53 protein-coding genes and 1 other RNA gene (1 of these 54 running past the window's edge) are annotated in these 57671 nt (G+C 59.0%); 17 read left to right on the top strand and 37 right to left on the bottom strand.

Annotated features, from left to right (window positions below; translation table 11 throughout):
• The 3 genes in view from A0251_RS10250 to A0251_RS10240 are tightly spaced (at most 39 nt apart) and all read right to left on the bottom strand, a layout consistent with a single transcriptional unit that may run on beyond the window.
• A protein-coding gene (locus A0251_RS10250; protein WP_062816746.1) for a hypothetical protein crosses the window boundary here: on the bottom strand, positions 1-464 show its 5' portion. 373 nt of this gene lie to the left of the window's left edge; only the first 464 of its 837 coding nucleotides appear in the window; it begins with the start codon at positions 462-464; its stop codon lies beyond the left edge, outside the window.
• On the bottom strand, positions 461-1027 hold the full coding sequence (gene ampD, locus A0251_RS10245; protein ID WP_062816745.1) for a 1,6-anhydro-N-acetylmuramyl-L-alanine amidase AmpD: 567 nt from the start codon (positions 1025-1027) through the stop codon (positions 461-463). Before ampD ends, A0251_RS10250 begins: the two co-directional genes overlap by 4 nt.
• A gap of 39 nt (positions 1028-1066) precedes the next feature.
• A complete protein-coding gene (locus tag A0251_RS10240) occupies positions 1067-3301 on the bottom strand; it encodes a DUF1631 domain-containing protein (protein WP_062816744.1) in 2235 nt (744 codons plus the stop codon).
• Positions 3302-3507: 206 nt separating this feature from the next.
• On the opposite strand from A0251_RS10240, the gene A0251_RS10235 reads away from it, so the two are divergent.
• Both A0251_RS10235 and nadC read left to right on the top strand, forming a co-directional pair.
• A complete protein-coding gene (locus tag A0251_RS10235; RefSeq protein ID WP_062816743.1) occupies positions 3508-4845 on the top strand; it encodes a sodium:alanine symporter family protein in 1338 nt (445 codons plus the stop codon).
• A gap of 76 nt (positions 4846-4921) precedes the next feature.
• On the top strand, positions 4922-5803 hold the full coding sequence (gene nadC, locus A0251_RS10230; RefSeq protein WP_062816742.1) for a carboxylating nicotinate-nucleotide diphosphorylase: 882 nt from the start codon (positions 4922-4924) through the stop codon (positions 5801-5803).
• Between the two features lie 735 nt (positions 5804-6538).
• Here nadC and A0251_RS17630 read toward each other — a convergent pair.
• Positions 6539-6961: a pilin gene (locus A0251_RS17630; protein ID WP_062816741.1), complete on the bottom strand. Its 423-nt coding sequence runs from the start codon at positions 6959-6961 to the stop codon at positions 6539-6541.
• A gap of 574 nt (positions 6962-7535) precedes the next feature.
• On the opposite strand from A0251_RS17630, the gene pilB reads away from it, so the two are divergent.
• The 5 genes from pilB (at position 7536) to A0251_RS10200 (ending at position 12309) form a co-directional block, all read left to right on the top strand.
• Complete coding sequence (pilB, locus tag A0251_RS10220) at positions 7536-9245, top strand: type IV-A pilus assembly ATPase PilB (protein ID WP_082810834.1); 1710 nt, start codon at positions 7536-7538, stop codon at positions 9243-9245.
• Positions 9246-9247: 2 nt separating this feature from the next.
• Positions 9248-10474 carry a type II secretion system F family protein gene (locus A0251_RS10215; protein ID WP_062816739.1) on the top strand — a complete coding sequence of 409 codons (1227 nt, stop codon included), beginning with the start codon at positions 9248-9250 and terminating at the stop codon, positions 10472-10474.
• Positions 10475-10538: 64 nt separating this feature from the next.
• Entirely contained in the window at positions 10539-11351 is an 813-nt protein-coding gene (locus tag A0251_RS10210) for an A24 family peptidase (RefSeq protein WP_062816738.1), read from the top strand.
• A 164-nt stretch (positions 11352-11515) separates the two neighbouring features.
• Positions 11516-12115 (top strand): dephospho-CoA kinase, encoded by a 600-nt coding sequence (coaE, locus tag A0251_RS10205; protein ID WP_062816737.1) that lies wholly within the window; start codon positions 11516-11518, stop codon positions 12113-12115.
• 2 nt (positions 12116-12117) lie between these two features.
• The gene (locus A0251_RS10200) at positions 12118-12309 is read left to right on the top strand and encodes a DNA gyrase inhibitor YacG (protein WP_062816736.1); all 192 of its coding nucleotides are present in this window, start codon (positions 12118-12120) and stop codon (positions 12307-12309) included.
• Between the two features lie 97 nt (positions 12310-12406).
• Here the strand turns inward: A0251_RS10200 and A0251_RS10195 are convergent, their stop codons facing one another.
• The 4 genes from A0251_RS10195 to A0251_RS10180 all read right to left on the bottom strand — a co-directional run bounded on the left by A0251_RS10195 (position 12407) and on the right by A0251_RS10180 (position 18677).
• Complete coding sequence (locus A0251_RS10195; protein WP_062816735.1) at positions 12407-13363, bottom strand: Nudix family hydrolase; 957 nt, start codon at positions 13361-13363, stop codon at positions 12407-12409.
• 123 nt (positions 13364-13486) lie between these two features.
• Complete coding sequence (gene argJ / locus A0251_RS10190; RefSeq protein ID WP_062816734.1) at positions 13487-14689, bottom strand: bifunctional glutamate N-acetyltransferase/amino-acid acetyltransferase ArgJ; 1203 nt, start codon at positions 14687-14689, stop codon at positions 13487-13489.
• A 123-nt stretch (positions 14690-14812) separates the two neighbouring features.
• Positions 14813-17527: a preprotein translocase subunit SecA gene (secA, locus tag A0251_RS10185; protein WP_062816733.1), complete on the bottom strand. Its 2715-nt coding sequence runs from the start codon at positions 17525-17527 to the stop codon at positions 14813-14815.
• A gap of 217 nt (positions 17528-17744) precedes the next feature.
• On the bottom strand, positions 17745-18677 hold the full coding sequence (locus A0251_RS10180; protein ID WP_062816732.1) for a peptidoglycan DD-metalloendopeptidase family protein: 933 nt from the start codon (positions 18675-18677) through the stop codon (positions 17745-17747).
• 100 nt (positions 18678-18777) lie between these two features.
• Here A0251_RS10180 and A0251_RS10175 point away from each other — a divergent pair, with 100 nt between their 5' ends.
• Complete coding sequence (locus A0251_RS10175; protein ID WP_062816731.1) at positions 18778-19236, top strand: hypothetical protein; 459 nt, start codon at positions 18778-18780, stop codon at positions 19234-19236.
• Between the two features lie 96 nt (positions 19237-19332).
• Here A0251_RS10175 and lpxC read toward each other — a convergent pair whose 3' ends face one another.
• The 18 genes from lpxC to rsmI form a co-directional block, all read right to left on the bottom strand.
• Positions 19333-20250: a UDP-3-O-acyl-N-acetylglucosamine deacetylase gene (lpxC, locus tag A0251_RS10170; RefSeq protein WP_062816730.1), complete on the bottom strand. Its 918-nt coding sequence runs from the start codon at positions 20248-20250 to the stop codon at positions 19333-19335.
• 122 nt (positions 20251-20372) lie between these two features.
• The gene (ftsZ, locus tag A0251_RS10165) at positions 20373-21539 is read right to left on the bottom strand and encodes a cell division protein FtsZ (RefSeq protein WP_062816729.1); all 1167 of its coding nucleotides are present in this window, start codon (positions 21537-21539) and stop codon (positions 20373-20375) included.
• A 125-nt stretch (positions 21540-21664) separates the two neighbouring features.
• Positions 21665-22900 carry a cell division protein FtsA gene (ftsA, locus tag A0251_RS10160; RefSeq protein ID WP_062816838.1) on the bottom strand — a complete coding sequence of 412 codons (1236 nt, stop codon included), beginning with the start codon at positions 22898-22900 and terminating at the stop codon, positions 21665-21667.
• A gap of 19 nt (positions 22901-22919) precedes the next feature.
• Entirely contained in the window at positions 22920-23693 is a 774-nt protein-coding gene (locus A0251_RS10155) for a cell division protein FtsQ/DivIB (protein WP_062816728.1), read from the bottom strand.
• The gene (locus tag A0251_RS10150) at positions 23686-24609 is read right to left on the bottom strand and encodes a D-alanine--D-alanine ligase (protein WP_062816727.1); all 924 of its coding nucleotides are present in this window, start codon (positions 24607-24609) and stop codon (positions 23686-23688) included. The genes A0251_RS10155 and A0251_RS10150 overlap by 8 nt, the downstream gene beginning before the upstream one ends.
• Positions 24602-26032 (bottom strand): UDP-N-acetylmuramate--L-alanine ligase, encoded by a 1431-nt coding sequence (gene murC, locus A0251_RS10145; protein WP_062816726.1) that lies wholly within the window; start codon positions 26030-26032, stop codon positions 24602-24604. The genes A0251_RS10150 and murC overlap by 8 nt, the downstream gene beginning before the upstream one ends.
• On the bottom strand, positions 26022-27095 hold the full coding sequence (gene murG, locus A0251_RS10140; protein ID WP_062816725.1) for an undecaprenyldiphospho-muramoylpentapeptide beta-N-acetylglucosaminyltransferase: 1074 nt from the start codon (positions 27093-27095) through the stop codon (positions 26022-26024). The genes murC and murG overlap by 11 nt, the downstream gene beginning before the upstream one ends.
• Positions 27092-28249, bottom strand: a complete 1158-nt coding sequence (ftsW, locus tag A0251_RS10135) for a putative lipid II flippase FtsW (RefSeq protein WP_062816724.1) — start codon at positions 28247-28249, stop codon at positions 27092-27094. The genes murG and ftsW overlap by 4 nt, the downstream gene beginning before the upstream one ends.
• Positions 28242-29567 (bottom strand): UDP-N-acetylmuramoyl-L-alanine--D-glutamate ligase, encoded by a 1326-nt coding sequence (gene murD, locus A0251_RS10130; protein WP_062816723.1) that lies wholly within the window; start codon positions 29565-29567, stop codon positions 28242-28244. The genes ftsW and murD overlap by 8 nt, the downstream gene beginning before the upstream one ends.
• 17 nt (positions 29568-29584) lie before the next feature.
• A complete protein-coding gene (gene mraY / locus A0251_RS10125; protein ID WP_062816722.1) occupies positions 29585-30667 on the bottom strand; it encodes a phospho-N-acetylmuramoyl-pentapeptide-transferase in 1083 nt (360 codons plus the stop codon).
• Positions 30667-32025, bottom strand: a complete 1359-nt coding sequence (gene murF / locus A0251_RS10120; protein ID WP_062816721.1) for a UDP-N-acetylmuramoyl-tripeptide--D-alanyl-D-alanine ligase — start codon at positions 32023-32025, stop codon at positions 30667-30669. Before murF ends, mraY begins: the two co-directional genes overlap by 1 nt.
• The gene (locus tag A0251_RS10115) at positions 32022-33494 is read right to left on the bottom strand and encodes a UDP-N-acetylmuramoyl-L-alanyl-D-glutamate--2,6-diaminopimelate ligase (protein ID WP_062816720.1); all 1473 of its coding nucleotides are present in this window, start codon (positions 33492-33494) and stop codon (positions 32022-32024) included. The genes murF and A0251_RS10115 overlap by 4 nt, the downstream gene beginning before the upstream one ends.
• Entirely contained in the window at positions 33491-35212 is a 1722-nt protein-coding gene (locus A0251_RS10110) for a penicillin-binding protein 2 (RefSeq protein ID WP_062816719.1), read from the bottom strand. Before A0251_RS10110 ends, A0251_RS10115 begins: the two co-directional genes overlap by 4 nt.
• Positions 35209-35475 (bottom strand): cell division protein FtsL, encoded by a 267-nt coding sequence (gene ftsL / locus A0251_RS10105; RefSeq protein WP_062816718.1) that lies wholly within the window; start codon positions 35473-35475, stop codon positions 35209-35211. Before ftsL ends, A0251_RS10110 begins: the two co-directional genes overlap by 4 nt.
• Positions 35472-36410, bottom strand: a complete 939-nt coding sequence (rsmH, locus tag A0251_RS10100; protein WP_062816717.1) for a 16S rRNA (cytosine(1402)-N(4))-methyltransferase RsmH — start codon at positions 36408-36410, stop codon at positions 35472-35474. The genes ftsL and rsmH overlap by 4 nt, the downstream gene beginning before the upstream one ends.
• Entirely contained in the window at positions 36410-36850 is a 441-nt protein-coding gene (gene mraZ / locus A0251_RS10095; protein WP_062816716.1) for a division/cell wall cluster transcriptional repressor MraZ, read from the bottom strand. Before mraZ ends, rsmH begins: the two co-directional genes overlap by 1 nt.
• A gap of 637 nt (positions 36851-37487) precedes the next feature.
• Positions 37488-37853, bottom strand: an RNA gene (gene rnpB / locus A0251_RS10090) — RNase P RNA component class A.
• A gap of 164 nt (positions 37854-38017) precedes the next feature.
• The gene (rsmI, locus tag A0251_RS10085) at positions 38018-38848 is read right to left on the bottom strand and encodes a 16S rRNA (cytidine(1402)-2'-O)-methyltransferase (protein ID WP_062816715.1); all 831 of its coding nucleotides are present in this window, start codon (positions 38846-38848) and stop codon (positions 38018-38020) included.
• 81 nt (positions 38849-38929) lie between these two features.
• Between rsmI and A0251_RS10080 the strand changes: the two genes are divergently transcribed.
• The 4 genes from A0251_RS10080 to A0251_RS10065 are packed head-to-tail and all read left to right on the top strand — an operon-like array spanning position 38930 to position 42375.
• Positions 38930-40801, top strand: a complete 1872-nt coding sequence (locus A0251_RS10080; protein WP_062816714.1) for a penicillin-binding protein activator — start codon at positions 38930-38932, stop codon at positions 40799-40801.
• On the top strand, positions 40782-41159 hold the full coding sequence (locus A0251_RS10075) for a YraN family protein (protein ID WP_062816837.1): 378 nt from the start codon (positions 40782-40784) through the stop codon (positions 41157-41159). Before A0251_RS10080 ends, A0251_RS10075 begins: the two co-directional genes overlap by 20 nt.
• A gap of 40 nt (positions 41160-41199) precedes the next feature.
• Entirely contained in the window at positions 41200-41787 is a 588-nt protein-coding gene (locus A0251_RS10070; protein WP_062816713.1) for a phosphoheptose isomerase, read from the top strand.
• Positions 41788-42375 (top strand): BON domain-containing protein, encoded by a 588-nt coding sequence (locus A0251_RS10065; RefSeq protein ID WP_062816712.1) that lies wholly within the window; start codon positions 41788-41790, stop codon positions 42373-42375.
• 211 nt (positions 42376-42586) lie between these two features.
• On the opposite strand, the gene A0251_RS10060 is transcribed toward A0251_RS10065, so the two are convergent.
• The 7 genes from A0251_RS10060 to rplM form a co-directional block, all read right to left on the bottom strand.
• Entirely contained in the window at positions 42587-42985 is a 399-nt protein-coding gene (locus A0251_RS10060) for a ClpXP protease specificity-enhancing factor (protein WP_062816711.1), read from the bottom strand.
• Positions 42986-42987: 2 nt separating this feature from the next.
• Complete coding sequence (sspA, locus tag A0251_RS10055; protein WP_062816710.1) at positions 42988-43626, bottom strand: stringent starvation protein SspA; 639 nt, start codon at positions 43624-43626, stop codon at positions 42988-42990.
• A 94-nt stretch (positions 43627-43720) separates the two neighbouring features.
• Positions 43721-44377, bottom strand: a complete 657-nt coding sequence (locus tag A0251_RS10050; RefSeq protein ID WP_062816709.1) for a cytochrome c1 — start codon at positions 44375-44377, stop codon at positions 43721-43723.
• Positions 44377-45651: a cytochrome bc complex cytochrome b subunit gene (locus tag A0251_RS10045; RefSeq protein ID WP_231866050.1), complete on the bottom strand. Its 1275-nt coding sequence runs from the start codon at positions 45649-45651 to the stop codon at positions 44377-44379. The genes A0251_RS10050 and A0251_RS10045 overlap by 1 nt, the downstream gene beginning before the upstream one ends.
• A gap of 5 nt (positions 45652-45656) precedes the next feature.
• Positions 45657-46244, bottom strand: a complete 588-nt coding sequence (petA, locus tag A0251_RS10040) for a ubiquinol-cytochrome c reductase iron-sulfur subunit (RefSeq protein WP_062816708.1) — start codon at positions 46242-46244, stop codon at positions 45657-45659.
• A 212-nt stretch (positions 46245-46456) separates the two neighbouring features.
• Complete coding sequence (rpsI, locus tag A0251_RS10035) at positions 46457-46852, bottom strand: 30S ribosomal protein S9 (RefSeq protein ID WP_062816707.1); 396 nt, start codon at positions 46850-46852, stop codon at positions 46457-46459.
• A gap of 11 nt (positions 46853-46863) precedes the next feature.
• A complete protein-coding gene (gene rplM / locus A0251_RS10030; protein WP_035248051.1) occupies positions 46864-47292 on the bottom strand; it encodes a 50S ribosomal protein L13 in 429 nt (142 codons plus the stop codon).
• 252 nt (positions 47293-47544) lie between these two features.
• Between rplM and A0251_RS10025 the strand changes: the two genes are divergently transcribed.
• The 4 genes from A0251_RS10025 to A0251_RS10010 all read left to right on the top strand — a co-directional run bounded on the left by A0251_RS10025 (position 47545) and on the right by A0251_RS10010 (position 51869).
• Entirely contained in the window at positions 47545-48582 is a 1038-nt protein-coding gene (locus A0251_RS10025) for an aldo/keto reductase (RefSeq protein ID WP_062816706.1), read from the top strand.
• 330 nt (positions 48583-48912) lie between these two features.
• A complete protein-coding gene (locus A0251_RS10020; RefSeq protein ID WP_062816705.1) occupies positions 48913-49527 on the top strand; it encodes a TetR/AcrR family transcriptional regulator in 615 nt (204 codons plus the stop codon).
• Complete coding sequence (locus tag A0251_RS10015; RefSeq protein ID WP_062816704.1) at positions 49524-51149, top strand: NAD(P)/FAD-dependent oxidoreductase; 1626 nt, start codon at positions 49524-49526, stop codon at positions 51147-51149. Before A0251_RS10020 ends, A0251_RS10015 begins: the two co-directional genes overlap by 4 nt.
• 3 nt (positions 51150-51152) lie before the next feature.
• Complete coding sequence (locus A0251_RS10010) at positions 51153-51869, top strand: SGNH/GDSL hydrolase family protein (RefSeq protein ID WP_062816703.1); 717 nt, start codon at positions 51153-51155, stop codon at positions 51867-51869.
• A 76-nt stretch (positions 51870-51945) separates the two neighbouring features.
• Here A0251_RS10010 and A0251_RS10005 read toward each other — a convergent pair whose 3' ends face one another.
• The 4 genes from A0251_RS10005 to A0251_RS09990 all read right to left on the bottom strand — a co-directional run bounded on the left by A0251_RS10005 (position 51946) and on the right by A0251_RS09990 (position 56462).
• Entirely contained in the window at positions 51946-53193 is a 1248-nt protein-coding gene (locus A0251_RS10005; RefSeq protein WP_062816702.1) for an OmpP1/FadL family transporter, read from the bottom strand.
• A gap of 186 nt (positions 53194-53379) precedes the next feature.
• On the bottom strand, positions 53380-54525 hold the full coding sequence (locus A0251_RS10000; protein ID WP_062816701.1) for an acyl-CoA dehydrogenase family protein: 1146 nt from the start codon (positions 54523-54525) through the stop codon (positions 53380-53382).
• A 157-nt stretch (positions 54526-54682) separates the two neighbouring features.
• Positions 54683-55765: a cell division protein ZapE gene (gene zapE / locus A0251_RS09995; protein WP_062816700.1), complete on the bottom strand. Its 1083-nt coding sequence runs from the start codon at positions 55763-55765 to the stop codon at positions 54683-54685.
• Between the two features lie 61 nt (positions 55766-55826).
• Positions 55827-56462, bottom strand: a complete 636-nt coding sequence (locus A0251_RS09990; RefSeq protein ID WP_062816699.1) for an alpha/beta hydrolase — start codon at positions 56460-56462, stop codon at positions 55827-55829.
• Positions 56463-56946: 484 nt separating this feature from the next.
• Here A0251_RS09990 and A0251_RS09985 point away from each other — a divergent pair, with 484 nt between their 5' ends.
• The gene (locus tag A0251_RS09985) at positions 56947-57477 is read left to right on the top strand and encodes a YhcB family protein (protein WP_062816698.1); all 531 of its coding nucleotides are present in this window, start codon (positions 56947-56949) and stop codon (positions 57475-57477) included.
• Positions 57478-57671: the final 194 nt, after the last annotated feature.

The following is a 57671-nucleotide window of genomic DNA, read 5'->3' as shown; positions in this document are numbered from 1 at the left end:
CCCAGCAGCACCAGCCAGAAAATCGCCACAAAGAGGCCCTGTTCCCGGGCCAGAATTCTTTCCGTCAGGGCACTCTGGTAGTCAGGGTCCCCCGGCGTTCCGGTCACATCGAATTCATCCGTGGCCAGAGCAGCAAAGCCTTCCGGGTCGTTCATGCGGCCACGCACCAGCAATTCATCCACATGACGAAACTCGCTTTGCCCACCGACCAGCCACAGCATCAGTGCAATGCCCAATGCCAGCACCAGCAGCTGCCCCCAGAATCCATCCAGCCAGCACGTCAGGGCCGCAATCAGCACTGCCGGCAACAGCACCGCCAGCCACCAGACCCGTTGTCCTTGCCCCAGGCGATTGCTCCATTGCTGCAACCAGCCCTGATGACGCTGCGGATTGCTTATCCATAGCGGCCAGCTGGTATCCAGTCTGCGTAGACCAAGCACCAGTATCAGCACCAGAAATTTCATGCCATTTCCTCCTTGAATGCAGCCAGGCGGGCCCGGTAATCCGCCCAGTCGAAAGCGGGCCCCGGGTCGGTCTTGCGACCCGGGGCAATATGTTCATGGCCGGTGATACGGGTATCGTCAATCGCCGGATAATGGGTCTGCAACAGCCAGGTCAGCTCCGTCAATGTCGCGTACTGTGCCTCTTCATAGGGGACAGTATCTGCGCCTTCCAGCTCAATGCCGATGGAAAAATCATTACAGTTTTCCCGCCCGGCAAAGCAGGATATGCCCGCATGCCAGGCACGCTGGTCGCAGGGAACAAACTGCAACAGGCTGCCGTCGCGCCGGATAAGGAAGTGAGACGACACGGTAAGTTGGTGGATTTCGCGGAAGTAGGGATGGTCGTCCGGGTTCAGGCAGTTCTGGAACAGGGCCTGAATATAATCACCGCCGAACTGCTCCGGCGGCAGGCTGATGTTATGGATCACCAGCAGGGAAATGTCATCGGGGTCGGGCCGGAGGTTGAAATTGGGTGATGGACACCATTGTGCCTGGTCAACCCGGTGTTCGTTGAGGGTGAGCACCCGCGCAAGCTCCTTAATGCCTGCGCGGTACGGGCCAACCTAATGTTGAACGTTGGCCTGCATACGGCGCAGGTCGCCAATAACCGCTTCCAGAGCCCGATCGAACAGGGCTCCCTCTTCGATGAGTTTAACAGTCCCTTCATGCAGGGCAACGGCCAGGGTGTAAGCGGTAAACTCTTCCACCTTGATCCCCCGGCGGTTGGTAAACACCATCTTGACGCCGCCACGGATGTTGGCTGCCAGTTTGGCCCGGCGAGGTTCGTCACCCTCGACAATTTCAATCCACTGACCCGGAGAAAGCTGGCCGGCTTTTTTCACCAGAAAATGGTTTTCCGGTAAGGCCGCGCTCTGTTCCTGCTGCTGAGGCTCCGCGGCCGGCATTTCCGGCTGCACCGCCACGCGCTCGGTTTCCAGGCCTTTGAGCAATTGCTGGTGTACATCCCGGAATTTGGTCAGCAGCTGCTTCGCTTCGGCATCATCGTAACTGATCTGACCCAGGCCATTATGGAGGGTTTTGAGCAGTTTCGGGCTGAGTGCCTTGAGCTTTTCCAGAGCGCCCTGATCCCGATGCGGGAGAACACTCCAGACGACGCCGTCGACGACCTTGACCTGCTGTTGCCAGGCTTCACTGTCAGCCCCTTCGCGCAACCAGGTCAGGTACAGCACCTGTTGCCAGCCCTGCCGGAGCAGACGTACCACCACATCCGGTAATTGACGCCCTGCCATGCGCTTGTCCAGCACGGCCACCACTTCCTGGCGTGCCTGCTCGGCGCGGGCCTTGCCCTCTTCCGCCTCTCGGACACGTTGCTCCACCCGTTCTGAACGTGAGCGCTGACTATCAAAAAAGCCCTGGAATTCATCAAGCAGGGTGGCAAACAGGCTGGCATCATCCTCGAAATCATCGATGATGCGGTGTACTGCATGGTTGATACGCTGATACAGGTCATCCTGAATGCCCTGCTGCGGATCCCACTGGTTACCCGCCCGGGCCAGCATGTTGAGCAACAGCCGGGCTTCGTGATTGTCATTACTGAAGAAGGTCTTGTCGGTGATTGCCACTTTCAGCAGGGGAATCTGCAAGCGGCCGATCAACGCCTTGATCTCCGAGGGCAGGCCCTCGTCATCAAGAATAAAATCAAACAGCAGGGACACCAGGTTGATCACATCGTCATCGGCCTGATCCAGGGCATGGATGGCTTCACCATGCTCACTGTCGAGCAATTCGGAGAGATCTTCCTTCAGGTTGGCCCGCTCGCCGTCTTTCTCACTCAGGCTTCGCTCCACCCGCTGCAGGCGATTTAGCACCCCCATCAAATCATCGGAGCTGACCTGGTGAACGGAGGCCGCATTGGCCACCGGGGCGCCATTCAGATAGGGCACACCATTCTGCATGACCGCCATGGCCGCGTTCATATCAACGGCGGGCGCGGCGCCGTTCGCCGGCGCAACACCGCCCTGCATACCCCGCATGGTAACCAACAGCTCTTGGAGCAAGCCGAACATCTGGTCGTTACCGCCAGCGCCAGCACCGGAGGAGGACGACTGCCCCCCCGACAGAGAACGGTTCCCGGGTTTGCGAACAGGCGCGATGGGCGCCGTTTTCATGTCCGGCAGGACCCCGGCATCCACCAACACCTTGTTGGCTTCGGACACCATAAAGCCGGTTTCCGCCATCACCTCACGCTCAAACAGCTTGAGAATGATCAGCCTGGCCTTGATGTCCAGAGACAGCTTTTCCAGCCCCTGGTTGAATGCATCCACCAACTGGCGTGGTTCCAGCGGGTTGTTGCGCTCGGTGATCTCCGCCTTGCTTTCGAACAAGTACTCCAGGCGATGACACAACACTTTCAGCTGTTCCGCGCAGCCGTTGCGGGCTCTGCGGGCCATATTGTCCAGTGCCACCGACGTTTCCAGCTCTTCTTCGTTGACCAGGGCCAGGGAGTCCAGATCAAACTTGGCATTTTCCAGGGACTCAGCCTGCTCCTGCCCCTGCCCGAGGCAGGCAAACTGGTGCTGTATGGCCTGTTTCAAGCCGGCAGTAAGCCCGGCTCGCTGCACGCGCAGCTCCCGCATGGCATCAAAATAGCGCTCGCGCTCGCTGTCGGTCTCTTTCTCGGCCAGATCGTAGAGCCGGTCGTCCGCACCATCCAGCATGTCCTCAAGGTAGGAAGAGGCCACTGACAAATAGCGGTCACGGACTTTTTCGATAGGTCTGGGCAGGCTGTTGACAGCTGCTTTGCCGGCAACCGGTTTGAGCTGGGTAACCTTGGCCATGACACCCCCGGGGATAGCACTTCACCCGTTCAGTAAATGGGACTGTGGTTTTAATACTTTACTACGCTACCACACTAGCTGCATACGAATTTTGAACTAGTTCGCACGTCAAACTTTGTGTTTAAGCCACCACAAACACGTCGCCAGCTTTCCCTGCCCGCTAAATTCCCATAGCCTAAGGCCTTTTGGGGAAATGGACGAGAGCCATGGAGCAAGCGGTTACCATTCTTAAACAGATCAGCGGTTTCCTGTGGGGATGGCCGGCACTGATTCTGATTGCCGGTACCGGCATCTACCTGACCCTGATACTGCGATTCCTGCCCCTGCGGCAGCTGGGATTCGGTTTCAAACAGATGTTCGGCCCCCAGACCGGGGTCGGAACCATCGGCGCAGGTGCTGCCCTGGCCACGTCCCTGTCCGCCACCATCGGTACCGGTAACATCGTGGGGGTCGCCACCGCCATTCATTCCGGTGGCCCGGGAGCTCTGGTATGGATGTGGCTGATCGCTCTGGTCGGCATGGCCACCAAATACGCGGAAGCCGTTCTGGCGGTGCAATATCGGGAAAAAGATGCCGCCGGACAATATGTTGGCGGCCCCATGTACTACATCCAGAATGGTCTGGGCCGTAACTGGCGCTGGCTGGCCATTGCCTTCGCCATCTTCGGCATGCTGGCCGGATTCGGTATCGGTAACAGCGTCCAGGCCAACTCCGTGGCCCACGGCCTGCAGGACAGCTTTGGCTTGCCGGCATGGATTACCGGGGTAACCCTGGCCGTACTGGTTGGCCTGGTCGTCCTGGGTGGCGTAAAACGCATCGCCTCCGTGGCCACGTTCATCGTCCCGTTCATGGCGCTGACCTATCTGCTGGCCGGCCTGGTTGTCCTGGTGGACCATGCTGACGCACTGCCCGCGGCTCTGGCCCTGTGCTTTGAAAGCGCCTTTACGGGCACCGCCGCCGCTGGCGGCTTCGCCGGCGCCCTGGTCAAGGAAGCCATCCGCTTCGGTATCGCCCGTGGCATCTTTTCCAATGAAGCAGGCCTTGGCAGCGCCCCCATTGCCCATGCTTCCGCCAATACCGACCACCCCGCCCGCCAGGGCTCCATCGCCATGCTGGGCACCTTTATCGATACCATCATTGTCTGCTCCATCACCGGCCTGGCCATTGTCTCCTCCGGCGCCTGGACCAGCGGCGAGGAAGGCGCGCCGCTTTCCGCCCTGGCCTTTTCCTCCACGTTCGGGGACTTCGGTAATGTGATCGTGGCCGGCGGGCTGGCGATCTTTGCCTTCACCACCCTGCTGGGCTGGAGCCTGTACAGCGAACGCTGCACCCAGTTCCTGTTCGGTGACCGGGCCATTCTGCCTTTTCGGGTCATCTGGGTACTGGCGGTGCCCCTGGGGGCCGTGGTCAGCCTGAACCTGGTCTGGGCATTGGCAGACATCATGAATATCCTGATGGCGATACCCAACCTGATTGCTCTGTTATTATTGTCCCCCGTGGTGGTCCGCCTGAGTCGGGAATTCTTTACCAACCGCCCGGATTGACGGCACCATCGCCGCATAACACGACCCCGCAGGCCTGCCTGCGAGGTCTTTCATTGAGTTCAGCACCGAGAACAGCATGACCATCACCCTGCCCGACTATGTGCGTGACGACATTCAGCGCAACGTAAGCTTTGCCCTGGAAGAAGACATCCGCAGCGGTGACATCACCGCCCAGCTCATCGACGCCGATAGCGAAAGCACCGCCACCATAATCACGCGCGAAAACGCCGTCATGTGCGGCATTCCCTGGGCGGATGAAGTGTTCCGGCAACTGGGCGATGTGCAGATTGAGTGGCATGTAAAGGATGGTGATCGACTGACTGCGGACACCACCCTGTGCACCCTGAGAGGCAATACCCGCCAGATTCTCACCGGCGAGCGTACTGCGCTGAACTTCCTGCAAACCCTGATGGGCACCGCCACCACGGCGCGCCGCTATGCGGATGCTGTGGCAGGCACCACCGTGACGATTCTGGATACGCGGAAAACCCTGCCCGGCCTGCGAGCTGGCCAGAAATACGCCGTGCTCTGCGGCGGCTGCCAGAACCATCGGGTGGGGCTGTACGATGCGTTTCTGATCAAGGAAAACCATGTGGCGGCCTGCGGAGGAATCACCGCCGCCATTGAGCGGGCGCGGGCACTGGCGCCGGAAAAGAAAATCATTGTGGAAGTGGAAACGCTGGCAGAGCTGGAAGAAGCGGCAGCGCTGAAGCCGGATCAGATTATGCTGGATAATTTCAGCGCAGACATGCTACAGACAGCAGCAGAAAGCCCTGCCGAATCTGCCCTGGAAGTCTCAGGTAATCTTACTGTGGATAATGCCTCAGCCCTGCCACAACACAGGCAGTGGTTTCTTTCATCGGGCGCGCTGACCAAACATGTCACGGCAACGGACCTGTCCCTGCGACTGCAATCTGATTACCGGGAGGAAATCAGCAGAACGGCTTCCGCCAAGTGACCCATGCTCTTTGTACAATCCCATCTTGTGCGAGGCACAACTGAAGTCCTGGGAGCTAGCATGGATGCAACCGCCACGGACCAAGGTGATTTAGCTCCCCGCCGTCCTGTCTGGGAGAGTCATCGTCATCTCCACCATCTCCAGCAAACGTTTGTCGTAACCATGCTTTTCCATTAAAGCAAAGAGAACTGCGGAGCTGCTCTACGGAAGGTAAGGCAAACCATGAAAGCCTGACAACCTGGCGCACAGACAAGGATCCGCGCAAGACATCCACCATTACTGGGTATGACAAACCACCAACCCGCTGCACAAGATAAATACGTGGCAAGACCGACAGAGGTCACCGCCACTGACTAGGACTCTCAAAAACGAAGTGGATATTTGGCTACGCCTCAATACCTCCCCAGGGCAATGACTGCTCAAACCCGGCCAGAAGATCATCATCGGGAAACGCTTTATTCTTATCGGTCATTTCACCCCCACTTCAGATGACAATGACAATACTCCGAAACACGCCCCTCCCGACCCCAGCAAAACCCTCATCCTATGTAAGCGATACCAAACTTTCGCAAGCGACAACCGCCCCCCCTCAAGAGGTCAGATATCCTCTTGAGTTTCAAGCCCAGCCATCGGCATTTCTCCCTTAAAGGGCTGGCCTGATTTCAATAATGAAAACGCCCAACACAAATGGTGCTGGGCGCCCTCCAAAAAACCAGTTATGACTATAATCGGATTTTACTGACAACCTGATGGCAGATATTTTGCATCACCGCTTGTTGCACAAACCCAATCTACAATAGCATTGTTAGTCACCGTCGGAGTAAGGGTAAATGTAAAGCCGCGAACCGCATTGTTAACGGGGGCAGCATTTCTGAGCGTCACGGTCATCACACCAGCATCATCATGTGCTACACCTGCGGTGTATCGCCCGCCCGCAGTCTCAGCAAATTGGTTTGCAGGAGGGAACTCTCCTTTAGTCGCGTAGAATTCAGAAAGACCAGTCTTAACCGCACCAGCAGTTGCCATACCCTCCGCCACTTGCGAACGCGCAACATAATCCTGATAAGCAGGCACAGCTACAGCAGCAAGAATACCGATAATTGCTACTACAATCATCAGTTCGATAAGGGTGAAACCCTGTTGTATTTGCTTCTTCATGTGTTTTCTCCAGACATTGGCAAATTTGATTGAGCCCACCCTTGGCGAGCATCTGCGCTTAGACAATGCACAGAGCAGGCCAACTTTTTTTCGTAGCCATCCAAATCGTCTGAACCGCTTAGAATCCGGCGTCTTTCGAGAGCCCGGCAACACCTTCCCTCTTGTTTACCGGGGGTGACGCGGGTCACAGTTTTTGTCAGTCGACGACATTATTTGTCACCCAGGAGCCCAGCAATAGACACCCAACGTCACTGTGCCAATTACAGGGGGAACGAGGCGGAAGAGAAAAAACAAAACAGGTACGGGAAGGCAGCCACAGTCAGATCCAGTCACACCCCGCGCTTTAGCTATTGAAGATCATCTGCATCATCGCTGCGCCGGAGCCCCGCTCCTAGCAAACAGGCATACTGGTATCAAGAGCCAGACAAGTCACAAGTTGAGTTTCCAAGTGAGAAATGCTCCGCAAGGTGCTGATTTTTCGATTTGCGGGCTTCCCAGCGCCGCCCTCCCACGGTATGTTACGAAAAAAGTGTTGGGCTAACCGACCATACTAAGCATAAACAAGCAGGTTGCCATGACGACTCCGACAGCCCATTTTACCGGCCTTCCTCGCCGCCTGATTCATCAGGAACTGCTCACGCCCGAACAGGCCCAGAGCGCCCTCAAGGATGCCCGGGAAAACCGTGTCAGCCTGGTTCACCACGTGGTCACCAGCGGCATGGTGGCGGCCAATACTGTCGCCCTGGCGGTTGCCGAGGAGTTTGGCGACCCTATGCTGGACCTGAGCGCTTTCCAGCGCGACAGCCTGATCAAGGAACTTGTCGACCCCAAACTGATTACCAAACACCATGTGCTGCCCCTGTTTCGCCGCGGCAGCCGGCTGTTTGTTGCCGTTTCCGACCCGACCAACCTGCCCGCCCTTGAGGAAATCCGCTTCAACACCGGACTCAATGTGGAAACGGTGGTGGTCGAGCACGACAAGCTGACCCAGTGGATTGAGCAACAGGAGTCCGAGGCTGAAGACAGTGCCTTTGACGACCTGGATGACGGCCTGGACGACCTGGATGTGAGCGGTGGGGAAGACACCGCCAAGGACGACACTCAGTCCGGCTCTGATGATGCCCCCATCGTACGCTTCGTCAACAAGTTACTGCTGGATGCCATCAAGAGCGGGTCCTCGGACCTGCACTTTGAACCCTACGAAAAGTCCTACCGGGTCCGGTTTCGCCAGGACGGCATCCTCCAGCCGGTGTCCAAGCCGCCCCTGAATATCGCAAGCAAACTGGCCGCCCGTCTCAAGGTGATGGCCCGACTGGACATTTCGGAACGCCGGGTGCCCCAGGACGGGCGCATCAAGCTGAAAATCTCCAAAACCCGCGCCATCGATTTCAGGGTGAATACCTGCCCCACCCTGTTCGGCGAAAAAATCGTGTTGCGGATTCTTGACCCGGAATCTGCCAAAATGGGGATTGATGCGCTCGGTTACGAAGATAATCAGAAACAGCTCTATATGGACGCCCTGCACAAGCCCCAGGGCATGATTCTGGTCACTGGGCCTACCGGCTCGGGAAAAACCGTCTCGCTCTACACCGGGGTCAACATCCTCAACACCCCGGAGCGCAATATTTCCACCGCGGAAGACCCCGTGGAAATCAACCTGGACGGGATCAACCAGGTCAACGTGAACCCCAAGCAGGGCATGGATTTCGCTTCCGCCCTGCGCGCTTTTCTTCGCCAGGACCCCGACGTGATTCTGGTGGGGGAAATCCGGGACCTGGAAACCGCCAACATTGCGATCAAAGCTGCACAAACCGGGCATTTGGTGCTCTCTACCTTGCATACCAATAGCGCCCCCGAGACCTTGACCCGCTTGCGCAACATGGGAGTACCCTCTTTCAATATTGCCACCTCGGTGATCTTGATCATTGCCCAACGTCTGGCCCGGCGACTGTGCGAACACTGCAAGGAGCCACAGGATATTCCCAGACAGTCACTGCTTGAGATGGGCTTCACGGAAGCAGACATCGATTCCGGTTTTACTGTTTACGGCCCGAAGGGCTGCGAGAAATGCAAGAAAGGCTACAAGGGTCGCGTGGGGGTCTACGAGGTAGTGAAAATCACCGATGGCATTGCCCGCATTATTATGGAAGAGGGAAACTCCATCGAAATCGGCGACCAGTGCCGAAAGGAAGGATTCAATGATCTCTACCGCTCCGGTCTGGAAAAAGTGATGCATGGCGTCACCAGCCTGGAAGAAGTTAACCGTGTAACCAGCGGACATTAATTATGGCGACTAAAACAGCACCACAAAAAAAAGCAGCCACGTTCGTTTACGAGGGCACAGACCGTCAAGGAAAAAAAATTCGCGGAGAAACCGTAGGGAAAGGCCCTGCCCTAGTCCGGGCTGAGCTGCGAAAACAAGGCATCAGCGCCAAGAAAGTCACCAAGAAACGGGAAATCAATCTTGGCGGCAAGAAAAAGATTAAACCATTGGACATTGCCATTTTTACGCGACAAATGGCAACCATGATGAAAGCCGGGGTGCCACTCGTACAAGCCTTTGAGATTGTGGCGGATGGCTTGGAAAACCCCAGCATGAAAGATGTGGTACTGAAGCTTAAAAGCGAAGTGGAAGGTGGAAGTAATTTTGCCTCAGCTCTAAGAAAACAACCACTTCTATTTGACGATCTATATTGCAGCCTTATTGATGCTGGTGAGCAATCCGGCGCTCTAGAGGTAATGCTGGACCGGGTGGCTCTCTATAAAGAGAAAAGCGAAGCCCTCAAACTAAAAATTAAAAAGGCCATAAAATACCCAATATCAGTAGTTTGTGTTGCCATTGTTGTTACTGTCATACTACTAACCAAAGTAGTTCCCACTTTTCAAGAACTCTTCGAAGGGTTTGGAGCAGAGCTACCCGCCTTCACCCAGTTTGTAATTGGCCTTTCTGAAGCCTTGCAGAACAACTTCTTTAGTATTCTGATTAGCCTGATTGCCTTTGGCGTGATTTTCAATGTAGCTCGACAAAGATCCGAAGCTGTTCGAAATATGATTGATCGCACCCTGCTAAAACTGCCTATCGTAGGCGACATCACATTCAAAGCAACAGTAGCACGTTATGCGCGAACCCTAGCTACCACATTCTCGGCAGGCGTACCATTAATTGAGGCCCTTGAGGCCTGTGCTGGCGCAACAGGCAATGTGGTCTATCGGAAGGCGGTTTATCAAATCAAGGAAGATGTCACTACCGGCCAGCAACTTCAGTTTGCCATGCGATCTACCGGCGTATTCCCTGCTATGGCACTGCAAATGACAGCCATCGGCGAAGAGTCCGGTGCACTGGATGCCATGCTGGAAAAAGTCGCGGTCTATTACGAAGACGAAGTTGATAATGCCGTTGATGGCCTGACAAGCATGATGGAGCCCCTCATTATGTCGGTACTCGGCGTCCTTATTGGTGGTTTGATTATCGCTATGTACCTCCCAATCTTCCAGCTTGGCCAAGTGGTATAACGTGTCCGATATTGTTCATCTTCTTTCCACAAGCCCAGCCCTTCTGGTTGGGCTCTGTGTCTTTATGGGCCTGTTGGTCGGCAGCTTTCTTAACGTGGTGATTTACCGTCTGCCGGTAATGATGGAGCGCGGCTGGAAGCAGGAGGCCCGGGAAATTCTGGAGCTTCCCCCGGAGGAGGATGGCGAGATTTTCAATCTGGTCACCCCCCGCTCCCGGTGCCCCAAGTGTAACCATGCCATTACCTGGTACGAGAATATCCCGGTCATTAGCTGGCTGGTGCTGAAAGGCAAATGCAGAGAGTGCCATACGCCAATCAGCAAGCGTTATCCGGTTATTGAGCTGACCAGTGGTCTGCTTGCCGGTCTGTGTGCCTGGCATTTCGGTTACGGCCCCTGGTTGCTCTTTATGCTGTTTGCCACCTGGACCCTGCTCGCAGCGGCCATGATTGATGCGGATACCACCCTGCTGCCAGACAGCATGAATTATCCGCTGCTGTGGGCCGGCCTGCTGGCAGCGCTGTTAGGGGTATCACCGGTATCCCTGCCCAATGCGGTGGCTGGCGCCATGGCGGGCTATCTTTCCCTGTGGAGCGTGTACTGGCTGTTCAAGCTGCTCACCGGCAAGGAAGGGATGGGCTACGGTGATTTCAAGTTGCTGGCCGCCCTGGGGGCCTGGACGGGCTGGCAATATCTCCCGCTGATTATCCTGTTGTCTTCCGTGGTGGGACTGGTGTTTACCCTTCTCGCGACGCTGTTCGGTGGTGAAAAACGCACCCAGATCCCCTTCGGCCCCTATCTGGCCGCCGCCGGCTGGATTGCCTTGCTGTGGGGCGATACCATCGTCAGTTCGTATCTGGGGATGTTTAAGATCAGTTGACAGTGGACAATTGATAATTGACAGCTAAAAGCAAAACCTAAAGCTTGGACGAGTTTGAGCTTTCGCTGTCAACTGTCCACTATCAACTGTCAACTCTTCCCCCAATAAGCTATTGCATCACAGCCATCCGTTAATTGACTGTGTTGAATTCGGAGTTCCCCCCTATGTTCGTAGTCGGCCTGACTGGTGGCATTGGTAGCGGCAAGACCGCCGCCACGGATTTCCTGGCCCAACAGGGCATTACCATTGTCGATGCAGATCTGGCGTCCCGGGTGGTGGTAGAACCAGGCCAGCCCGCGCTAGAGCGTATCGCCGAGCATTTTGGTGAGCATGTTCTCACTGAGGAAGGCGCCCTTGACCGCCGCGCCCTGCGCGAAATCGTGTTTGCGGACGCGAGCGCACTGAAAGTTCTTGAAGGCATTACTCACCCGGCCATCGGGGAAGAGCTGAAACGACAGATTACGGCCAGCCAGTCCCCCTATACCGTCCTGGTTTCCCCGCTACTGCTGGAAACCAGCCAGAAAAACCTGGTGGATCGTATTCTGGTGGTTGATGCCCCCGCAGAACTGCAGGTGCAGCGCACCATGGCCCGCGACCATGTTCCTGAAGACCAGGTTGCCGCCATCATGAAAGCCCAGATGGAAAGGACCAAACGCCTGGACCAGGCCGACGATGTGATTGAGAATCACGGGTCGCTGCAGGCATTTCATGAGCAACTCACAGACCTGCATCAACGCTATCTAAAAATGGCCAACGCACTCTGAACATGTCTGATACCGATAACACCACCCGTACCTATCCCTGTCCCCAATGCAAATCGCTTACCCGCTGGGACAATAACCCCTGGCGCCCTTTCTGTTCCGAACGTTGCAAACTGATTGATCTGGGCGACTGGGCGGCGGAGCGCCATGCAATTCCCGGTGATGACAATGCACCCGGGGATTTCGAAGAGTTTTGATCGTCTGACGGGATAAGCTGCGGATTGGGCTGCTCGTGCAGCAGTGCGAATAAACCCGTGCCTCTTTCTCTAACAGGGGCGTAAGCCAACGCCTACCCTAGGGTGCCACTGAGCCCGGCCAGAAGGCACGAATTCCCGCCACGCCAACGGCACCATGCTGGCGGGCCTTTTCCAGATCCGCTGGCGAGACACCGCCCAACCCATAGCAGCCCAGCGGCAACCCGGTAATCCACTGCCCTGCTTGCTGCCAACCCAGAGGGGGACGATCCGGATGACTGGCGGTGGTCTCTACCGGGGAAACCAGTACCATATCTAGCTCCAGAGACACCGCCTTTGCCAGGGCGTCCCGGCTGTGGCAGGCCGCCGATACCACACCGGGAAAACCCGGTCGCTCCCGGCAATCCATCAATACCGATTCGGGCAGGTGCAGCCCGAAGACACCCTGCAAGGATGCCTGTTCCATCCATTTTGCGGATAAAGCCCGCAACCATACCTTGATACCCTTCTTCCGGCACAGCTCCAGGAGCTCCGGCAGTGCCGCATGCTCGCTCCACTGGCGCAGATACAACCCCGTGGAAGCGGCATCCAGACGATTGATGCCCACCTTGAGAGCGTCGAGATCCTGGTTATCCGGCGCGATGGCAAGGCGGGCAGGCAATGTTATTGCCGTCACCACCGGCCGGTTCGCCGCCGGAAATTCCAGCGTCGGCAACTCGGCAATCTCGAACCAGCGCACCGGCTGGCCTTCACGGCCCGAAGGCTCACCCTGCCAGGCGGTGACATCGCGAAAATGCAGGGTGACGTGCAAATCCTCGTACTGGTGGGCAATCGTCATGAACGGAGAGGAAATCGCCGCCTGCATGCCCAGTTCCTCCTCCAGCTCCCGGGCCAGGGCCACCGACAGTGACTCTCCCGGCTCTACCTTGCCGCCAGGAAACTCCCAGCACCCCCCTTGATGCTTGTGGTCCGGACGTTTGCTCAGGCAGATACGACCGTCGTTGCCGCGGATGATGGCGGCAACGACGGTGATGGCGGGGGTGGTGGCTTCGGTCATAAACAACGTTTCTTGGGGAGCCTCGGAAGTGCCATGCGCGCAGGCGCAACAACGGATGAACGTCGCGAGCCGGTTCGCCTTGCGAGCATAGCTCCTACAGCGGTGATTCGTCGGGCATTCAGATTATGTGCGGTATTCCGCGTTGATCTTCACGTAGTCGTAGCTGAAATCACAGGTCCACACAGTGCACTCGGCATCGCCACTGGCCAGGTCCGCACGAATGTGGATCTCCGGCTTGGCCATCACTTCGGCCCCTTTCGCCTCTTCGTAGCTGTCCGCCACGCCGCCCTGCTCTACCAACAGCAGATCGTCCAGCCAGACGCTGACCTTGTCCACGTCCAGGGACGCAATAGGAGCCCGGCCAATGGCAGCCAGGATACGGCCCCAGTTGGGATCTGAGGCAAACAGCGCCGTCTTTACCAGAGGAGAATGGGCAATGGTCTCCGCCACGGTCCGGGCATCGGATTCGCTGGCGGCACCGGCCACGGTAATTGCCACAAACTTGGTGGCGCCTTCTCCATCGCGCACCAGTGCCTGGGCAAGTTCCACGAACACACTTTCCAGGACCTGGTACAGCAACTGGCTATGATCATCCAGCGCCTGAATCTCAGGCATCTGCGCCGTAGCCGTGCTGATCAGCATACAGGCATCATTGGTGGAGGTGTCGCCGTCCACCGTGACCCGGTTAAAAGACTTGTCTGCCAGGGTTTTCACCCACTGGTCCAACAGAGGTTTGGCGATGGGCGCATCGGTGGCGATAAAACCCAGCATGGTGGCCATGTTCGGCTTGATCATGCCCGAGCCCTTGGCCATACCGGTAACGGTGATCGGCACACCGTCGATCTCCACGCGACGACTGGTAAGCTTGGGGTAGGTATCGGTGGTCATGATGCCTTCCGACGCCCGTCCCCAGTGATGCTCATCCAGCACGGCCAGAGCATTGGGAAGACCTTTTTCAAATGCCGGTAACGGAAACTGCTCACCGATCACCCCGGTGGAATACGGCAGGATCTGATCTTCACGACAACCCGCCGCCTCGGCCAACAGGCGGCAACTGGCCAGACAGTTTTCCATCCCCTTTTTACCGGTACCCGCATTGGCATAGCCGGTGTTGATCATCAGGTACTTGGGGGCTTCTGCGGCCAAACGACTTTTTGCCACCTGCACCGGCGCAGCACAGAAACGATTCAGGGTGAAAACACCACTGACACGACTGCCTTCGGCCAATTCCAGCAATACCAGATCCTTCCGGTTAGCCTTCTTGATACCAGCCTCAACAGCCGCAAGACGGATACCGGGGACAGGCAACCATTCTGTCTGTGTCATAACCCATTCCTTGAAAATTCAGCTACTAGCTTTAAGCGACGAGCTACTAGCCATAATAACGAAAAGCACCGGTGAAAACCGGTGCTTTTGTATTTCTCGTCGCTGGAAGCTCGTAGCTAGACTCTATTCAATCTTGCCGTGGCACTGCTTGTATTTCTTGCCCGAGCCACAGGGGCAAGGTTCATTGCGACCTACCTTTCGCCCCTCTCGTACCACTGTCTTCGGGGCCCCTGCCTGGTCACTCTCACCGGCGGTTCCATCAGTGCCCGGTTCGGGAGCCGCCTGCATTTTCATTTTTTCAGCCTGCCGGCGGGCTTCTTCCTGGCGCTGTTGCTCAAGGCGCTCTACTTCGTCATCACGACGCACCTGGAAGCTGTGCAGAACACGGATCAGCTCATGCTGGATCTGGTTAAGCAGCCCCTGGAACAGTTCGAAAGACTCTTTCTTGTATTCCTGCTTGGGGTTTTTCTGGGCGTAACCACGCAAATGAATCCCCTGACGCAGATGATCCATATTGGCCAGATGCTCTTTCCAGTGACGGTCGAGAATCTGCAGCATCAGGTGCTTCTCGATCTTGCGCAGATCCTCGACACCGATCTCCTGTTCCTTGCGCAGGTAGTCCTGCTCCAGGGTTTCCACCAGCTTCTCGATGACCCCATCGATATGCATCTGGTTGTCTTCGCTGAGCCACTGGCCAACCGGCGCATTACACTGGAATTCCGCTTCCAGGGTTTTCTCCAGGCCCGGCACATCCCACTGGTCTTCCACAGAACCCGGAGGCAGATAACTGTGCACCAGCTCGGTCACCACATCATAACGAATGCCTTCCACGGACGTTCGCAGATCCTCGGTTTCCAGGATCTGGTCACGCTGGGTGTAGATAACCCGACGCTGGTCGTTGGCCACATCGTCGTATTCCAGCAGATTTTTGCGGATATCGAAATTGCGCCCTTCCACCTTGCGCTGGGCATTCTCGATGGCACGTGTCACCCAGCGATGCTCGATGGCCTCACCGTTCTCAAGCCCCAGCGAGCGCATCATATTGCGGATCCGGTCGGAAGCGAAGATACGCATCAGATCGTCTTCCATGGACAGGAAGAAACGGGTGTAACCCGGATCCCCCTGACGGCCGGCACGACCCCGAAGCTGGTTATCAATCCGACGGGATTCATGACGCTCGGTACCGATGATATGCAGGCCGCCCGCTTCCATGACCTTGTCATGGTTGGCCTGCCACTCGGCACGGATTTTTTCCGCCTCGCTGTCCGAGGGGGTATCCATGTGCTTGATTTGTTCTTCCGGATTACCGCCAAGCATGATGTCGGTACCCCGACCCGCCATATTGGTGGCGATGGTCACTGCGCCGGGACGACCCGCCTGGGCAATGATCTGCGCTTCGCGCTGGTGGAACTTGGCGTTCAGTACTTCGTGGGCAATCTTGTCTTTCTTCAGGCGCTTGGAAAGATACTCGGAGGCTTCGATGGTGGCGGTACCCACCAACACGGGCGCGCCCTTGGCAACGGCTTCGGTGATTTCCTTGACGATGGCGTCGAATTTTTCTTCCAGGGTCAGATACACCAGATCATTGGCGTCCACCCGCACCATGGGCCGATTGGTGGGGACCACCACCACGTCCATGCCGTAAATCTGGCGGAACTCCATGGCTTCGGTATCCGCCGTACCGGTCATGCCCGCCAGCTTGTTATAGAGACGGAAATAATTCTGGAACGTGGTCGAGGCCAGCGTCTGGTTTTCCTGCTGGATATTCACCCCTTCCTTGGCCTCGATGGCCTGGTGAATGCCCTCGGACCAGCGACGACCGGGCATGGTACGGCCGGTGTGCTCATCAACAATCACAATCTGATTGTTCTGCACAATGTAGTCACGGTCCACATGGAACAGGGCATGGGCTTTCAGGGCAGCATGCACATGGTGCAACAATGCCAGATTGTGCGCCGCATACAGGCTCTCGCCCTGTTCCAGCAGACCATTACTGACCAGCAGGGCCTCGATTTTCTGATGCCCGTCTTCAGTCAGCTCCACCTGACGCTGCTTCTCATCAACAAAGAAGTCGCCGTCCTGCTCTTCGGACTGTGCGGACAGACTGGGCATCAAGCGGTTCACGGCCACGTACAATTCGGAAGAATCCGCCGCCGGACCGGAAATGATCAGCGGAGTACGGGATTCATCAATCAGGATGGAATCCACTTCATCGACAATGGCGTAGTTGAGACTACGCTGAACCCGATCCTCCAGCCGGAACGCCATGTTGTCCCGGAGGTAATCAAAGCCATACTCGTTGTTGGTGCCGTAGGTTATATCAGCGGCGTAGGCTTCCCGTTTCTGGTCCGTGGGCTGCTGGGAAAGAATGACGCCGACACTGAGACCCAGAAATTCGTACAAGGGACGCATCCAGTTGGCGTCCCGCTCGGCCAGATAATCATTCACGGTGACCACGTGCACACCTTCACCGGACAGGGCATTCAAATAGGCTGCCAGGGTAGCGGTCAGGGTTTTACCCTCACCGGTGCGCATCTCGGAAATCCGCCCCTCATGCAGGGCAATACCACCGACCATCTGGACGTCAAAATGGCGCAGGCCCATGACCCGGGTGGACGCCTCACGAACCACGGCAAAGGCTTCAGGCAGTAATTCATCCAGAGTCTTGCCGTCCTGGAAGGCCTGACGAAATTCGCGGGTCTTGAGTTGCAGGTCCGCATCACTGAGCTGTGCCAGCGCTTCCCCGTGGCTGTTGATCGTTTCGACCAACTTGCCCATGCGTTTCAGCTCACGATCATTCTTGGTGCCGATGATTTTTTTTACGATGGTACCCAGCATACAACTTCCGGTTCAGTAAACAGTCAGGCCATAAAGTCGGCAGCCTGCCAAGCGTTGCCATGCTCGCATGGCTCCGACGGCAGCGTCACAACGGACTCTGGCAAGAAAAGGTTAGCCATTCTAAACACAATAGATTGAAGAGATAAGGTGGTATTCCCGGTTATCAAGGGCCCGGAACGAAAAACGGCCCCGCAAGGGGCCGTTTGGAGCGATCCGGTTAGCGTCGCGCACGGTAAATATAAGGCTGGGGGTTCACCTGAGTGCCATTTTTCAGCACTTCATAATGAATGTGCGGCCCGGTGGAGCGGCCGGAACTGCCCACTTTGCCGATCACATCCCCGGTGCGGACAATCTCCCCGGCGTCTACCAAGAGCTCCTTGGCATGACCGTAGCGGGTAGAGATACCATTGCCATGATTGATTTCCACCATCAGGCCATAGCCTGAGCGATCACCGGAGTAGGTGACCACGCCGGCGCCGGTGGCAATAATCGGTGTCCCTTCCTTGCCGGCAAAGTCCACCCCTTTGTGCCAGGCAACGCGGCCGGTGAACGGGTCCGAACGGCGCCCGAAACGGCTGGACATCCAGCCTTTGGCCAGCGGACGACCGGAAAGATAGGTCTGATCTTCAATCTGCTTGCCGGCCAACAGGTTTTCGAGAATTTCCAGCTGACGCTCCCGACGCTCCAGGGTCTCCGCCATCTGGTTCACGGCTTCCATAAAGGACGGCAATTCGTAGCTGGCACCCTCTTCCGAGCCTTCCGGCCCACCCAGCCCTGGCACGGTGCTGAAATCAAATTCATCGCCATCAATATCCGCCACTTCCACCAACCGCTCGCCCAACGCATCCAGTCGCACCAGGCGGGCCTGGGCCTGGGCCAGTTTCAGGGTCAGCGCCCGGAATTGTTCCTGGCTGAGACGATCCAGCGATTCCAGGGCTTTCTGCTGTTCCTCCAGATGGGTGGAGAAACGTTCGGTCATTACTGGCGTATACTCAGGTTGCTCGCTGAGTTGCGATACCAGCAGGTAACCGCCAACGCCCGAGAGCAGCGGCACTACCACCAACATAGCAGCCAGCAACCAGGGCCAATGACGGGGCACCGGCAGTGTTCGCGAATGGCCACGCTTGCTGTTAATGACTAAGATATTCATAGATTCGTGTAACGCACCGACTAAAAATGAAATAATTCAAATAGTTGCACTGGTTTTCTTGATTATTTTTTACAATTGCAGGCTAGTCTAAGTAAAACCCATGAGCAAGACAACTTCTCCCAAAGCCCTGCTCGCTCTGCTGAGTGGTAACCCGACCCTCTCCCGCCTGACCCGGGAGGCCCGGAAAGCGGCCAGTGATGACTCGCAGACTCCTGCTATGGCAGACCCTCTGGACTGCCTGCCACCGGCCCTGCGTGAGCGTGTCACCCTGGAGGAAGACAGTCTGCGCTGGCTGGCCATTGCCGAAACCAGCGCCACCGCACAGCTGCTGCGCTTTCATTTACCGAAGCTACAACAGGCGTTGCCCGGCCAGCAGATCAAGATCATGGTCGGCGGCAAACGCCAGATGCAAAGCAGCAATGTTCGTGCCAATCAACAGGACAAGCCCAGATTGGCCAGGGAAAGTGCCAGGCAAATTGCAGATCTGGCGGACAGCATTGAGGACGAGGGCCTCAAGGCCTCCTTGCAACGGCTGGCCAGCCGCGGGGAATCCGAATAAATCCCGTGTCCCATAAACGAAAAACCACCCGGCGGCGGGAGAACCGCCGGGTGGCAACAGGGTTTTTCGACGTTTGAACGGTACTGCCGAGTATGACTACTCCGCCGCCGCCAACACCGGTCGCATGTAGGATACCGGGGCGTCGGTGGCATCTTCGAAGGTCACCACCTCGTAAGAGTCCTCCTGACGGAGAATCTCGCGCAGCAAGGCATTGTTGAGGGCATGACCGGACTTGTGACCGATAAACTCGCCGATCAGGCTGTGACCCAGCAGATACAGGTCGCCAATGGCGTCCAGCATCTTGTGCTTGACGAATTCGTCCTCGTAACGCAAGCCGTCCTCGTTGAGGATGCGATACTCATCCACCACGATGGCGTTATCGACACTGCCGCCCAGCGCCAGATTCTGGCTGCGCAGGAACTCGATATCGCGCATGAAACCGAACGTCCGGGCCCGCGCCACTTCCTTCACGAACGAGGTCGTGGAGAAATCGATGCTGGACACCTGGTTGCGCTCTTCAAACACCGGGTGATCGAATTCGATGGAGAAGGTCACCTTGAAGCCATCAAAGGGGACAAAAGTCGCTGACTTGTCACCCTCACGCACCGTCACTTCCTTCTTGATGCGGATGAACTTCTTGGCCGCTTCCTGCTCCTTGATGCCGGCAGACTGCAGCAGGAACACGAAAGGACCGGCACTGCCATCCATAATCGGCATTTCCGGCGCAGACAGCTCCACGAAAGCGTTGTCGATGCCCAGCCCGGCCATGGCGGACAGGAAATGCTCCACGGTACCGACCTTGACGCCGTCCTGAACCAGGGTCGACGACAGGGTGGTCTCACGGACCGCATCGGCTGACGCCTTGATCTCCACCACCGGGTCCAGGTCCACACGCCGGAACACGATACCGGTATTCACGGGTGCCGGGCGCACGGTCATGTAGACCTTTTCGCCGGTGTGAAGCCCCACGCCGGTGGCGCGGATCACGTTTTTCAGCGTTCGTTGTCTGATCATCAGTCTGTCACACAGCTGCGGGTATCCTGCAGGATACCGCTTTCCTCAACACAAAATTAGGGCCGAATTATACTGCAATGCCCAGATTTTGCACCTTTACGGCCAACCCGGCCGCCAGACCGTTAGTCGGCCTGACGACGGAGAAAGGTCGGGATATCAATGAAATCCAGATCTTCCGCGGTGTTCACCGCCTGCTGACCGCGGCCGCTGGCCGCCTGCTGGGCAGCGCGTTTGCGCTCCACGGCGGGGCGATCCAGGTCGTTGTAGTCCACCCGGCCATCCGCGGTAACGGGGGTCTGACGACCGCGTACCACTTTTAGTTCCTGCTGGGCAGCACCCAGGCCGGTGGCCACCACTGTGACGCTGATGTTGTCACCCATATCCGGGTCGATGGCAGTACCAATGATCACGTTGGCATCATCGCTGGCCAGCTCGCTGACAATGTCACCCACTTCAGAGAACTCGTCCAGGGCGATGGACTCGTTGGCGGTGATATTGATCAGGATACCGCGGGCGCCACGCAGGTCCACATCTTCCAGCAACGGGCTGGAAATGGCTGCCTGGGCCGCTTCTGCCGCCCGGCCTTCGCCGCTGGCGGTACCGGTACCCATCATGGCGGTACCCATTTCGCTCATCACGGTGCGCACGTCAGCGAAATCCACGTTGATCATGCCCGGGCGAACGATCAGATCGGCAATCCCTTTTACGGCCCCCTGCAGCACTTCGTTGGCCGCCTTGAACGCATCCAGCAGGCTGGTGGAACCACCGAGCACCGCTTGCAGCTTCTCGTTGGGAATGGTGATCAGGGAGTGAACGTGCTCTTTCAGCTCCTCGATACCTTCCTGGGCGGAGCGCATGCGCTTTTTGCCCTCGAAGGGGAACGGCTTGGTCACCACCGCCACGGTCAGGATACCCAGCTCCTTGGCGATTTCTGCCACCACCGGTGCCGCACCGGTGCCGGTGCCACCGCCCATGCCGGCGGTAACGAATACCATATCGGCACCGTCCAGCAGCTCGGCGATGCGGTCACGGTCTTCCATGGCGGACTGACGACCGATTTCCGGGTTTGCGCCTGCACCCAACCCCTTGGTCACCTGGCTGCCCAGCTGAATCACGGTTTTGGAGGAGGCATTTCGCAGTGCCTGGGCGTCGGTGTTGGCGCAGATAAAATCCACCCCTTCCACACCGGAACGCACCATGTGATCCACGGCGTTACCGCCGCCGCCACCGACACCTACCACTTTAATGACCGCGCCATGCGGTACGCTGTCTTCCAGTTTGAATTGCATGGTTGATCTCCCGTTATTGCTTCCCTGTTACTACTTTGAACGTTATTTAACGTCGAATTGTCCCGGTGATGTTGCCGCGGCCCGGAACTGCCGCTTCCGCTAAAACTGCTAACCGGCCCGAGAAACTAGAAGTTGCCCTTGAACCAGTTTTTGAAACGCTCTACCCAGTTCACTTCCCCGCCACCGGCAAGGGCGCGGGCACTGGTACCGTCTTTTTCCATGCGCTGGCCATACAGCAGCAGGCCCACCGCGGTGGAATAGATCGGGTTCCTGACCACGTCGGTGAGGCCGGAGATACCCTGAGGGGACCCCAGACGCACCGGCATGTGAAAGATTTCTTCAGCCAGATCCACCGCACCCTCGATCTTGGAGGAGCCCCCGGTGAGCACGATGCCCCCGGGAATCAGATCCTCGAAGCCGGAGCGACGCAGCTCGGCCTGGATCAGGGTGAACAGTTCGTCGTAGCGAGGTTCTACCACCTCGGCCAGATTCTGGCGGCTGAGGGTACGGGGCGGCCGGTCGCCCACGCTGGGCACCTTGATGGTTTCGTCCGCACCGGCCAGCTGGGTCAGCGCGCAGGCGTACTTGATCTTGATTTCGTCCGCGTGCTGCTTGGGGGTCCGCAGGGCCATGGCGATATCGTTGGTCACCTGATCCCCGGCAATGGGAATGTTGGCGGTGTGACGGATGGCCCCTTCGGTGAAGATGGCGATATCCGTGGTCCCGCCACCGATATCCACGATGCAGACACCCAGTTCACGCTCATCTTCAGTGAGAACGGCGTGAGCACTCGCTAACTGCTCAAGGATTATGTCATCGACCTCCAGGTTGCAGCGGCGCACACATTTCTCGATGTTCTGGGCGGCGTTCACGGCGCAGGTCACCAGGTGCACCTTGGCCTCCAGGCGCACACCGCTCATGCCGATGGGCTCGCGCACCCCTTCCTGGTTGTCCACCACATATTCCTGGGGCAGCACATGCAGGGTTTTCTGGTCCGCCGGGATCGCCACGGCCTGTGCCGCGTCAATCACCCGGTCGATATCTGCCTGGGCCACTTCCCGGTCGCGGATGGCGACGATGCCGTGGGAATTGAGGCTGCGCACATGGGAACCGGCGATGCCCGCATACACCGTATGAATGTGGCAGCCAGCCATCAGCTCGGCCTCTTCCACCGCCCGCTGGATGGAGCGCACGGTGGCTTCGATATCCACCACCACACCCTTCTTCATCCCCCGGGACGGCTGGGAGCCGATACCGACGATTTCCATGGTGCCATCGGCGGATGACTGACCGACGATGGCCACCACCTTGGAGGTGCCAATGTCGAGTCCGACAATCATGTTTTCTGATGCGTTTGCCATGTCATCCATTCTCCTAAAACTAGCTTTGCTCGCCCCAGGTCACCGCCATGCCATCGGCATAACGCAGGTCGACCCGGGTTACCCGGCGGCTGTCCGTGCTCAGCACACCGCGATAGAGCCGCACAAAGCGGCGCAATTTGCTGGTGTACGCTTCACGGTCTACCACCAGCTGCATATCGTTGTTCAAGGTCAGTCGCGCGGTCAGTCGCGCGTTGACCTCCATACTGCGAATACCCAGGTCCACATCCGCCAGCATCTTGCCCATGCTGTGATAGAACCCCATCACTTCTTCCAGCCGCTGTTGCGGCCCGCTCAGCCGGGGCAATCCGGCCAGGTCGTACTGCTTGAGCGCCTTGAACGGCTCGCCGCTGTCCGAGATCAGCACGGTGTCATTCCACACCGCCACCGGGCGCCGCTCTTCCACGGTCAGCACCACGGTGTCGGGCCACTGCCGGCGAACGGAAACCCGTTCCACCCAGCTCAGGCCCTGTGCCTGCTGATAGATTTCCTCCAGCGGCACGGAAAAATAATTTTCGTCGCGAACCAGCGCCGCCAGGGCGGTCTGGATCTGCTGCTGACGGCGCACATCGGTGACACCATCCACTCCCACCTTGCGCACCGGATAACCATCCAGTGCCGCCGGCAGATAGATCACACCGACCAGCAACACCGCCGCCACCGTTCCTACCAGCATCCAGGGCACCGCTGCCGCCAACCGCTCGCTGAGCGGTACGCCGGCTTTCTTCACCGGCTTGCGGCGGGCCCCGCGCGGGGTCACGGCCTGCTTAGCCATCACTCCGTTCCAGCGCATCCAGCAGGATTTCCCCCACCAGGGTGTCGAAATCCCGCCCGGCGGCCTTGGCTGCCATGGGTACCAGGGAGTGATCGGTCATTCCCGGTACCGTGTTCACTTCCAGCAACTGCCAGTGTCCCTGCTCGTCACGCATCACATCCACCCGGCCCCAGCCCCGGCAGCCCGCCACCCGGAAGGCGGTCAGAGCCAGTTGGCGCAGGGCCTGCTCATCGGCCTCATCCAACCCCGCCGGGCACAAATATTCAGTGCTGTTGGACTGGTACTTGGCTTCGAAGTCATAAAACGCATTGGGTGTCTTAAGGCGAATCGCCGGCAACGGCTCGTCACCCAGGATGGCCACGGTGTATTCCGGGCCGTTCACCCAGGCTTCCACCAGCACATCGGAATCAAACTTTTCCGCTTCTTTCAGGGCCCGAGCCAGCTGCTCGGCGTTATCCGCCTTGGCCATGCCAATGGACGAGCCTTCATGGGCCGGCTTGATCATCAGTGGAAAGCCCAGGTCCATATCATTACGGCCGGCCACATAAAACGCCGGGGTTGGCAAGCCGGCGCCTTTCCACAGTTGTTTGGTGCGCACCTTGTCCATGCCGATGGCGGAGGCCATCACCCCGGAACCGGTATAGGGGATGCCCAGGTGTTCCAGGACGCCCTGGATAACGCCGTCTTCGCCGCCCCGGCCATGCAGGGCGATAAAGGCCGCATCAAACCCTTTCAGGGTATCCACGCTCTTGTGTGCCGGGTCCACCAGCTCGGCGATCAGCCCCAGATTGCGCAGCGCCTGATGGACCGCCGCACCACTTTTCAGTGACACGGGGCGCTCGGCGGAATTGCCGCCGGCCAGTACCGCTACCCGGCCAACGCTGGCCAGTTGCTTCTTCAGCAGCACCTTATCCACGCTTGGCGCCTCCCTGTTCAGCCAGTTCTTTTGCAATGGCTCCCACATTGCCGGCGCCCTGGGTCACCAGCAGATCACCGTCCTGCAGTTGGGTGGCCAGAATGTCGGCCAGCTTGGCCGGATCATCCACGAATACGGGCTCCACTCGCCCACGCTTGCGGATGCTGCGGCACAGGGCGCGAGCATCGGCCCCGGGGATCGGGTCTTCGCCGGCGCCATACACTTCCAGCATCAGCAACACATCCACCCCGGAGAGCACATCCACGAAATCCTCGTAAAGATCCTGGGTACGGGTATAACGGTGGGGCTGGAACAGCATGGCCAGACGACGACCCGGCCAGCCGGCACGGATGGCATCGATGGTGACAGCCACTTCGCTGGGGTGGTGACCATAGTCATCCACCAGGGTCGCGCTGCCACCGTCGAAGTAATATTCGCCTTGCACATCAAAGCGACGGCCAACACCGGTAAAGTTATTCAGGCCGCGAATGATGGCCTCATCGCTGGCGCCTTCATCGGCGGCCACGGCGATGGCCGCCAGAGCATTGAGCACGTTGTGCTTGCCGGGCATGTGCAGTACCACATCCAGCGGCTCACCTTCCTTGCGGATCACCCGGAAAGACGTGGTCATACCCTGCTGCTGTACGTTCTCTGCACGCAGATCCGCATCGTCACTGAAGCCGTAACGGATTACCTGGCGATTGACCCGTGGCAGCAGCTTGCGCACCACCGGGTCATCCACACACATCACTGCCACGCCATAGAACGGCAGGTTGTGCAGGAACTCGATAAAGGTGTTCTCCAGCTGGGCAAAGTCACCGCCGTAGGTGTGCATGTGATCCGCTTCGATATTGGTCACGATGGCACTCATGGGCTGCAGGTGCAGGAAGCTGGCGTCGGATTCATCCGCTTCCGCCACCAGATAACGGCTCTGCCCCAGCCGCGCATTAGTGCCGGCGCTGTTCAATCGCCCGCCAATCACGAAGGTGGGGTCCATACCCGCCTCTGCCATGATGGCCGCGGTCATAGACGTCGTCGTGGTCTTGCCGTGGGTCCCGGCCACGGCGATGCCGTGACGGAAGCGCATCAGCTCAGCCAGCATCTGGGCCCGCGGCACCACCGGAATCCGGCGGGCATGGGCTTCCGCCACTTCCTCGTTTTCCGTGGTCACCGCCGTGGACGTTACCACCACGTCAGCGCCATCGATATTTTCTGCCCGGTGACCGATTTCCACCCGCACACCCAGGCCACGAAGGCGCTCTACGACCGCCGATTCCTTGATGTCGCTACCGCTGATGGCATAGCCCTGATTGGCCAGCACCTCGGCGATGCCACACATACCCACGCCGCCGATACCCACAAAGTGGATACCGCTGATGCGCCGCATCTCGGGGACGATATGGATGTTGTCGTTATCGGCCATTGGCCACCTCCTCACACAGCGTGGCCGCGCGCTCGGCGCTGTCGGCCACGGCCTGCTCGCGAGCCCGCTGCGCCATTTGCGCCAGCAACCCGCGTTCTGCAACCGGTTTCAATGTGCCCGCCAGGCTGGCGGCACTCATGTCCCGCTGGGGCAGCAACAGGGCCGCGCCCCGGTCTGACAGCCAGCGGGCATTCAATGTCTGATGATCGTCCACCGCACTCGGCAGCGGCACGAACAGGGCCGCCACACCGGCGGCCGCTACTTCCGCCACGGTCAGCGCCCCGGCCCGGCAGATCACCAGATCCGCCCAGCCGTAGGCTTCCGCCATGTCGTCAATAAATTCACTCACCCGGGCCTGCATGCCCAACGCCTGGTAAATCGGCGCGGCTTCCCCGGTGCGACCGGCACCGCATTGGTGACGCACCTGAATTTCCCGGCCCAGCACGGCCAGCAGCAGTTCCGGCAGATCCTGATTCAGCACCAGGGCCCCCTGGCTGCCGCCCAGAACCAACACCCGCAAGCCACCCTGATGCTGGGCATAGCGACGGGCCGGGTCGTCCAGATTGGCAATCTCGGCGCGTACCGGATTGCCCACCCAACAGGCGCTCTGGGAGCCGAACGCTCCCCGGAAACCCTCCAGGGTGACGGTGGCCATTTTCGACAACAGCCGGTTGGTCAGCCCCGGCACCGCATTTTGTTCGTGGACCACCACCGGCACCTTGCACAGGCGCGCAGCCAGGCCACCCGGGCCGCTGGCAAAACCGCCAAAGCCCACCGCCAGCAGGGGCTGACGCTGGCTGATCAGGTTGCGCGCCTGCCAGACCGCACGCAGCAGATTGAACGGCGCGGTAAGCTTGCGCTTGAGCCCGCCGCCACGCAGCCGGGATACCGCCAGTTCGGCAATCTCATAGCCGTACTGGCGCACCAGCTTGCCTTCCATGCCGTTCTCGGCGCCCAGCCAGAGGATCCGGAAACCGCGCTCACGGAGTTGATCCGCCACTGCCAGTGCCGGGAACACATGCCCACCGGTGCCGCCCGCCATGATCAGGATGGTGCCACTCATCGTGCCGCCCTCCCTCTCGCTTTCAGCTGCTCGGCTTCTGACCCGGCGCGCAGGATCAAGCCCACCATGGCGGAGAAGATCAACAGTGAAGAACCGCCATAACTGATAAACGGCAAGGTCAGGCCCTTGGTGGGCAGCAGCCCCATATTCACGCCCAGATTAATGAACACCTGGGAGCACATGACAAAGGCGCAACCGTAGACCACATAGGCGTGATAGAGCAGACCGCGGGTTTCCAGGCTGTGACCCAGCCGGAACACGCGCCAGCCCAGCAGCACGAAGCCGCCGATCAGAGCAAGATTGCCCAGCAGCCCCAGCTCTTCCGCCATAACCGCGTAAACAAAATCCGTATGGGCTTCCGGCAGATAGAACAGCTTCTGCACACTGTTGCCCAGGCCCACGCCGCTCCAGTGCCCGCGGCCAAAGGCAATCAGGCTCTGGGTCAGCTGGTACCCTGAACCGTATTGATCTGCCCAGGGATCGGTGAAGGTCATCAGACGAGCCACCCGGTAGGGCTCGGCAAACGCTACCAGCGCACCCAGTGCCACCGCAGCCAGGCCGATCAGCAGGAAGCGCAGGGTCGGCACACCGGAAAGAAACAGCATGCCCATGGCGGTGATACCCAGCACCACCACGGCCCCGAAGTCCGGCTCCAGCAGGAGTAGCACGGTCAACACGCCCAGCAACGCCAACGGCAGCAGGAAGGCTTTCCACTCGGTTTCCAGAGCCGCCTTGCGCTGGGCGATATAGCCTGCCAGATACAATACAAAGCACAGTTTGACGATTTCCGAGGCCTGAATGGTCAGGCCCGGCAGGGCAATCCAGCGGGTGGAACCATTCACGGTCCGTCCCAGCCCGGGAATAAACACCATCACCAGCACCACCAGGGCCACCGGCAGCATCAGGAAACGGAGCCGTTCCAGCAGCGCCAGCGGTACCGCGAAATAGACAAACGCCCCGGCCCCCAGGCCCAGTGCCAGGTAGATGCCATGACGCAGGGCGTAGTAGAACGGATCGCCCAGCCGGGTTTCCGCGATCTGCAGGCTGGCCGAGGAAACCATGACCAGGCCAGCCAGAGCCAGCAGGATGGCCGTCCACATCAGGGGCTTGTCCAGACCCCGGTTATCCAGCTTGAGGATCATGCGCTCAGTCATGGCACACCTCCCGGGCCCGGGCGGAAAAATCATCGCCACGGGCAACAAAGCTGGAATACATGTCAAAAGAGGCGCACGCCGGAGACAACAGCACCGCATCACCGGGCTGTGCCAGGGCATGGGCCCGGGTCACCGCGGCCTGCATGTCGGCCACCAATTCACAGGGTGCCGCCGACATGCCCTGGGCCAGGGTGCTGCGATCTTCGCCCATCAACAGACCGGCACGGAGGTACTGTCGCGCCGGCTCCGCCAGCGGCGAGAAATCCTGCCCCTTGCCCTGACCACCGGCGATCAGGATCACCTTGCCTTCAATGCTTTCACCGATCCCCGTCAGGGCCGCCAGGGTAGCTCCCACGTTGGTGGCCTTGGAATCGTTGAACCAGCGCACGCCCCCTGCTTCAGCCACCAGCTGGCAACGGTGCGGCAGACCGGTAAAGGCTTTCACGGTGGCCAGGGCCTTGTCCCGGTTCAGGGACAGGGCATCGCTGATCGCCAGCACGGCGAGAATATTCATGGCGTTGTGATGGCCGGTAAGTGCCAGTTCGGACAGGGACAACAGGGTATCGCCCCGATACTGCAGCTGCCCGGTTTCACTATCCAGCCGATAGTCCGCCTCTGGGTGAGCACCGAAGGTCACCTGCCGCGCCACCCCGGCAGGAGGGCGAGTGGCCAGATCATCCCGGTTCCACACTGCCACCTGGCAGCCATCGTAGATGCGCTGCTTGGCGGCCACGTAATCGGCAAAGCTGGCGTAACGATCCAGATGGTCCTGGGACACATTGAGGATGGTGGCCACTTCCGCACTCAGGCTGTAGGTGGTTTCCAGCTGGAAACTGGACAGCTCCAGCACATACAGGCGGGCCTTGTCGTCCAGCAGTTCCAGGGCTGGCACGCCCAGATTGCCGCCAATGCCCGGATTCATGCCACAGGCATCCGCCACCTGCCCCAGCAGGGTCGTCACGGTACTCTTGGCATTGGAACCGGTAATTGCCACCAGCGGCTCGCTGGCGGCCCGGGCAAACAGCTCCACATCACCGATCACTTCCTTGCCAGCAACGACCTGCTCGGCAATGGCTGGTGTGGCCACGGCCACGCCGGGGCTGACGATCAGGCGACGGGCATTGTTCATCCAGCCGGACTTGAAACCGCCGGTATGAATTTTCACATTGGGGAATTCGGCGCGCAGCGCCTCCAGGCCGGCGGGCTCGGCACGGGTGTCCAAGGCGCGCACAGGCATCCCCTGGTCCGTCAGATAACGGATCACGGAACGCCCGGAAACTCCCAGGCCAATGACCAGATCAAACCCGTCTTTCGCCATAAAATTAACTCAATCCCCTATCGGATTTTCAGGGTCGCCAGACCCACCAGGACCAGAATTACGGTGATGATCCAGAAGCGCACGATGATCTTCGGCTCCGGCCATCCTTTCAGTTCAAAGTGGTGATGGATCGGCGCCATACGGAACACCCGCCGACCGGTGAGCTTGAACGACCCCACCTGCAGCATCACCGAGACGGTTTCCATCACGAACACCCCGCCCATGATGAACAGCACGATTTCCTGACGGACAATCACCGCCATCACACCCAGTACCGCGCCCAGGCCCAGCGCGCCCACATCGCCCATGAATACCTGGGCGGGATAGGCGTTGAACCACAGAAATCCGAGACCGGCACCACACAGGGCGGCGGAAATGATCACCAGCTCGCCGGCACCGGCCACATAGGGAATCTGCAGATACGGCGCGAATTCCGCATGCCCTCCGGCATAGGCGAAGATGCCCAGGGCACCGCCCACCAATACCGCCGGCATGATCGCCAGACCATCCAGGCCATCGGTCAGATTCACCGCGTTGCTGGTGCCGTTGATCACAAAATAGGTCAGCACGATGTAGAACCAGCCCATATTGATGACCACATTCTTGAAGAAGGGCACGATCAACTGGGTTTCCACCGGGCTCTGGGCCGTGAAGTACAGGGCAAAGGCTGCCCCCAACGCACCCACGGACAACCACAGATATTTCCAGCGGGCCGGCAGGCCGCGGGGATTCTTTTCCACCACCTTGCGCCAGTCATCCACCCAGCCCACGGCACCGAAGACGAACAGCACACCCAGGGTGATCCAGATAAAGCGGTTGCTCAGGTCGGCCCACAGCAGGGTGGAGATGACGATGGCAATGAGGATCAGCGCCCCGCCCATGGTGGGGGTGCCAGCCTTGCTCAGATGGCTCTTCGGGCCATCATCTCGAATGGCCTGACCCACCTGCTTTTCCTGCAGCTTGCGGATCATGATCGGGCCCACCCAGAAAGCGATAAACAGGGCCGTCAGTACGCTGAGAATGCCGCGCAGGGTAATGTACTGCACCACCAGGAAACCGCTATGAAATTCTGCCAGAAGCTCGGCCAGCCAAAGCAACATCAGTGTGCCCCCTGTTCCGGTTTTTGCGGGCCTGCGCCCATGATCAGTCGCTGCACCACCGCTTCCATACCGGCGCTACGTGAGCCTTTTACCAGCACGGTTCCACCCTGTTGCAGAACCGGGGCACTCCAGCTTGCCGCCTGCTGATCGTTTTCTGCCGTCATGGCACCGTCACCAAACCCTTTGGCGGCGGCACTGGCGCCGGTCATCACCACCAGGTCACTGATCCCCGCCTGGCGGGCATAGCCACCCAGCTCTTCGACCAGTTGCTCCGCCTGCGGCCCCAGTTCGCCCAGGGCGCCCAGCACCAGCATCTGCGGCGCCGGCTGGGCCGCCAGCCAGTCAATGGCAACACGCACGGAGCCGGGGTTGGCGTTATAGGTGTCATCCACCAGCACACCGCCGGCCAGGGCATGCAGATTCATGCGCCCGGGCACCGGTTTCAGCTGTGACAGCCGTGGCAGGACCTGGCCCAGGTTCACCCCCAGGGCACGAACGGCGGCACAGGCCAGCAGGGCATTGCTGACCTGATGGGCTCCGGGCAGGGGAACGGTCACCGCTTCGCCCAACGGCTGCAGCACAAATTCCACCCGGTCCTGATGGAGCTGGATATGCTCCGCATACAGATCTGCCGGCGCCTGACTGCCAACACGAATCAGGCGGAGGCCCGCCTTTTCAGCCTCAGCGGCAAAGAAATCAGCAAAACTGTCGTCATTGTTGATGATCGCCTGACCGCCAGCCTGGCAACCACCAAAGATCTCCGCCTTGGCGTTGGCGATACCCTGCATGGAACCAAATCCTTCCAGGTGGGCGCCGGTTACATTGGTCACCAGCACCACCTTCGGCTTGGCCAGGGAACTGGTCCAGGCAATCTCACCGGGGGCATTGGCGCCCAGCTCAATGACCGCATAGCGGTGCTCGCCGGACAGACGCAGCAACGTCAGTGGCACACCGATGTCATTGTTGAAGTTGCCACGGGTGGCCAGGGTGCCCTCACCCAGCATGGCCGCCGCCATTTCCTTGACGGTGGTCTTGCCGGCATTGCCGGTCACCGCAAGTCGCTCAGAGGTAAACTGATCCGCGTAGCCGCTGGCCAGGCGCCCCAACGCCAGGCGGGTATCGACTACCTGCACGGCACTGGCAAAGTCATTCTGCTCCCGGTCCACCAGGGCAGCGACGGCGCCGCTGTCGGCAGCCTGGGCGAGAAAGTCATGGGCATCGAAACGCTCACCCTTCAGCGCCACAAACAGGCAGCCCGGCTCCATGTCACGGGTGTCGGTGACCACCGCATTCACTTTGCGGTCTTCCCCGATCAGGGTGCCACCGGTCCACTGGGCGATCTGCGACAACCACATCATGAGGCACCTCCCCGGGCGGTCAGCGCCTGGCGGGCAAGGTCTCTGTCATCACTGGGGTAACGCACGCCGTTAATTTCCTGATAATCCTCATGGCCCTTGCCAGCCAGCAGAATCACATCCCCTGGCTGGGCACGGTGGACGGTTTCCTGTACCGCTGCGGCACGATCCACGTTTTCGTGGACCGCCTGCGCATCGGTCAGGCCGGCACGCATCTGGTCAATAATGGTTTGCGGGTCTTCGCTGCGCGGGTTATCGCTGGTCAGCACCACGCTATCGGCAAACGTTTCCGCCACCGCTGCCATCTGCGGACGCTTGCCGGCATCCCTGTCGCCGCCACAGCCGATCACACAGAACAAGCGGCCAGGGAAATGATCCCGACATGCCTGGAGGGCTTTTTCCAGCCCATCCGGGGTATGGGCATAATCGACGATCACCGTCGGACAGCCGTCGGCCTGCAGCGGTTCCATACGCCCCGGTACGGGCGTAATCGCAGCCAGCGCCCCACTCAACGCCTCGGCGGGCGTACCCTGGCCATGCAGGATGGCCGCCACGGCCATGACATTGCTGAGATTGAAATGACCGAACAGGGGCAGCCTCAACGACACCACCGTGCCGCCAACAAACAGCTTGGCCGTAATCCCTTCTGCCGTGTATTGCAGAGACTCACAGCGCACGGTAGCGCCCTGCTGGCTACCGAACGTGACGCATCGAACGCCATTGGGCAGACAGGCAATCAGGGTCTGCGCCGCCGGATCATCACAGTTGATCACTGCCAGCTGCACCCCTTTTCGGGTGAACAGCATGGCCTTGGCGGCCAGGTAGGATTCCATATCACCGTGGTAATCGAGATGGTCCCGGCTCAGATTGCTGAATACCGCCGTGCTGACCAGGGTGCCACCGAGACGGTTCTGATCCAGGGCATGGGAAGAAATTTCCATGGCCACGGTATCGGCGCCGGCATCACGGACTGCTGCCAGTCCGGCCTGCAGGGTGATCGGGTCCGGCGTGGTATGACCCGTGGTCTGCTCCTGCCCTTTCAGCCCCAGCCCCAGGGTGCCCACCAGGGCACAGCGGTGACCCAGTGCGTTCAGGGCATCGCGCAGGAACCAGGAAATGCTGGTCTTGCCATTGGTGCCGGTCACACCGGTGATGCGCAAGCGGCTGGCCGGCTCGCCGAACCAGCGCGCGGCCAGATCCGCCACCCCCCGGGCCAGCCCGGGCAGATTCACGCGCGGCACAGTTTCCTGCAGGTCCACGGAAAAGGTCTCCGCGTCCGCCAGCACCACGGCGGCACCGGCACTGATAGCCTGGCTGATGAAATGACGGCCATCGCTGGTCACACCGGGCACGGCCACAAACGCCTCACCGGACTGGAGCCGACGGCTGTCCAGCTGCAGACCTGAAATGGCAAGACCTGCCACTTGGGCAGGCAGGTTGTGCTCGGGGAGCAGTTGCTGGAGGCGCATCATGAGCGATCCTCCGTATCCGGGCCACCGGCCAGCAGCCCTTCAGGCTTGTCCGGTGGCACGTGCAAGGTCCGCAATACCCCGCCCATGATGCGGGAAAAGGCCGGTGCAGCAACCAGGCCGCCATAGTAGGCATCGCTACGCGGATCATCGATGACGACCACAGTGACAATACGAGGATCCGTGGCCGGCGCCAGGCCGGCAAACAGACCGATATAGCTGTCATCCGCATACCCACCGGAAATCACCTTGTGCACCGTGCCGGTTTTGCCGGCCACCTGGTAACCCGGCACTTGAGCGCGGCTGGCGGTACCCACCTGGCTGACTACGGTTTCCAGCATTTGCACCAGCTGCCGGGCAACCTGCTTGCCAAGCACCTGTTGCCCGGCAGGTTTGTCTTTCACTTTCTTCAGGGTCAACGGCACCTTGACGCCATCATTGGCAATGACCGCATAGGCCTGTGCCAGCTGCACCGCAGATACACTCAAACCATAGCCATAGGAAAGTGCGGCCCGCTCCACGTCCCGCCAGTGGCTCCGCAAAGGCAGCATGCCATTGCTTTCACCCGGAAAATCAATGGCGGTCGCCTCGCCAAACCCGAAACGCTCCAGATAGGTGGGCAATGCCAGCGGCTCCATGGCCAGCGCCAATTTGCTGGTGCCAATATTCGAGCTTTTGGTGAGCACGGTGGTGATATCAATGATCCCGTAATCACGGTGATCACGGATGGTCTTGCTGCCCACACGCATGGTGCCCGGGTGGGTATTAATGGTCGTGGACGGGGTGACCATGCCCATCTCCATGGCCGCCGCCACGGTAAAGGGCTTCATGGTGGAACCGGGCTCAAACAGGTCGGTCACCGCCCGGTTACGCAGCGCGGCGGTATCCAGGTTGCCACGATTATTGGGGTTGTAAGCGGGCTGGTTCACCATGGCCAGCACTTCGCCGGTGCGCACATCCAGCACCACCGCGCTACCGCCCTTGGCCTTGAATTGCTGCACGGCACCCAGCAACTCCCGGTACGCCAGATACTGAAGACGCAGGTCGATACTCAACGTCACATCTTCACCGGGCTGGGCCGGCTCCAGCACTTCAATATCCTGGATCACCCGACCCAGCAGATCGCGCACCACCTTCTTGCGACCGGACTGGCCGGACAGGTGGGACTCCAGGGACAGCTCGACCCCCTCCTGGCCCTGATCATCGATGTTGGTGAACCCCACCACATGGCTGGTCACTTCGCCCGCCGGGTAGTAACGGCGGTATTCGGTCAGCGAATGGATGCCGGGGATATTCAGATCGAGCACCGCCTTGGCCGCTTCCGGCGCCAGGCCACGGCCAAGATAGATGAATTCCCGGGATTCGTGCCGACGGACCTTGCGGGCAAACTCCTGCTGGCTGAGCACCGGGTTTCCCGCCAGCCGGGTCCATTGCTCCTGATTCTCCAGGGCTTCACGGGGATTGGCCCAAAGCGTCACCACCGGTGTACTCACCGCCAGAGGGCGCCCATCTCGATCACGAATCACGCCCCGGTGCGCCGCCAATGGCTCCACACGCAGATTGCGAATATCCCCCTGATGCGCAAGGAAATCATGCTGCAGCACTTGCAGATCCACCGCCCGCACCACCAACACACAGGCACACACCAACCAGAAACCCAGCACAAAGCGCCAGCGCATCTGGTGATTGGGTTGCCGTGTCTTGCGAGCCTGGCGTTTCATGGCCGGATCAGCACTCTCTCATCGGTTTTCGGTAATTTCATTCCCAGCTCCTCGCGAGCCAGGCGCTCCACCCGTGCATAGCTGCCCCAGGTGCTGTGCTCCAACAGCAACTGACTCCACTGGCTTTCCAGTCGAGTCTGCTGCTGCTGTAATTTCTGGCTCTCGTCGGTGAGTCGACGGGCCTCGTGAACGCTGTAACTCACTGCCAGCGCGGAGATCACGATCAGCACCACCAGGGTGCGGATCAGCCAGGGGGCACTCATGCCACCTTCTCCGCCACTCGCAGTACCGCACTGCGCGAGCGCACATTCACTTTCAACTCGGCCTTGCTGGCGCGAATGGCCTTGCCAACCGGCTCCAGCCGCTGCGGCATTTCATCGCCCAACGGCAAACCACCGCGCCCCTTGGGTGCCCGGCCGGAGTGATCGCGAATGAACAGCTTCACGATCCGGTCTTCCAGAGAATGGAAGCTGATAATGGCGAGACGCCCGCCGATGGCGAGCGTCTCCAGGGACTGTTCGAGCACTTTGTTCAGCGCATCCAGCTCCCCGTTTATATGTATTCTCAACGCCTGAAAACTGCGCGTGGCCGGGTGTTTGCCCGGCTCACCACGGCCGATGGCCGATTCGATCAGATCAGCAAGCTGCAAGGTACGTGTGATCGGCTGCTCCACCCGCTCCTCACAGATCCGCCGGGCAATTCGCCGCGACTTACGCTCATCGCCGTAGCGGTACAACACATTGGCGATGTCCTGCTCCTCGGCCCGGGCCAGCCACTGCGCCACGCTTTCCCCTCGAGTGGGATCCATGCGCATATCCAGCGGCCCGTCTCGCAGGAAGCTGAAACCACGGGCGGCATCATCCAGTTGCGGTGACGACACACCCAGATCCAGCAACAGCCCATCAATGGGTCGCCCGGCTTCGGCCACCACCTCGGGCAGGCAGTCAAAGCGGTTGGCGATTATCCGGAAACGATCATCTTCCGACGCCAACTGCTCGCCTGCGGCAACAGCCTGGGGATCACGATCGATACCGGCCAAGCGGCCCTGGCGATCCAGTTTTTCCAGCAGCGCACGACTGTGGCCCCCTCGCCCGAAGGTGCCGTCGACATAAAATCCATCACCACGGCTGAACCACATATCCAGTACCTCTTCCAGCATGACTGGCTGGTGTTCGTACTGCGCGCCTTTGTCGGTCATCAGAAAGACAGCTCCTGGACGCTTTCCGGCAATGCCTCCGGATCCAGGGTGCCATCCTCTTCCAACCAGCTTTCTGCTTTCCAGATTTCAAAACGGTGCATTTGACCGATCAGCATGGCCTGCTTCTCCAGGCCGATCGCCGCCCTCAACTCCGGCGGCACCAGCAGCCGGCCATTGCTATCCATATCGATTTCAACCGCCTGGCCAAGAAAACGGCGTTTCAACTGGCGTACCTGCGGGCTGGAGTCTCTCTGCGCAGACAGCTTGCCGGCGGTTTCCATAAATTCATCACGGGGGTAAAGCGCGAGACATTCGTCATAAGGGTGACGGGTAAGCACAAGCTGGCCGCCGCAGGCTTCGTTTAACGAAGCGCGATAGCGGGTCGGCATGGTGAGCCGCCCCTTGGCATCCAGATTGAGTGATGTGCTCCCAGTAAACACTGGCCGTCCTCATGCTCGATTGTTTGGTTCCTTCCCGGGGCTCTTGTTGCCCCACTTCGCGACACCGGCCGCCAAGAAAATCCCACTTTTTCCCACTTTTCACCACATTGGGACACTCTAGGGCCACTGCGAACACCAAGTCAAGCGTGAGCACCCGGTCAAACGTAAAAGAATTTCCAGACAAATCAGCCTGTTAGCGGTATCACAGAGAATGAACAAAGGGATGAACGGAGGGAGTTTCGAGACGAATCAGAGCGCTGGAACGCGCAAGTGAGAAAGCACTTTAAGTGTTAGACGGATTAGTTATTACTAACTTTATTTATATTCCACATCTAAAGGATTAGGCCTTGTTCGGACACGGGCCAGCGACAGGATTGACGATCCGGCAGGCCGACGCCGCACCCCAGTGCCATCAACCCGATCGGAAAAGCGCAGCACATGTTGGTCATTGTCGAGACAGAGGGATTGATCTGCGCCAACCTGCCAGGCTGCAAGCACGGCAAGTCTGAGGTCTTCGCATGATGGGATAACGAGCGGGATCAAGAAGATAAGGCATTACGAGGAGCGAGCCACGAGTCACGAAAGGCAAAACCCGTCTTGGGTTTCGCTTCTCGCAACTCGCGCATCGTTACTGAATAAAGTGGATCGGTCGATAAGCCGGGTTCTGTCGTGGACAGTCATTCATCTGGGGCTTGCGTCGCCACAAACCTCTAGCAACCTACCCGGATCCAGCGCGGGCCACGCCATAGGATCCCTATTTGGTCTTGCTCCGGGTGGGGTTTACCCTGCCACCACTGTTGCCAGCGGCGCGGTGCGCTCTTACCGCACCTTTTCACCCTTACCGGTTCCGACACGAGGAAGGAACAGGCGGTATCTTCTCTGTGGCACTAGCCGTAGCCACACCGTCACCAGTGTGGCCCCCAGGCGTTACCTGGCACCCTGCCCTGTGGAGCCCGGACTTTCCTCCAGCGGCTACGCCGCCAGCGACTGTCTGACCGATCCGGGGCGGAGTCTAAACAGTTAATAATTAATAGTGAATAATTAATAGCTGCGCGGACCGGGTTTTCTGATCTTGAAACGCAAGAGGCCGCGCCCGCTAACGTTGAGCGCGGCCTCTTGTGCCTGAAAAACGACCAAACCGGATCGCGAGTTATTCATTATTAACTATTAATTATTCATTGCCTCTAACAGCGCATACACCGCCTGCCGTTTCAGGCCGGTATGGGCGGCCATGATTTTCGCCACCCGGGACACCGGCAATTCCGCCAGCAGGGACGTTGCCAGGGCCTGATCCCGCTCACTCCAGTCGGCGGTGTGCGCGCAAGGCGACAACACCAGCACCAGCTCGCCGCGTTGCTGGTTGCGATCTGATGCCACCCAGTCACAGATATCCGCCACGGCTCCCATGCGAATGGTCTCAAATTGCTTGGTCAGCTCACGACAGAGCGAGATTTCACGATCTTTTTCAACCAGGGGCGTTAGCGCCTCGAGGAAGGAAAGCACCCGATGGGGAGCCTCGTAGATAATACTTGTGACTGACAGCCCTGCCAGGCGCTCGATGGCCTGCTGACGGGGCGCTCCCTTGGCAGGCACAAAACCCTCGAAAAGAAAACGATCAGACGGCTGCCCCGCCGCGGCTAACGCTGCCAGCAGTGCCGACGCGCCGGGAATCGGCACCACCCGCACACCGGCCTGGTGGCAGGCGCGCACCAGACGGTAGCCGGGATCACTGACCAGTGGCGTGCCCGCATCACTGATCAGGGCGCCCTGCTCACCTGACTGCAAACGAGCCACCAACTCTTCGCTGCGGGCACTTTCATTGTGATCATGACAGCTGATCAAGCGACTACGGATTCCCAGCTGCTCCAGCATGCGCTGACTGTGCCGGGTATCCTCTGCAGCCACCCAGTCGACCTCATCCAGTACCGCTATCGCCCGACGACTGATGTCATCCAGATTTCCGATCGGCGTACTGACAATATACAAAGTTCCACTCATATCTGTGCACGACTCAACTGGTGAGGCTCCAATGAAGCGCCTACAATAGCGGCTTCATTCTGGTAATACGAACCTGTCGCCATGGAATTCAGAAAGGCCCGTTTGGCAGCCCTGCTTGCTGCCGCAGTCATCGCTGGCTGTTCTACCACAACTCCTACGCGCACCACGGTTTATGAACAACCGTCGGCACCCAAGGTTGGCATCGCTCCCGCGGCGTTGACGGCCGCCCGCACCCAACTGGCCACCATGACAACGGAGGCGCGTATTGGCGCCACTCTGCAATGGGCTGAGACATATCTGGATCAGCAGCGTGCCGCTGATGCCGGTCAGCTACTTGCCGATCTGAATCCACAAGCCATGGACAACGCGCAACGTTTCGCCTGGATTCTGCTCAGCGGTCGAGCCCAGCTTGGCGACCAACGCCCAGATCAGGCCCTGGCGCTGCTGCAACGCTATGAGGATGAGATTCTCCAGTATCCCGCAGAGCAGCAAGCCAGACTGGACTTGCTCAGAGCCGACGCCCTCGCCATGAAAGGTGATCTGATCAGCAGCCTGCAGCAGCGCGTGGCGGCTCACCCTCTGCTGGAAGAAGACGACCAGGATTATAACCACGGCATGATCTGGCAGCTTCTGATGAAGCTGTCCAACACCGAACTGGCCAACGCCGTAGAGGGCAGCAGCGGCGACCTGCGTGGCTGGCTTACCCTGGCACAGCTGTATCGGGACCCCATTGCCGACCTGGACGCCCAGGTAAACCGACTGAATCGCTGGAGCGCCCAATGGCGAACCCATCCGGCAACGGCGGATGTTCCTGATATTCTCGACGCCCTGGAAAAAGCCGCCAACGAAAGGCCCAGCAAGGTAGCCATTCTGCTCCCCACAACAGGCCCCCTGAAAAATGCCGGCAAGGCTCTTCAGGAAGGCATCATGACCGCGTACTACCAGCACAAGCAAAATGGCAATCCGCCGGTACTGCGCTTCTATGATTCTGGCGGCGACAACATTCTGGCTCTTTATCAGCAGGCCATACAGGACGGTGCCGACTTTGTCCTCGGCCCACTGGCCAAGGAAAAGGCAGCCACCATTGCCAACCAGGGCACCCTGCCGGTTACCACCCTGGCCCTGAATTATATTGATCAGGACAACCTGCCCGAGAACTTTTTCCAGTTCGGCCTGGCACCGGAAGATGAAGCCCGCCAGATTGCGCTGCAAGGCGCCCGCGAGGGGGCCAGCCAGGCCGGCATCCTTTACCCGCAGGGAGAATGGGGCGAACGGGTTGCCCAGGCGTTTGCCGAAGAATGGCAATCCCTCGGCGGCACGGTGACCGTGACCCGTACCTACCAGGAAGGCCCCACTCTGGGGGATACCGTCAAGGAGCTGCTGCTGGTGGCCCAGAGCCAGAGTCGCGGCCAGGCGGTCAGCCGTTTCACCAGCCTGGACATGGACATTCAGCCACGCCGCCGCCAGGACATGGGTTTCCTGTTTCTGCTGGCCAGCCCGGATCAGGGCCGCCAGGTGAAACCGGCACTGAATTTCCATTACGCCAAGGATCTGCCGGTGTACTCCACGGCACTGATTCATAGCGGTGAGTCCAATCCTCGTCGCGACCAGGACCTGAATGGGGTGCGCTTTGTGGACATGCCCTGGATGCTCAGCAAGGAAGATTCCGAGCTGCGCCGTATGGCCGACACCCAATGGCCCGAAGGGCACGGCCGATACGAGCGCCTGTTTGCCATGGGGATTGATGCCTACCGGCTACAAGGCCGTCTTTACCTGTTAAACACCCTTCCATCCAGTGAGCTGCCCGGCGTCACCGGCCGCCTGAGCATGGAACAGCAACGCATTGTGCGCGAGCTGAACTGGGGTGTATTTATCAATGGTGAAGCTCGCGCTCTCCCCAAGGTATCCGAGCCGGCAAAGAATGGCAGGCCCCGTGAAATTACCGCGCAGTAACAAAGATTCCGGTAGCGAAGCGGAAAAACAGGCTGCACACTGGCTCACAGAGCAGGGACTGATTGTTGTGGCACGCAACTTTCGCTGCCGCCAGGGGGAAATCGACCTGATCATGCAGGACGGCGACACCCTGGTGTTCACGGAAGTGCGCTGGCGCAGCAATCCCAGCCATGGCGGCGCTCTGGCCTCTGTGGATCACCACAAGCAACGCCGGCTGATACTGGCAGCCCGGCACTATCTGGGTCGCCACCCGCAATACCATGATCGGCCCTGCCGCTTTGATGTACTGGGAATGGAACCGGACAATAACAACACTGTCCGGTATCAGTGGATACAAAACGCGTTCTACAGCGAATAGCTGCACGCAATCTTCGAACGCGCAGAACAATGAGGTAATTATGAGCGTGGACCGTATCCGGCAACTGTTTGCCGAAAGCATTGAAACCAAAGCCAAAGCCGGGGAAGTGCTACCCACCGTCATCGAAGCCGCCGGTCAGGCCATGGTGGAATGCCTGCTCAACGGCGGCAAGATTCTTACCTGTGGCAATGGCGGCTCTGCCGGCGATGCCCAGCATTTTTCTTCCGAATTGCTTAACCGTTTCGAGATGGAGCGCCCGGCACTCCCGGCAATCGCGCTTACCACCGATTCCTCCACGCTGACCTCGATTGCCAACGATTACAGCTACAACGAAATCTTCTCCAAACAGGTTCGCGCTCTCGGTGGCAGCGGCGACATCCTGCTGGCCATCTCCACCAGCGGTAACTCCGCCAATGTCATCCAGGCCATCCAGGCTGCCCATGACCGGGAAATGCGCGTGGTCGCCATGACCGGCAAGGAAGGGGGCGAAATGGTCAACCTGTACGGGCCCAACGACATTGAGATCCGGGTACCGGCCGCCTCCACCGCACGCATTCAGGAAGTCCACCTGCTGGTGATTCACTCCCTGTGCGATTACATCGATCAGCAACTGTTTGGAGGCCAATAAATGGCCGCAGGCTTCATTCGATTCAGCCACGTCCTGACCCTGTTTGTCCTGTTCGCCACCGTCTCCGGGTGCGCATCCCTGTCCAAGGGAATGTCCGAGGAACCCGTCGATCAGAACCACGGCAAACGCACTTTCGGTGCCTTTATCGAGGACGGCAATATTGAGCGCAAGGTCGCTGTGAATCTGGCCCGCGCCAGCGCCGAGCTGGACGAATCCCGCATCGTGGTTGTGAGTTATAACGGTAATGTGTTGCTCGCCGGGCAAGTGGCCAACGACGATCTGAAGGCCCAGGCAGGCAATATCGCCGAGCAGGTCCGCCACGTCCGCCACGTACACAACGAGCTTCAAGTGGTGGGCTCCAACTCCTTCCTGGCCCGCACCAATGACACCTGGCTGACCAGCAAGGTCAAAAGCCGTCTGCTGATCAATGGCGAGGCCCCGGGCTGGCGCACCAAGGTGGTGACAGAAAACGGCGTGGTCTACCTGATGGGACTGCTGACTCACGAGGAAGCGGATGCGGTCGTTGAGCAGGTACAAAAGGTTTACGGTGTGCAGAAGATCGTGAAGATTATTGAGTATATCGACTGAAGGCAGTTGCAAGTGTAGGAGCGTCGCTGGCGGCGCGATTCAGGCCTAATCAAACACTGACGGAAATCTGTCGAGCCCTGACATTCCTGATCGCCCTGCGGCCGATTCCTTGCCAAGGCAAGGTCGCGCCGCAAGCGACGCTCCTACAGCGGCTCCGTAGAGAGCAACCAGGCATCTGGGGCAGCAAAAAAACCGGATTTCGCCGTTTTTTTTATTTAACCACCTTCAGATGGCTGACCTTAGTCTTGCCGTCATCCTTTTCCGGCTCCGGTGGTGTGGGCTCGGGCGGCGGCTCCGCCGGATCGAACGCCATACCCTGACCGTTCTCCCGGGCGAAAACCGCCACCACCGCATTCACGGGAACCCGGATAGTCATGGGCATACCTCCGAAACGGGCGGAAAAAGTGATTTCCTCATTGCCCGCAACAAAGTTCGTCACTGCCCGGGGCGCGATGTTCAGCACAATCTGGCCGTCCTGAACAAAATCCTGGGGCACTTCCACCCCGGGGTAAGAGGCGTTTACAGCCAGGTGGGTCGTCAGACCGTTATCACAGATCCATTCGTGGATCGCCCGTATCAGATACGGGCGATTGGGCGACATATCGGACATGATTACAGCGGGTTGCGCAGTTCGCGCTCGGCGTCGGTCAGGCTGGCCTGGAAGGCATCACGGTCAAACAGACGCTCGGCATAGTCCAGCAACGGCTTGACCTGTTTCGCCGGCAGCTCGATACCCAGGGCAGGCAACCGCCACAGGATGGGGCCAACCACACAGTCTACCAGGGTGAACTCTTCACTCATGAAGTACGGCAGCTCGCTGAAGATCGGCGCGGTAGCAATAATCGCTTCACGCAACTCCTTGCGACGCTTGTTGAGGCTGGCTTCTTTTTCCTCACCGGCCAGAATGGCATCAACGTGACCGCACCAGTCACGCTCTACCCGGTGAATCAGCAGACGGCTGTGTGCCCGGGCAACCGGGTACACCGGCAACAACGGCGGATGGGGGAAACGCTCATCCAGGTACTCCATGATGACGGTGGACTGATAGAGAGTCAGTTCACGGTCCACCAGGGTAGGCACTTCGTTGTAGGGGTTCAGCGACGCCAGATCTTCCGGCTTGTTGTTGTTGTCCACATCAACGATATCGACTGTGACCCCTTTTTCTGCCAGCACGATACGCACGCGATGGCTGTAATGATCTTCCGGGGAAGAAAAGAAAGTCATTGAAGAACGCTTGGTCACCACACCCATTGTCGAATCATCTCCGCACTAATAGCTATATAACAGAAACAGGGTAACCGCTTACACGGATACCCTGTTCAACGCTGAAAAGCGGCACTAATGGTTAGTGCACGTCTTTCCAGTATTCCTTCTTGAGCAGGTATGCCGGGACAAACAGAATGCCCAGGAACACCAGTACATACACACCCAGACGCTCACGCAACGGACGGACCGGCTCAGCGGTGTATGCCAGGAAATTGGTGATATCACCCATTTCCTGTTTGAACTCTTCTTCGCTCAGCTCAGCTTCCCGGCTTGCCATCACATGGGGCATACCCACGTTTTCGAACACCCGGTTGTTGTAACCGAAGGGACGGGACTCGTCTTCGTAGAAGTTGATCAGGTAAGAATACACCCAATCCTCTGAACGATAGCGGGTCACCATGGTGAGATCCGGCGGCGCATTGCCGAACCAGGCCTTGGCATCTTCCGGGTCCATGGCAGTACGCATCTGATCACCCACCTTGTCGGTGGTGAAATTCAGCTTTTCCTGCACCAGTTCTTCCGGAATCTCCAGATCCTCAGCCAGGCGGCTGTAACGCTGGTACTGCAGACCATGACAGCCCATGCAGTAGTTTACAAACAGCTTGGCACCATTCTGCAGGCTTACCTTGTCCTGCAGATTGACCGGTGCCGGCACTTCGTACTCACTCTTGCCACCACCGGCCGCGAAGGCAACCAACGGCAGGCAGCTGAAAAGAACGACCGCTAATTTCTTCATCAGTGACCCCCCGTTACCCGTTCCGGAACCGGCTTGGATTTTTCGAATTTGTGAACAAACGGCATGATCAGCAGGAAGTAGCTGAAGTAATACACCGTACCGAACTGCGCCAGCATGGTCTTACCCGGCGTTGCCGGCTGAGTCCCCAGATAGCCCAGAATCAGGAAGTCCACCACAAAGATCGCCATGAACAGTTTGCTCAACCAGCCGCGATAGCGGATGGAGCGAACCGGGTGGCGATCCAGCCAGGGGATCACGAACAGGATCACGATAGCGCCACCCATGGCAACCAGACCCCAGGCCTTGGAAGACATGATGATATCCAGGGTCGTGGCACGCAGCATGGCGTAGTACGGACCGTAGTACCATACCGGGGCAATATGATCCGGGGTCTTCAGCGGGTTGGCCGGCTCGAAGTTCGGCTTCTCCAGCAGGTAACCCCCACCATCCGGGAAGAAGAAGATCACCACGGCAAAGATCATCAGGAACACGATCACGCCCGGCAGGTCTTTCACGGTGTAGTAAGGGTGGAATGGAATACCGTCAACCGGGATACCGTTTTCGTCCTTGTTCTGCTTGATTTCCACACCATCCGGGTTGTTGGAACCCACTTCGTGCAGTGCCAGGATATGCAGTACCACCAGCGCCAGCAGCACGATGGGGATAGCCACCACGTGCAGGGCGAAGAACTTGTTCACCGTCGCCGTGGACAGCAGATAATCACCACGTACCCAGGTTGTCAGGCCTTCGCCGATTTCCTTCGCTTCTGCAGCACTGATAAACGGCAGCAGGTCAAAGGGAATGGCGCCCGCCAGGGAAATGATCACCTGAGCACCCCAGTAGGACATGTTGCCCCAGGGCAGCACATAGCCCAGGAAGCCTTCTGCCATCAACGCCAAGTAGATCAGCATGCCGAAGATCCACACCAGCTCCCGCGGCGGCTTGTAGGAACCGTACATCAGGCCGCGGAACATGTGGATATAGACCACAGCGAAGAAGGCGGACGCCCCCACCGCATGCATGTAGCGAATCAACCAGCCCCACTCCACATCACGCATGATGTATTCCACCGAGGCAAAACCTTCGCTGGGGGAGTAGAACATGGTCAGCCAGATACCGGTGAGCAGCTGGTTAATCAGCACCACCAGAGACAGCACACCGAAGTAGTACCAGAAGTTGAAGTTCTTCGGGGCGTAGTATTCGGACATGTGGCGCTTGTAAGCGTCCACCACGGGCAGACGGGCATCTACCCAGTCGACAACACGATTCACCATTCCCATCATGCCTCGGTCTCCCCTTCTTCAGAACCCACAATGATGACACCTTCGCTCAGATAGGAGTGCGGCGGCACCACCAGGTTGGTGGGTGCGGGTACGCTCTTGTAGACGCGACCGGCCAGATCAAACTTGGAACCGTGGCAGGGGCAGAAGAAGCCGCCGTGCTCCAGCTCCACTGTGGGCTCGTCCTCGTACAACGGCGAACACCCCAGATGCGTACAGGTGCCAATCAGTACCAGCAGCTCTTTCTTGATCGAGCGCCACTCGTTCTGGGCATAGGCAGGCTGCTGGTCCGCTTCGGACGCAGGGTCACGAAGCTTGTCTTCCAGCTGCGACAAGGTTTGCAGCATATCGTCGGTACGGCGCACCACCCAAACGGGCTGGCCTCGCCATTCCTCAACCACACGCTGACCGGGCTCCAGCTTGCCAACATCCACGGTTACCGGCGCACCGGCATTCTTGGCTTTGGCACTGGGCTGCCAGGATTTCACAAAAGGAACAGCCGCGCCAACTGCACCTGCGGCACCAATAGCCGAGGTCAAGCCGATCAAGAAGGTGCGGCGGCTGGTATTAACGCCGTCGTTGCTCATTCAGTTATTCTCCCCTTGGATCCCACGCTCGGGAATAGTCCGAGACTCGAGGTACTACCTCGCGCTCCGGGCGGAGTAAGGCGGCGCAAATGGTAAAGAAAAAGCCCACACCTGACAACCGGTTATTCCCCGGCCAGAGTCGCTAAACGCCTGATTTGAACACAAAAAAGCCCAGCATTGCTGGGCTTTTTTGTGAACAGCTGTTGTAAAGCTTAACGCTTGGAGAACTGCGGACGACGACGCGCCTTGCGCAGACCCACTTTTTTACGCTCAACTTCACGGGCGTCACGGGTCACGTAACCGGCGCGACGCAGCTGACCACGCAGCTCACCGTCGTATTCCATCAGTGCACGGGTGATACCGTGACGGATGGCGCCAGCCTGGCCGTTGTTGCCGCCACCGCTGACCGTAACCAGTACGTCAAACTTGTCGCTCACTTCGATCAATTCCAGCGGCTGACGAACAACCATCTGGTTGGTTTTACGACCAAAGTACACATCCAGCGGACGGCCATTGACAGAAATCTTGCCGCTGCCCGGACGCAGAAAAACGCGAGCGGAAGAGGTCTTGCGGCGACCGGTTCCGTAGTTGGTTTCTACAGTTGCCATCAATTAACCCCTTAAATTTCCAGCTGCTGCGGCTGCTGAGCGGTATGCGGATGCTCAGTGCCTGCGTAAACTTTCAGTTTGCGGAACATGGCGCGACCCAGGGGGTTACGCGGCAGCATGCCCTTCACCGCCTTCTCAATGATCATTTCAGGCTTTTCGGCCTGCAGAGTGGAGAAGTTGGCTTCTTTCAGGCCACCCGGATAACCGGTGTGACGGTAGTACATCTTGTCATTTGCCTTGTTACCGGTAACGGCCACTTTATCGGCATTGACTACGACGATGTAATCACCGGTATCGACGTGTGGAGTAAACTCCGGCTTGTGTTTACCGCGCAGACGGCTGGCGACTTCGGTCGCCAACCGACCCAGCGTTTTGCCGGAGGCGTCTACCACATACCAGTCGCGCTTTACGCTTTCCGGTTTTGCGCTGTAGGTCTTCATGGAATTCTGCCCTAAATTCAATATGTTACGGGTAGCAAACACCCGCCGGCGACAGTTCCGCCGGGCAAGAGAGCGCGAATTCTACCCAAGCCCCCCTCAGAACACAAGCGGTTCAGGGGCTTTTGTTGAGATGACATTAACGACCTGATCGCAGGTCGGTTCCCACCATTGTGCGCTGACAAACAGCATGGTGAGATGAGCGGCCATTCTACCCGTGCCTACCGGCCCCCTTGCAAGGATAAGGAGTACACCATGGAATATCGCCGTCTTGGACGCACCGACCTGAAGGTCAGCAGTCTGTGTCTGGGAACCATGACCTGGGGAAGCCAGAACACTGCCGAAGAGGGTCATGCCCAGATGGACATGGCGCTGGACCACGGCATCAATTTTTTTGATACCGCCGAGATGTATGCCGTGCCGGCCAGCCCGGAGACCTCATTCCGCACCGAAACCATCATCGGCGACTGGTTTGCCCGCACCGGCCATCGGGACAAGGTGATCCTGGCCACCAAGGCCGCCGGCCCGGGCGACTATGCGAAGCATATCCGCGGCGGCCCCCGTTTCAGTGCGCAGAGCCTGCAAAGTGCCGTGGAAGGGAGCCTGAAGCGCCTGCAGACCGAAGTCATCGACCTGTACCAGCTCCACTGGCCGGAGCGCACCACCAACTACTTTGGCCGGCTGGGCTACAAGCACCGGGACGGGGAGGACGGTATTGCCATCAGCGACACGGTGGCCGCCCTCAAGCAATTGGTGGATGCCGGCAAGATCCGCCATTGGGGCCTCTCCAATGAAACCCCCTGGGGCACCATGACCTTTCTACGCGAAGCCGAAAAAGTCGGTCTGGCGCCACCGGTGAGCATCCAGAACCCCTACTCCCTGCTGAACCGCAGCTTTGAAGTGGGCCTGGCGGAAATCGCCCATCGCGAGCACGTCGGCTTACTGGCCTACTCTCCCCTGGCTTTTGGCATGCTGACCGGGAAATACCGCAACAACCAGTGGCCGAAGGGGGCCCGGCTCACCGAGGTCAAACAATTCAGCCGCTATACCAACGATCAGGCCAGCGCCGCCACCGAGGCCTACTGCCAGCTGGCAGAGCAGCGCGGCCTCAGCCCCACCCAGCTGGCCCTGCAGTTCGTCACCACCCGCCCCTTTGTCACCAGCAATATTATTGGTGCCACCAGCCTGTCCCAGCTGGAAGAAAACCTGAAAAGTGTCGATCTGCCCTGGGACCGGGAGCTGGAAAAAGCGCTCGATGCCATCCATACCCGCTTCCCTTACCCGGCGCCCTGATACCAGGCAACCCTCCGCGTCCAATTCGTGGACGCGGAGTTTCACGCCTGAAGGCCTTAATACACCTCCACTGTAGGAGTTCCCATCCTGGGGACGAACCGAGCGCAGCGAGGCAACAGCGGTTTCAAAAACCCTGTTCTTCCAGAAACCTGTCGAGCGCTGACATCCCTGATCGCCCTGCGGGCGATTTCCACGCTAGCGCGTGGTTCGCGCCTCGAGAGCCGCTCCTACAGCGAAGCCACAACCCTCTCCCAGCTAACGAATAACCATTGACGATACAGCATCAGCCATGCCAATGTTAACGGCGTTAACTTCGGCAAACGAGAAATCATGGCACGCACGGCATACCACCATGGCGATCTATCCCAGCAGGCCCACCAGCAGGCCCTGGCGACCCTGCGTGAGCAAGGCGACGGCGCCATCAGCCTGCGCGCCCTGGCCAGGCAGCTTGGCGTCAGCGCGCCGGCGCTCTACCGCCACTATGCCGACCGGGAAAGTCTTCTGGCCGAACTGGCCATCAGCGGCTTCCAGGCCCTGCGTCAGCGGCTATTGGCGGTCAACCAGCAAGACAGCCGCAAGGCCCTTATCGGTATCGGCCTGGCCTACGTGGCCTTCGCTCGCGACGAGCCCAACCTGTACCGGCTCATGTTCGGCGGACGGGTGCTGCCGCGCGGCGCCCACCCGCGACTGGATCAGGCCGGACTGGCCGCCTTCCAGGTACTGGAAGACACCGTGGCAAACGGCCAGCAGCGGGGTTATCTGAAAGCGGCCCCCTTGTCCTTGCTCACCGCCGCCGCCTGGTCCCTGGTACACGGACTGTCGCAACTAACCATCGACGGGCATCTGCCCGGCCCTGATAGCGAACCGCAACTGGCCGCAGGCATCACCGCCCTGCTACTGGACGGCAGCATTGAACGGACTACCAACAAGGAACCCAACCCATGAGCAGCCCCACACCCAGTACCCTGCGCGTTGGTCGACGTTACCGGGCCAACCGCCTGGAAGGCCCCTATGACGCCATCGTCATCGGCTCCGGTATTGGCGGCCTGACCGCCGCCGCCTGCCTGAGCAAAATGGGCAAGAAGGTAATCGTGCTCGAACAGCACTACACCGCCGGCGGCTTCACCCACAGCTATGACCGCAATGGCTACGAATGGGATGTGGGGGTCCACTACATCGGCGACATGGGCGCCAAACATACCCTGGCCCGCCGCCTGTTTGACTATGTTACCGACGGCCAACTGCAATGGGCGGCCATGGACGATCACTACGACCGACTCTTTATCGGCGATCGCCAGATCGATCTGGTCGCCGGGCCAGAGGCTTTTGCCAAGGAACTGAAAAGTCAGTTTCCCGGTGAAGAGCAGGCCATCGACAGCTATCTGGATTATCTCTCCCGGGTGGCAAAGGCCATGCCCGGTGTCACCCTGGCCAAGGTACTGCCGAACCTGATGGCCGGCCCGTTCCGGTATCTGGCCCGCCGCAAGGCCCCCGACTTTCTCAACCGCACCACCCGGGAAGTACTGGAAACCCTCACCGGCAACCAGGAATTGATCGCTGCCCTGACCGGCCAGTGGGGCGACAACGGCCTGGTGCCCGATGACTCCAGCTTTATTATCCACGCCCTGATTGCCCGGCATTACCTCTACGGCGGCTACTATCCGGTGGGTGGCGCCTCGGAAATGGCCAAGACCATTATCCCGGTGATCCAGCAAGGCGGCGGCGAAGTCTTTACCTATGCGGACGTGAAGGAAATCCTGGTCGAAAACGGCAAGGCCGTGGGGGTGCGCATGGCCGACGGCCAGGCCATCCACGCCCCCGCCGTGATCAGCAACGCCGGCGTCTTCAATACCTTCGGGCCACTGCTGCCGGATAACGCGCCCCACAAGGCGTTCTACCAGAACAAACTGGGGCAGGTGCAACGCTCCATGGCCAGCGTCTGCCTGTATATTGGCCTCCAGGACACGGCGGAGAACCTGGCGCTGCCGAAAACCAACTTCTGGATCTACCCGGGTGCAGATTACCGTGGCCAGGTTGAGAATTTTCTCGCCGCCCCGGACAGCCACGATATTCCGCTCACCTATATCTCCTTTCCCTCCGCCAAGGATCCCAGCTTCGCGGAGCGCTACCCGGGCCGGGCCACTATCGAGATCGTGGCACCGGGGCCATTCGAGTGGTATCAGGACTGGGCGGACCAGCCCTGGGGTAAACGCGGGCAGGATTACGAGGCAAAGAAGGACGCCTATGCCCAGCGTCTGCTGGAAAAGCTCTACGAAAAGATGCCCCATTTACGTGGCAAGGTGGATTACTACGAACTGTCCACGCCCTTGTCCACGGACTATTTCTGCCGCTACAGCACCGGCGAGATCTACGGACTGGACCACACGCCAGAACGGTTTGAGCAGGACTGGCTGAAACCGAAAACCCGCCTCCCGGGCCTCTACCTGACCGGCCAGGACATCATGACCTGCGGCGTGGTTGGCGCCATGATCGGCGGCCTGCTCACCACCGTTGCCGTGAGCGGTCTGAAAGGGCTGCCGCTGGCCAAGAAAATGTTTGTGGGATAACCCATGCACCTGCCCTTCTGGATCAGTACCACCCTGCTCGCGCCGCTGCTGGTCTGGCAGGGCCAACGGACCCGCCGCACCACCCCACGCTTGCCGGAGGCCCACGGCGACCCGCACGGCCAGTACGGTGACGGGAATCCTGCATGGCAACTGCTGGTGCTCGGCGAATCCACTGCTGCCGGGGTAGGCGTAACGCATCATCAAGATGGCCTGGCCAGCCAGCTGGCCCGGCAATTACATCAACAAAACCGGCACACCATTGGCTGGTGCAGCCATGGCATTAACGGTATTCGCCTGCAGGCCCTGCTGGACCACCTGAAAACCATCCAACTGGCGCCGGCAGATGCCATCCTGCTCAGCATGGGCGTCAATGACACCACCGGGCTGACACCCAGGCGCCGTTACCGTCAACAGCTGTTGGCCCTGGGCGCGCAACTGCCTGGCCCCTTGTTCCTGCTTAGCGTACCGCCCATGCACCGTTTTACCGCCCTGCCCACGCCCCTGCGACAGCTACTGGGCTGGCGGGCCAGACAACTGGATGCCATTCAGCGGAAGCTGGCCGCAGAGCAGCCCGATGATTTTATCTATCTGGGCTATCCGGCAATGACGGATCCGACCCTGCTGGCCGAAGACGGCTATCACCCGGGCATCACGGGATACCAGGCCATGGCCACCGCGCTGGCGCCAGCACTGACGGCGAGACTGCAGACGGCGAAGTAGAGCAGATTCCCCGTGATGGACGAACATAAAAAAGGCCCTGCAAGCAGGGCCTTTTTGGGTGGGACGAAGCTAGCGATCAGAAGCGGTAGCTCAGCTGCGCGCCGATCACATCCGCATCAAGTTCGTAGGTGCCTTTCAGCGGCACGCCTCCTTTGTCCGCCCGGTTGATATCCGCATCTTCCACAAAGATATGCGCATAACCCACGTCGATGGTCATGTTCTCCACCGGCGTAAAGCCCGCACCCAGGGTCAACCAGACCCGGTCAGAATCCGGAGAGATGGCTGAGCGGTTATCCGTACCCTGAGTGGACTCCTCCTGCGCCACACCGGCACGCAGTACCGTGGTGTCATTCATGGCGTGACGAACACCCAGGGAGTAACGGACAGTGTTTTCCCAATCGAAGGTTTCCACTGCGGGGTTCGGGAGCGGAGCGGGACCAGCATGATCAATTTCCAGCTTGTCCAGACTGCTCCACTCCATCCACTCAACACCCATCAGGATCTGGGTGCGATCAGACAGATCACCCGCATAGGAAAGCTGCAGGGAAGCTGGCAGATCTACGGATGTTTCACCTTCGTAGGTTCCTGCCAGGGGACCCGCAACCACCGGGTTAAAAGTGATATCACCTTCCACGTCATAATCAATCTTGGAGCGGTATGCGACACCGAAATGGTTGTTGTCATCCGGGCTATAGGTCAGCCCCAGGTTCCAGCCATAACTATCATCGTCACCTTCCAGTCGTGTTCCGGCATTACGAATATCGGCATCAAGACGCTGATAGCTGACACCTACACCCACATTCAGGTTATCTGTCACCTGAATACCCAGAGACGGATTCACGTTGTAAGTTTTCAGGTCTGACTCGGTTGCGTAAAAATCACCGCTACCAGTGCCCAAGGGGCTGATGGCATTACCCCAGTTGTCTTCATACTCGATTTTGGTACCAAAGGGAGCATTCACCCCCAAACCAAAGGTCATCATGTCGCTGATCGGCACAGCCATGAAAAGACTGCCCACGAATGGCTCCACATCATCAAAGTCTCCCGGTGCATTTCCAAAAGGCGTTGTGGAAGCATCGCCTTTGAAAGTGGTATCAATCCACACCTGATGAACTGCAGCAGAAAGCTCTGCCTGCTTCAGCCCTGCCAGAGTAGCCGGGTTGTACCATTGGTTAGAGGCGTTCTCGCTCAGCACACCGGCACCGGCGTAAGCGGTACCCAGAGCGGACACAGATTGGTAGGACACAGAAAAGCCACTTGCCGCCGCATGCCCGGCAACCAGGCTCAATGCGGAACCGACAAGTACGGCACCTGTTTTTTTCATGATTTCTCTCCCTCTTCCTCGCAAAGTAATGCTGTCGTTATAAGTAAAAGACCAGCAGCCCACTTATACACAATAGGCCATGATACAAGCAAGGAATCGCGTTCAGTCAGGCTTTCACGTCAGCAGGGAGAAGAAAAAAGGGCAGCGAATGCTGCCCTTTCTTTTTTTACAATCACACGACCGGTTTCAGTCCGCCAGAACGGCCTTGGCAATGATCGTTTTCATGATTTCATTGGTGCCGCCATAGATCCGCTGCACCCGTGAATCGGCAAACATGCGCGCTACCGGATACTCCCACATATAGCCGTATCCACCGTGCAATTGCACGCATTCGTCAATTACCTCGCACTGCAGATCGGTAATGTAATACTTGGCGGCCGCAGCGGTGGGGATGTCCAGTTCCTTTTTCAGATGCAGTTCCAGGCAGCGGTCCACATAGGCGCGGGCCACTTCCAGTTTGGTGTGCATCTCGGCAATTTTGAACTGGGTGTTCTGAAAAGCAGCCACCGGCTTACCAAAAGCTTTACGTTCTTTTACATAGTTGATGGTATGTTCCAGGGCCGCTTCCGCCATTGCCAGACCACCAATGGCGATGCCCAAGCGCTCCTGCGGCAATTCCTGCATCAGGTAGATAAAGCCCATGCCCTCTTCACCCAGCAGGTTTTCGGCTGGCACCTTCACGTCCTGGAAGAACAATTCGGAGGTATCCTGGGCTTTCATGCCCACTTTCTTCAGGTTGGTGCCCTTCTCGAAACCTTCGGAATCGGTTTCCACCACAAACAGGCTGATACCCTTGGCGCCCTTGGTCGGATCCGTCTTTGCCACGACGATCACGATATCCGCGTTCTGGCCATTGGTGATAAAGGTTTTGGAGCCGTTCAGGATGTAGTGGTCGCCCTCTTTGACCGCAGAGGTCTTCACGCCCTGCAGATCCGAACCGGCACCCGGCTCGGTCATGGCGATGGCACCGATCATTTCACCGGTGACCATTTTCGGCAGGTATTTCTGCTTGAGGACTTCAGAGCCATTGTGCTCGATGTAAGGCGCCACGATTTCCGTGTGCAGCCCCCAGCCAATGCCGGTCAGACCCAGCCGGGACACTTCCTCGCCAATCACCACACTATAGAGAAAATCGGCCCCGATACCGCCGTACTCCTCACTCACCATGGGGCACAGAAAACCCTGCTCACCCGCTTTGAGCCATACCTCTTTGGGAACAACACCGGTTTGCTCCCACTCTTCGTGATGAGGTACTGCCTCATTTTCGAGGAATTTGCGCACGGTTGCGCGGAAGGTTTCATGGTCGGAACTGAACAGCGTACGGGGAATCATGATGCTCTCCGGAGTCAGGTTATCAGGGGTAGCCCCGATACCGGGCTCGGCCGGGGCACAGAATGACGCATTCTGTGCACTGGTGCTGCCAGCGGGCAATGACCGAAATGTTCACCACCGGACCGTGATGACAATTCCGGCCAATGACGACTTGCCCTCAGGCCCGGTGCTCACGCCCCAGATACTCGGAGGACTGCATTTCCTGAAGACGGGAACGGGTGCGCTCGAATTCGAAGTCCAGGCGCCCACCGGCATAGAGATCTTCGATGGGCACTTCTGCGGTAACCACCAGCTTCACCGCCCGGTCGTAGAACTCGTCCACCAGGTTGATGAAACGCCGGGCCATGTCATCCTTGCCGGCCCCCATCTGCTCCACATTGGAGACCAGTACGGTATGAAACTCCCGCGCCACTTCGATGTAATCGGTCTGGCTACGCGGACCATCACAGAGGGCCTTGAATTCAAACCACACCACATCATCCGCGCACATGACCGAGGGAATCTTGCGCCCCTCGATCAGCACGTTGCCGTGATCACGATGTCGGGAATGATCCGGTTCCAGGGTACGGAAACGTTCGCGGAGAAATTCATCCGCCGCCTTGCCCAACGGACAATGGTACAGCTCGGCCTGTTCCAGTAGCCGCAGACGGTAGTCATTGCCGCCATCCACGTTGAGCACCTTGGTGTACTGCTTGAGCAGATCGATGGCCGGCAGGAAACGCGCCCGTTGCAGGCCGTCTTTATAAAGACCATCAGGCTCGATGTTGGAGGTGGCGACCAGGGTCACGCCATTGGCGAACAACTCCCCCATCAGCCCGGCCAGAATCATGGCATCGGTGATATCAGTGACGAAGAACTCATCAAAGCACAGCACCCGGGACTGGCTGGCGAACTTGCGGGCAATGCTCACCAGCGGGTTCTTCTCCCCCTGGCGCTCTCGCATTTCCCGGTGCACCTTCTGCATGAAGCGATGAAAGTGCATGCGGCGCTTTTCCTTGAACGGCAGCGCCTGAAAAAACACATCCATCAGGTAGGTCTTGCCGCGACCGACGCCTCCCCACATGTACAGGCCGGTAAGCGCGCGGGGCTTGCGAAAACGTGACAACAAGCCACCGCCGGCCGGCTCTGCCAGCAAGCGGTGATACAGCGCATCCAGTTCTTCCACCGCCCTTTGCTGGGCCGGGTCCTGGAAAAAGTCGTCACGCTGGAGATCGGCTTGGTACTGTTCAAGAGGCGTCATGGGACTCGGGGCCTGCTGCTCGGACGGGGCAATGTAGCGTCGCAAGGACTGGCTGACAACATCAGGCAGGCAAATGGCTGGCGGCAGCCTGTTTCAGCTCCACCAGTTTGCCATGGAAGAAATGCCCGCAATCCGGGAAACGGATCAGATCCGGCGCCAGCGGCGTGGCGTCAACCCAACGAAACACCTGCTCCGCCGGCACCACTTCATCATCCTCACCCTGGACCACGGTCACCGGGCAGCCGGTCTGTTCGATCTCATCAAAGGGGTAATGGTGGACGGGGGGCGCCACCAGCAGCAACTCCCGGGCCGGCATGCCATTGGCCTTGAAAATTTCTGCTCCGCGGGCGGCCACAAAACTGCCAAAGGAGAACCCGGCCAACCACAGGGGCAGATCGGGCCAGGCATGGGTCAGCCAGCTGTGTATGGCCAGCAGGTCTTCGGTTTCCCCGATGCCGTCGCTATAGGCTCCCTGGCTTTCACCAACGCCGCGGAAGTTGAACCGCACCACCACAGCCCCCTGGTCTCGGGCCAGACGGCTCAGGCTGGTCACCACCTTGTTGTCCATGGTGCCACCAAAGAGGGGATGCGGGTGGCAGATAATGGCGACGAACGACGGCGTTTCACTGCCCTGCTCCACCACGGCCTCCAGGTTGCCCGCCGGACCGGAGAGACTTTGTCGCTGTTGTGCTGCCATATTCCACCCCTGTCGCATTTCTTGCCCTGCCGACCCGCTGCTGCACCCGGACGCAAAACCCTACGCCGCATCAAGGACATCAAGAGTATCAACAGTCTCTTACACCTTGGAGCCTATCCAGGGTCTCTTCACAACCGCGCCGGAGTCCTTCCTTAACCTGTAAAGCGGGTCGCCAGCTCGTGATGGCGATTGTGTAGCGTAGTCATTCTACATGAACGAGCGCCGTCGCGGGCTGGCGGCACTCTCCACCTGAAAAGAATGGGCCCGGCCCTTCGGGTTGCCGCTAAAAATGGCCCCATGCTGTGTTATGAACCTTGAACTTGACCCGTCAGGCACTGCGGTATCGTGCCCTCTGTGCTCTGCGAGTATTGCCTGGAGCCATTTTTAGCGGCAACGCGGTTGTGAAGAGACCCTGGATAGGCTCTAACCCTTGGCGACCGCCCGGCACTGTGCTGCAATAGCAGGAATTCAGAAGGAGTATGCCATGGATATGCTGACAACTGGGGTGCTGTGCTTCGCCGCCGGCGTGGTAGTGGGCGCAGGATTACTGTTCTGGTTGTTACCGGCACGGCGTCAGGCCGGCCAGCTGATTCGTGACCGTGACGAAGCCCGTCAGGCCCTCAATCACTATCGTGATCAGGTGGATGACCATTTTCTGCATACCGCAGAACTGGTCAACGACATGACCCAGGCCTATCGCTCCGTCCACGAGCACCTTTCCAAAGGTGCCCAGGCCTTGTGTTCCGAAGTGGGTCGCAAACGGGCAGTGGCAAAATCCCTGGACTCTGCCCCGCAGAAAGGCAGTGACGAGCCGGTGGCTCCGCCGCTGGATTATGCCCCCAGCGCCAAGGGCGGCACCCTGGCCGAAGATTTCGGTCTGCGCCAGAAAACCACCGGGCCGTTCAAACCCGTGGACGTGGCGGACAACCCGGTCACAGACAATATCGTGGAGCCTCCCCGCGACTACGCGGAAGGCTGCGACGAGCAGGGCTGCCCACCGCAAGAAAAGAAATGAAACACCGCTGACGACACCGCCCCCAAACCAGCGCCAGCGAATTCCTGGCGCTGCCTTGGCACCCCCGGCTCAGGCGCCCCTTTCCCCGTTGGAGCCTTGCTCGCAAGGCGAAAGTCCGAAATCCCGCGACGTGCCTGCGGGTAACCTTCGCTTTGCGAGCAAAGCTCCAACGGCAGGGGGGCATCAACCTTGTA

Source organism: Alcanivorax sp. NBRC 102024, assembly GCF_001602235.1.
GTDB lineage: Bacteria > Pseudomonadota > Gammaproteobacteria > Pseudomonadales > Alcanivoracaceae > Alcanivorax.
The sequence above is the reverse complement of the archived record's forward strand: the minus strand, read 5'-3'. Positions and strand labels throughout refer to the sequence as shown.

Bases quoted from the DNA above. Each gene is read 5' to 3' on its own strand.
- A0251_RS10215 (WP_062816739.1), top strand. From the start codon at position 9,248: ATGGCGACTAAAACAGCACCACAAAAAAAAGCAGCCACGTTCGTTTAC.
- argJ (WP_062816734.1), bottom strand. From the start codon at position 14,689: ATGACACAGACAGAATGGTTGCCTGTCCCCGGTATCCGTCTTGCGGCT.
- A0251_RS17630 (WP_062816741.1), bottom strand. From the start codon at position 6,961: ATGAAGAAGCAAATACAACAGGGTTTCACCCTTATCGAACTGATGATT.
- murG (WP_062816725.1), bottom strand. From the start codon at position 27,095: ATGAGTGGCACCATCCTGATCATGGCGGGCGGCACCGGTGGGCATGTG.
- A0251_RS10070 (WP_062816713.1), top strand. From the start codon at position 41,200: ATGAGCGTGGACCGTATCCGGCAACTGTTTGCCGAAAGCATTGAAACC.
- A0251_RS10080 (WP_062816714.1), top strand. From the start codon at position 38,930: ATGGAATTCAGAAAGGCCCGTTTGGCAGCCCTGCTTGCTGCCGCAGTC.
- A0251_RS10065 (WP_062816712.1), top strand. From the start codon at position 41,788: ATGGCCGCAGGCTTCATTCGATTCAGCCACGTCCTGACCCTGTTTGTC.
- A0251_RS10015 (WP_062816704.1), top strand. From the start codon at position 49,524: ATGAGCAGCCCCACACCCAGTACCCTGCGCGTTGGTCGACGTTACCGG.
- rplM (WP_035248051.1), bottom strand. From the start codon at position 47,292: ATGAAGACCTACAGCGCAAAACCGGAAAGCGTAAAGCGCGACTGGTAT.
- ftsL (WP_062816718.1), bottom strand. From the start codon at position 35,475: ATGAGTGCCCCCTGGCTGATCCGCACCCTGGTGGTGCTGATCGTGATC.
- A0251_RS09985 (WP_062816698.1), top strand. From the start codon at position 56,947: ATGGATATGCTGACAACTGGGGTGCTGTGCTTCGCCGCCGGCGTGGTA.
- A0251_RS10005 (WP_062816702.1), bottom strand. From the start codon at position 53,193: ATGAAAAAAACAGGTGCCGTACTTGTCGGTTCCGCATTGAGCCTGGTT.
- sspA (WP_062816710.1), bottom strand. From the start codon at position 43,626: ATGGGTGTGGTGACCAAGCGTTCTTCAATGACTTTCTTTTCTTCCCCG.
- zapE (WP_062816700.1), bottom strand. From the start codon at position 55,765: ATGACGCCTCTTGAACAGTACCAAGCCGATCTCCAGCGTGACGACTTT.
- A0251_RS10060 (WP_062816711.1), bottom strand. From the start codon at position 42,985: ATGTCCGATATGTCGCCCAATCGCCCGTATCTGATACGGGCGATCCAC.
- pilB (WP_082810834.1), top strand. From the start codon at position 7,536: ATGACGACTCCGACAGCCCATTTTACCGGCCTTCCTCGCCGCCTGATT.
- rsmH (WP_062816717.1), bottom strand. From the start codon at position 36,410: ATGACCGACAAAGGCGCGCAGTACGAACACCAGCCAGTCATGCTGGAA.
- A0251_RS09990 (WP_062816699.1), bottom strand. From the start codon at position 56,462: ATGGCAGCACAACAGCGACAAAGTCTCTCCGGTCCGGCGGGCAACCTG.
- A0251_RS10025 (WP_062816706.1), top strand. From the start codon at position 47,545: ATGGAATATCGCCGTCTTGGACGCACCGACCTGAAGGTCAGCAGTCTG.
- A0251_RS10175 (WP_062816731.1), top strand. From the start codon at position 18,778: ATGAGCAAGACAACTTCTCCCAAAGCCCTGCTCGCTCTGCTGAGTGGT.
- A0251_RS10110 (WP_062816719.1), bottom strand. From the start codon at position 35,212: ATGAAACGCCAGGCTCGCAAGACACGGCAACCCAATCACCAGATGCGC.
- petA (WP_062816708.1), bottom strand. From the start codon at position 46,244: ATGAGCAACGACGGCGTTAATACCAGCCGCCGCACCTTCTTGATCGGC.
- murF (WP_062816721.1), bottom strand. From the start codon at position 32,025: ATGATGTGGTTGTCGCAGATCGCCCAGTGGACCGGTGGCACCCTGATC.
- ftsW (WP_062816724.1), bottom strand. From the start codon at position 28,249: ATGACTGAGCGCATGATCCTCAAGCTGGATAACCGGGGTCTGGACAAG.
- A0251_RS10000 (WP_062816701.1), bottom strand. From the start codon at position 54,525: ATGATTCCCCGTACGCTGTTCAGTTCCGACCATGAAACCTTCCGCGCA.
- mraY (WP_062816722.1), bottom strand. From the start codon at position 30,667: ATGTTGCTTTGGCTGGCCGAGCTTCTGGCAGAATTTCATAGCGGTTTC.
- secA (WP_062816733.1), bottom strand. From the start codon at position 17,527: ATGCTGGGTACCATCGTAAAAAAAATCATCGGCACCAAGAATGATCGT.
- A0251_RS10240 (WP_062816744.1), bottom strand. From the start codon at position 3,301: ATGGCCAAGGTTACCCAGCTCAAACCGGTTGCCGGCAAAGCAGCTGTC.
- A0251_RS10180 (WP_062816732.1), bottom strand. From the start codon at position 18,677: ATGAATATCTTAGTCATTAACAGCAAGCGTGGCCATTCGCGAACACTG.
- A0251_RS10210 (WP_062816738.1), top strand. From the start codon at position 10,539: ATGGGCCTGTTGGTCGGCAGCTTTCTTAACGTGGTGATTTACCGTCTG.
- lpxC (WP_062816730.1), bottom strand. From the start codon at position 20,250: ATGATCAGACAACGAACGCTGAAAAACGTGATCCGCGCCACCGGCGTG.
- rsmI (WP_062816715.1), bottom strand. From the start codon at position 38,848: ATGAGTGGAACTTTGTATATTGTCAGTACGCCGATCGGAAATCTGGAT.
- ftsA (WP_062816838.1), bottom strand. From the start codon at position 22,900: ATGGCAAACGCATCAGAAAACATGATTGTCGGACTCGACATTGGCACC.
- A0251_RS10115 (WP_062816720.1), bottom strand. From the start codon at position 33,494: ATGATGCGCCTCCAGCAACTGCTCCCCGAGCACAACCTGCCTGCCCAA.
- murD (WP_062816723.1), bottom strand. From the start codon at position 29,567: ATGGCGAAAGACGGGTTTGATCTGGTCATTGGCCTGGGAGTTTCCGGG.
- ftsZ (WP_062816729.1), bottom strand. From the start codon at position 21,539: ATGCAATTCAAACTGGAAGACAGCGTACCGCATGGCGCGGTCATTAAA.
- A0251_RS10020 (WP_062816705.1), top strand. From the start codon at position 48,913: ATGGCACGCACGGCATACCACCATGGCGATCTATCCCAGCAGGCCCAC.
- A0251_RS10235 (WP_062816743.1), top strand. From the start codon at position 3,508: ATGGAGCAAGCGGTTACCATTCTTAAACAGATCAGCGGTTTCCTGTGG.
- A0251_RS10010 (WP_062816703.1), top strand. From the start codon at position 51,153: ATGCACCTGCCCTTCTGGATCAGTACCACCCTGCTCGCGCCGCTGCTG.
- rpsI (WP_062816707.1), bottom strand. From the start codon at position 46,852: ATGGCAACTGTAGAAACCAACTACGGAACCGGTCGCCGCAAGACCTCT.
- nadC (WP_062816742.1), top strand. From the start codon at position 4,922: ATGACCATCACCCTGCCCGACTATGTGCGTGACGACATTCAGCGCAAC.
- murC (WP_062816726.1), bottom strand. From the start codon at position 26,032: ATGGCCGATAACGACAACATCCATATCGTCCCCGAGATGCGGCGCATC.
- A0251_RS10155 (WP_062816728.1), bottom strand. From the start codon at position 23,693: ATGGCTAAGCAGGCCGTGACCCCGCGCGGGGCCCGCCGCAAGCCGGTG.
- A0251_RS10195 (WP_062816735.1), bottom strand. From the start codon at position 13,363: ATGACCGAAGCCACCACCCCCGCCATCACCGTCGTTGCCGCCATCATC.
- coaE (WP_062816737.1), top strand. From the start codon at position 11,516: ATGTTCGTAGTCGGCCTGACTGGTGGCATTGGTAGCGGCAAGACCGCC.
- A0251_RS10200 (WP_062816736.1), top strand. From the start codon at position 12,118: ATGTCTGATACCGATAACACCACCCGTACCTATCCCTGTCCCCAATGC.
- A0251_RS10050 (WP_062816709.1), bottom strand. From the start codon at position 44,377: ATGAAGAAATTAGCGGTCGTTCTTTTCAGCTGCCTGCCGTTGGTTGCC.
- A0251_RS10045 (WP_231866050.1), bottom strand. From the start codon at position 45,651: ATGGTGAATCGTGTTGTCGACTGGGTAGATGCCCGTCTGCCCGTGGTG.